Below are 56,743 nucleotides of genomic sequence, written 5' to 3' on the forward strand. Positions count from 1 at the left end.
GCGCAAACAGAAGACTGAGTACATTAAGTGAGGTTAAGGCGGTAACTATTTACAAATGCATCGACGATAAGTATTAAGTTTGAGCAAAATTTGCTAGCATATAGCCTACTATTACTGACCCTATTAGCCACGCTATGAGCCACTCTACTTCTGCTAACTCCTCAAAGCTGCACACTAGAATTTTATATCCTGGTACCTTTGATCCTATTACCAATGGTCATGTGGACTTGGTCACACGCGCCACCAAACTGTTTGACGAGGTGGTGATTGCGGTTGCCTCAGGACATCACAAAAAGCCTTTATTTAACTTTGAGGAGCGCGTCGCCTTAGTCGAGACGGTATTTGCTGACTTACCACAAGTATCGGTGGTGGGTTTTGAAGGTCTACTCGTTGACTTTATGCGTGAAAAAAACGCCACTGCTGTCTTACGTGGTCTGCGTGCGATGTCAGATTTCGAATATGAGTTTCAGCTGGCCAATATGAACCGTGAGCTTGATGAAAACTTTGAAGCGGTTTTTTTGACGCCATCGCAGAATTACTCATTCATCTCATCGACGATGATTCGAGAAATCGCCAAACTCGGTGGTGATGTGACTAAATTTGTCCCGCTATGTGTGTCACAAGCTTTTGCTGAAAAACTCAATCTTAGATAGCAAAATACCCACTGACAATGAAGATGTGTCGAACATTTAAACGCATCGAAATCGTCAACGCCAATTGTATAAGTGCTATAAGTAAAATATAAGGAGCAGTCTATGGCGTTATTAATTACTGATGAATGCATCAACTGTGATGTGTGCGAGCCTGCCTGCCCAAACGAAGCCATCTCAGAGGGCGATGACATTTATGTGATTGACCCTGATTTATGCACCGAATGCGTCGGTCATTTTGATGAGCCGCAATGCGTAGTCATTTGCCCTGTCGATTGTATTCCTCATGATCCCAATTATGTCGAAACCGAAAGCGATTTGTTGTCAAAATATAAACGCATTACTGGTCAATAAAATATGACAGAATCACTCTCATCTACGAAATCAACGAACGACTTTGACCAGCAACATCTCTGGCATCCTTATGCTAGTCTACCGCCGACTTATCCTAATATTGTGATTGATCACGCTGATGGTATTTATATCGTCACGCAAGATGGTACGCGTCTGATCGATGGTATGTCATCGTGGTGGGCGAGCGTCCATGGATATAATCATCCCAAGCTGAATGCAGCGATGATTGAACAATTGGGTAAAATGGCGCATGTCATGTTTGGTGGTTTGACCCATCAACCCGCAATAGACTTGGGCAAAAAACTGCTGTCAATTGTGCCTGCTGGACTGGATGCCATATTTTATGCCGATAGCGGCAGCATTGCGGTAGAAGTATCATTAAAAATGGCATTGCAATATCAAATTGCCGCTAAGCGTCCACAAAAGTGCCAATTTGCCTCGACCCATTCTGGCTATTATGGTGATACGTGGCATGCGATGAGTGTCTGCGACCCTATTAATGGCATGCACAGTCTCTATGGTAAGCAATTACCGATGCAGCATTTTGTCGCAGCACCGCCACTGGGCTTTGAGCGTGATATTAGCCAGTCTGAATATGATGAATTAACGGATTTCTTTGATAAAAATAGCGATAAGTTGGCTGGATTTATTATCGAGCCGATTATTCAAGGCGCAGGCGGCATGCGCTTTTATAGTCCTCAATATTTACAACTGCTTCGCAAATTGTGTGATAAATACAAAGTAGTACTAATTGCCGATGAAATTGCTACGGGTCTTGGGCGTAGTGGCAAATTATTCGCTTGTGAGCATGCGAGTATCAGCCCTGATATCATGACGATTGGCAAGGCATTAACTGGCGGTTATATGACATTTGCCGCAACATTGTGTACGCGTAACATTGCCGATACCATTAGCCAAAGTGATTATCCGGCACTGATGCACGGTCCGACCTTTATGGGCAATCCGCTGGCCTGTGCGGTTGCGTGTGCCTCGATTGATTTGATTATGTCTTATGATATTGAAGCACGTACTGCAAATATGCAATGGACTATGGAGCAGCAGCTAGCGCCAGCTGTGCTGCTAAAAGGTGTTGCTGAAATCCGTTGCTTGGGTGCAGTCGCCGTCATTGAATTACAAGAAGCGGTTAAGATGCCCGTCTTTCAGTCGCTACTTATCGAGCATGGCATTTGGGTCAGACCATTTGGCAAATTGGTGTATATCATGCCGCCTTATGTCATTACTAATACTGAGCTTGTGACTTTATGCCAATCTCTATTAAAAGTAGTTACAATTTATCTGTCGCAAATATCGAGTGCAGCTTCGAATAGTGAAGTTCATCAATAAAAACTGTCTTATACACCAGTCAATGTCTTTCATAAGGTGTGCTATGAGTGTTCTATTTGTTTCAGGTATCGATACCGATATCGGTAAAACTTATGCTACTGGTATCATTGCCAAATCATTGATGCAGCAAGGCGTCAACGTCATCACTCAAAAACTGGTGCAAACTGGCGTGGCGATGAATGCTAATACTGGCGAGATGGGAATTGCTGATGATATCCTTACCCATCGTCAGCTGATGAACCTTCCGTTGCAACCTTGCGATCTTAATTTCACCACTTGTCCTTACCGTTATGAGAAGCCTGCATCACCGCATTTATCCGCCGCACTTGCCAATGCAACTTTAAACCCTGAAATCATCACTAAATCTACGCAGCAATTGCAACAAAGCTACGATGTGGTGCTCTTAGAAGGCGCAGGCGGATTATTAGTGCCAATCACTGAGCAACTATTAACTTTAGATTATATTGCTGAGAAAGGCTATCCGGTTGTTTTGGTCACCTCAGGTCGGCTTGGTAGCATCAATCACACGTTACTGAGTTTAGAGGCAATAAAAGTACGTGGGTTATCTGTACATAGTGTTATTTATAATCATATCCATGATAATGCTGCTCAGACGGATGTTGAGATTGCAAATAGCACAATTGATTTTCTACAAAACTATCTAGCACAGCATTATCCAATGGCGCATTGGTTAGCCTTATCTGTACAAGAGCATGATGGCAGTGGCAATATGGATTTTATACTCCCTAAAAACTTTGTATAAATCAGTGCTAAAAATAAGACAAAAAAACTTTCCGAAAGCCTCATTAATTTTGCTATACTAGCGCGCTTGGTAGGCTAGGCAATCGCCGCTGCACACTGGCAACAGAAATGCAGGGGAGGAAAGTCCGGGCTACATAGGGCAGCGTGCCAGCTAACGGCTGGGCAGGGTAACTTGACGACCAGTGCAGCAGAGAGTAGACCGCCTTTGGCTTATATGAGTATCGCAAGATATTCATGTCATCGGTAAGGGTGAAAGGGTGCGGTAAGAGCGCACCGCGTGGCTGGCAACAGTTCACGGCATGGTAAACTCCACGCGTAGCAAGACCAAATAGGCATCGGCATGGCGCGGCCCGCGTTCGATGCGGGTAGGTTGCTTGAGCGTACGAGCGATTGTGCGCCTAGAGGAATGATTGTCCACGACAGAACCCGGCTTATCGGTTTACCAAACCTTTTTTATTGTTCGTGATAAAAATGCAGAAAATTTGAATAAAATTCATATTTTCTGCAAAAAATGCCCTTATAGGGGTTGACGACAGTCAACATCTTGGGTAAAATGTGCATCCTAAAATGGCGATGTAGCTCAGCTGGTTAGAGCGCATGACTCATAATCGTGAGGTCAAGAGTTCAAGTCTCTTCATCGCCACCATTTTTAGCAATACCTGCAATATTAAAAATGCCAATCATTATTTGATTGGTTTTTTTTTGCCTGAAATAAATTATTTAAGAATATGGTGAATGGCTCAATACGCACCATAAAACATTATAATTACCTACTGATTTCTTGCTAAATCATAGCTTTATCTATTTAGGTACAGATTAATTGTTGTAACTTATGTCCCGCTTACTTATCATAGGGGCTGTTTTCGGTAAAGTCCTGTAACGCCATGTCTGTACAACTACCTCCTTATCGTCCTATTAAGCATCGCAGTGGTCTAAAAGTCATGGGTGCCGCATTTCATGCTTTGCTGATGCGTGAGCTGCAAACGCGCTTTGGTGGTTATCGCTTGGGCTATCTGTGGGCGCCATTAGAAATCATTTTTCAAATGCTTATATTTCTAGTGATTTTTGGCGTGATTATTGAACGTGCATTACCAGGGATGAGCTTTCCATTGTTTTTAGTTGCTGGAATGGTTCCTTTTCGCATGTTTCAGACTATTGCGACTAGAGCACTAGGGGCTGTTGAGGCCAATCAAGGACTTTTGATGTACCGTTCAATACGGCATATTGACGTCATTATTGCCAGATCAGTTTTAGAGCTTATTATTTATTTTTTAACATTTATTATATTGTTGGTTGGCTTGGCTTTCTTTAATGATTATGCCAGTTTGGGAAATCTACACATTCTATTATTTTGCTGGATAACGCTGTTTATGTTCAGCTTTGGTATTGCCTTAATTATGATGATTATAGGTTATTATGGGGGTGAAATTACCAAGGTAATTACGATTATTTTTACCATATTGTATTTTGCTTCAGGTATCCTTTATCCCATCCATATTGTTCCAGAGCCATACTTCAGTTATTTACTCTATAATCCTTTTATCCATAATATTGAGTTGATACGACACGCTTTAGCGCCTAATTATCCCGCTTATCATATTGACATAACCTATTTTTTAAAGTGGACGGTTGCAGTAAATTTCTTAGGTCTGCTCATGTATAAAGCGGTAGAAAGAGACTTAATACGTTCTAAATAAATCATAAATTGTGATACCAGTTTTAACTTAGGGCAAACAGATGATTGAGATTAAAAATGTTTCTAAGTCATTTATGACCAAACAGGGTCGGCATTATCTATTTAAAGACCTAAATCTGACCATTGGTGATAAAAAAAGTGTGGGTTTACTCGGTCGTAATGGTGCGGGAAAATCAACTTTGCTGCGTATTATTTGCGGACTAGATAAGCCCGATCACGGAGAGATTATCACCAACTCGACGATTTCTTGGCCAGTAGGGGTAGCCGGCGGTTTCCAAGGTAGTCTGACTGGTCGTCAAAACGTTCGTTTTGTTTGCCGTCTTTATTCAAGCGGTCCCTATATTGACGAAAAAATTCGTTTTGTCGAAGAGTTTGCAGATATCGGTAATTATTTCGATATGCCGGTAAAAAGTTATTCATCAGGGATGAAAGCACGCTTAACATTTGGCTTAAGCTTGGCTTTCGATTTTGATTATTATATGCTCGATGAAGCAGGCGCTGTTGGTGATGCGGCTTTTCGTAAGCGTAGTGAAGAGATATTGGCCGCGCGCCGTGAACAAGCAGGATTTTTAATCGTATCGCATAACATCGGTGATATTAAGCGTAATTGTGATATTGGTATTGTGCTAATGGATCAAACAGCACACGTCTTTGAAGACACAACAGAAGCGATTGAGGTATATGAAGAGCATGTCCATAAAGCGAAAAAATAAGATAATTGACTTCTCGCTATTTATTGGCTTGGTGGTCCTTCCTTGGGTGTTGGTGATATTTTATGTCATGACCATTGCTCATCCGCGGTTTGTCTCGACGGCTGATGTGGTAGTCAAACAAGTCAGTGATACCAGTGTGCCTTCTGGTGGTGGGCTGTCTGCCTTGTTGGGTGTAAATAGTACCAGTAAAGAAGATGCGACTTATCTGACCGAGTATATTCTATCTAATGATATGGTGAAGCGCCTTGATAATAAGTTCAAGTTCCGCGAAGCTTATCATGTCGATGGCTCAGATCCACTCAATGAGATTGAGCCTGATGCCACCCAAGAAGAGTTACTTGAGTACTTTAAAAGACGCGTGCACATCAATCTTGATGAACAAAGCTCTGTGCTGTCAGTATCGACAGAAGCCTTTGATCCAAAATATGCTTTTGAGCTCAATAAAACGATCCTGAATGAATCTGAGCAGTTCGTTAACCGTATTTCACAAGAGGTGGCTCGTGATCAGCTGGTATTTGCTGAGACCCAGCTAGATGAATCACAAGATCGCCTAAATGATGCCAAAGAGCAGCTATTAAAGTATCAAAACGAAAATGAGATCTATGATCCACAATCCAATGCTCAAATTGTGAATCAGCTGATTGGTAGCTTGCAAGCGCAATTAAGCTCATTACGTACCGAAGAGCGTCAATTACTCAGCTATCTCAATCCAGATGCACCGCAAGTGGTGTCATTAAGAAGTCAGATTAAAGCGGTTGAGGAGCAAATCAATCAAGAGCAAACCAAGCTGACATCACCGAATACCACCAAGTTGAACCGTCAAGCGGTACAGTTTGAGACTATCAAGGCAGATGTTGATTTCGCTACTGAGCTCTATAAATTGTCGTTATCTTCACTTGAGAAGGCACGTTTAGAAGCCTTTAAAAAAATGAAAAATTTGATTGTCATCTCAACACCATATCAAGCTGAAGAAGCAACTTATCCACGCCGTGCTTATATTATTTGGACGTCGCTAGCATTACTTTTGATGCTTTATGGATTTGTGCGACTAGTGATGGCGGTTATCCGTGATCATCGTAGCTAGTTTTAACACACCAGATATCAGTAATGATCGATAGATCAGCAAAGGAATACCACTCATGAATATGAAACCACGTCCTCTTGTGACCGTGATAAAAGTGTTAAGTTTGGCCATGGCAGCCAGCAGTGTATCAGCACTAGCAGCAGGCAGTTATGCTGATCAAATTTCAGGATCTAGCTTTGGCACCAGCAATAACAGCATGAGTCAAGACCAAAACAGCAATAACATCAATGTCTCAACACAGGCATTTGCAGGTGGTGTATCAGGACAGGCGACCGCGCAAGAAGCGGTTAATGCCTCAAGCTTGCCAAGTCAGTCAGTCATCAATACCACGCGCCCCTATCAAGACATCAATACGCAAGACATGATGTTTGGTGAGCAGCTCTTCCGTGGAGCATTTTCGACTACCTCTGGCTCTACCTTTAATGACAGTTACGTGATCAACCCGGGTGATAACGTCCAAGTACGGATGTGGGGCGCTTATCAATATGCGGCTACCATGACCGTCGACCCACAAGGCAATATTTTCTTGCCAAATATCGGTCCAGTACGTGTCTCAGGTGTGCAAAATGGCAGTCTGCAAAATGTGGTAAAAAGTGCTGTCAGTCGTATTTATCGCTCGAACGTTGGCGTGTATGCTTCATTAGAGCAAGCACAGCCAGTGAAGGTGTTCGTAACAGGTTTCGTCAAGCAACCAGGCTATTACGGCGGTTTAGCAGCAGACTCTGTATTGTCTTATTTGGATAGAGCAGGCGGCGTTGACCCAACACGTGGTAGTTATATTGATATTCAAATCAAACGTAATGGGCAAATGCTACAGCAAGTCAACCTGTATGATTTTTTACTAGCGGGTAAATTACAAGCATTCTCTTTTCGTGACGGTGATGTGATTACGGTCGCGCCGCAGAAAAAAACCTTTGAAGTAGGCGGTCAAGTTCAAAACGAATATACCTTTGAATTTGATGTGAACGATCTGACCATTGGTGATGTATTGCAAGTGGCCAATCCAGCAGCAAATGCCACCAACGTTAGTATCACTCGCAGTGCAGGACGTGCACAGACGGCGGAATATTACTCGTTGGCAGAAGCTCAAAACGTGCCTGTTTATAATGGTGATCAGATGGTAGTTACCTCCGATCGTTATGCGGGCACAATCGCGGTGCAAGTAAAAGGTGCGCATACGGGTAATGGTGCCATGGTTGTGCCATATGGCGCTCGCTTAAAGGATATCGTGCCACAGCTACAGCCAAGCCCACTCGCTAAACTGACGCATTTGACCATTTATCGTGAGTCTGTTGCTGAGCAACAAAAACGCATGATTAATGAGTCGCTCGATCGTCTAGAAGAGCTGACGCTTGCCACGCAGTCGACCACTCGTGAAGAAGCAGCACTGCGTCAAGACGATGCAGCGTTGGTTAAGCAGTTTGTTGCCAAAGCGCGTAATGTTAAAACGACGGGTCAAATTGTTGTCGTCCCGAATTCGTGGCAGGATATTATCTTACAGCAAGGTGATATCATTGAGATACCTGCGCAAACGTCTGTCATTACCGTTAATGGTCAAGTACGAGCACAAGGCGCGCTGACCTTCAACCCAGATTATACCGTTGGTGATTATGTTGCCAATTCAGGCGGTTTCTCTGACAATGCTGATGTTAAAGAAATCTTGATTATCCATCAAAATGGCGCCAGTGAGGTGGTCAATACCGCTTACCGTATCCAGCAAGGCGATGAGATTATGGTATTACCAAAAGTCAAAACCAAGCGCGTAGAAATTGCTCGTGGCTTATCGCAAATTGTTTATCAGTTGGCCATTGCTGCTAAAGTGGTTCTCGATTTATAACCATTATTGAAAAGTTGTATAACAAGAGAAAAAGTCATCTGCATAGATAGATGCAAAAGTAATGAATAAGGGTGTTAAAAATGGCAAAAAGTGCGGCAGATGATGTCAATGTGGCAGTGACCTCTCACTCTGATAATGCCCTGCTTTTGCCATCATCCCAATACCAATTGCCACAGCATTTGGCGGTCATTGGTAAGGGTATGCGTCAAAACAATGTACTTTTGTCTCAGGTATTGCAGGCAGATATTCAGCGCTGGTATCCGTGGTCAGGTATACCGCAACGTATCAATGCAGGTAAAACGCTTTTACTGTCTGCATTGCCATTACCAAATATGATAAAAAATCAGATAACTCATTTGTCCAGTTCCTCTCTCTCTTTTCAGCAACCCGATGCCTTTATCGGTTGGGGTCGTAAAAAAAGTTATCAACGAGCTAATAAAGTGGCTAAGCGGCAAAAGCTTGAGACATTAAGTGTCGAAGATGGCTTTTTGCGCTCATTAGATTCTGGTATTAGTAGCCGTCATGGCCTGAGTGTCGTCGTTGATGACCTTGGTATTTATTTTGATACGACGCATGACTCACGCCTTGAGCGGCTGATTATTGAGCGTACTAAAAACGCTACTACGCCTAATAATTACGAAATAGATGACGCGCGTGCGCGGCAATTGATGGCACGTATTTGTAATGAGCAGCTCAGTAAATATAACGCAGTGATCGATTGTCCATCCTTGGATGAATTGATAAGTGAAGACGGCGTTAACACAACGGCAGATTCATTGAAATCGCATGTTTTATTGATTGACCAAGTGGTTGGTGATGCTTCTATCACCGGTGCGGGCGCGGATAAACGTCAGTTTAAGAAGATGTTAAAATCTGCGTGTCGTAATCATCCTCATGCCCATATTTGGATAAAGGCACATCCTGCGTCAAAATCAGGATACCTGACCCGTTTAAAACTACCTAAACAGGTTCGGCTATTAACTCAAGCACTCAATCCTATACAGCTATTAGAGCAAGTTGACCATGTTTATACGGTCAGCTCACATATGGGCTTTGAAGGGTTGATGTTAGGTAAAGCAGTACATTGCTTCGGGGTCAATTGGTATAGTGGCTGGGGTCTAACTGATGACAGCGGCGCACCCAAAAAGCTGCTTGAAGCGGTCGAGAAACGTCGTCAAAAACTTGTCAGCAAACTGCTAGAGTCTAGGGGACATTCAAATCCTGCGTTGTTTCCTACATCATTTGCTAAGAAAACATCTGCGACGTTAGAAACGTTATTTTATAGCGCTTATATAGATTATAGTCGTTATGTAGATCCGGCCACCAAGCAAGCCTGTGATATTGATACAGCGATAGAATGGCTAGTGATTAATCGATATTGGCAAGCGCGCCTTGAAGGGGATCTCACGATATATGAATTTAGTCGCTGGAAATTACCATTTGTAAAAGCTTTTACGAATCTACCGCGTACGACATTATTTATCAAACCCAAGCCACGTCTCAAGAATCTACTGCATCCTGATCATTTTCGTGTTGATTATCAGCAGCCTCTACTAGTGTGGGGTTTGGCTAAGCGGCAACAAGTACAAAATAAATTACAGCGTAAGCTTGAGAAACAGCCGCATTTATCCCTACCGTCTATATACTGTATGGAAGATGGGTTTATCCGCTCAAATGGTTTGGGCGCGACGTTGTTAGCACCGTTGTCGGTCGTCATAGATAAGCAAGGTATTTATTATGATGCAACCCAGCCCTCAGATTTAGAGACGTTGCTACATCATTGTCAAGCATTGAACCCACAGCAAAGTATCCGTGTAAAACAGCTGCAAGATAAATTGCTGAATCAGCGGGTGAGTAAATACAATGTTGGAGCTGATGTCGACAGTGCTAATAACCAGCATACTTCGTGGATGGATGATGCTAGGGTATCTGGCAAGCGCCGTCTGCTTATCATCGGTCAAGTCGAAGATGATTTATCGGTGCAGTACTGCGGCTCAACGATCAAAACCAACAGCGGCTTGATTGAGCGTGTATGCCAAGACAGTCCTGAGGCTTATCTTATTTATAAGCCGCATCCTGATGTTGAAGCAGGGCTAAGGGCTGGTAAGGTTAGCGCAGAGTTTTTACAACAGGTCAGTGCCGTCGCCTATGATACCGCGATGCCTGATTGCTTAGAGTGTGTCGATGAAGTACATACGATTAGCTCATTGACTGGCTTTGAGGCGTTGCTGCGTGGTTTAGACGTTACTTGCTACGGCTTACCGTTCTATGCTGGTTGGGGGTTAACGGCAGATATTGATGCCCAGTTATCACCGAAAGCTGACTATTTAGAGAGACGAAAACGCGACACTACATTAACGCTTGAGCAATTATTATATTGTGCGCTTATTCGCTATCCTTTATATCGTTTGCCTAATGGCTATGGGCTTGCACAAGTAGAGCAAGTGATTGACTATTTATACCCTCCTAAAAGCGCTCCTTTGCTTAAAGATATTCATAATACAGAATCTCAAGCGCAAATATCTAACCCTATAAATAGCTCGATTAACCATGCGACTTCAGTTTTATCCATGTTATCTGAAAATTTTCAACGCCAAGCGACGACTCGTTTTATGCAGCAGCGTCATCAATTGCAGCAGCGTCTGCGTAAACTATCTCGTTAGTTTATTCTAAACTTGAGACGCAAATCCATTGCGACAAGTAGGGACTTTTTCGGTATAATCAGTGATGATTGATTTGTATTCACACGGCTTAATATTCAAGTTGTTTAATAAGTACTCCCGCTTTTATCCTTCATCTTCTCATTAATGGTAATTCAATACTATGGCAGCTTCGATGTCTCACTTGCTTACTCATCGACATGTCCTGCTGTTACAAGGAAAGATGGGCGGATTCTTCAACCGTTTTTCGACATTTCTGCAAACTCAAAATATTAAGGTTAGTAAGATTAACTTTAATGCAGGTGATGCATTTTTTTATCATCATGATAATACCTATGAATATACTGATACCTTAGCGCAGTTCTCTTCTTGGTTGCAGGCTTTCATTGAAGAAAATAGCATTGATGCGATTGTCTGTTTTGGTGATTGTCGTCCGCATCATACCCAAGCTGCTTGTATCAGTGAGCAGTTGGGCACCTCTTTTTTTGTATTTGAAGAAGGCTACTTGCGTCCCGATTACATTACATTGCAAGAATATGGCATTAATGGCTATTCGCGCTTAAATACGGCAGATATTAAAGCGCTCAAAAAAGCCAATGATAAACCACTGTATACTCACAATCGATTTTATCGTTTGAGTATCGCTGCGATTGTCTACTATATTATCGTTTGGATATACAAAAGTCGCTATCCGCATTATTCGCACTATCGCGGGATGACGGCGTGGCAAGAAGCAATCGCTTGGCTCAAAGCACCATGGCGTAAATTGCGAGGGTATTTACCTGATAAGCAATTGCAAAATAAGCTGACCAAAGAACAAAGTAATAATTATTTTTTGATTAGTTTACAAGTGCATAATGACTCGCAGATTACCCATCATAGTGACTACCGTGATGTGGTGCAGTTTATTGATGAGTCTATTGCCAGCTTTGCAGAGTATGCTGATAAGCAGCAATTACTGGTATTCAAGCATCATCCGTTAGATCGTGGTCATCGAGATTATCGCGAACTGGTATCTAGCTTGGCTAGACGCTATCAAGTGGCGGAACGTGTGTTTTATGGTTGCGACATGCACCTGCCAACCTTGATGAAACACAGTATTGGGATGGTGACCATCAATAGCACGACAGGTTTGCAATCGGTATATCACAAAAAACCTACCAAGATCATGGGTCGCGCGATTTATGATACGCCGAAACTGATAGATCAGAAACCACTTAATGAGTTTTGGCAACAACCTAACCACCCAGATAATGAGTTTTATCTTAGATTTCGTGAATACTTGATAGAGCAAACTCAGATCAACGGGGCTTTTTACGGTAAGTCACCATGGATGTATAAATATCTGCATAGCGCAGGATGTGAACCCATAGAGAGCGATCTGTCCAAAACCAATACCCCTCAGTAGATTATTGATTGTTCATATCCAGTTAGCATGAGTCTTGTCGAAGTGAATAAGGTGCTATCAAGCGGCTCGCTTTCTATCTGTACAGTTATCCGCTCGTAACTTCACTTGTAAATACTCCCTCTGCTAATAAAATCGCCTTACTTTATGGTAGAAAACTGCTAGAATACTCTTTCATGCCTGCGCATAAGAGTTGACGTCCTGAGCGGTTGATTGGAGATGATAATATTGGCAAATAAGCTGATTCTAATTATATTCTTTTCAACGATGGACAGCTATTTTAGCGGTTGCGCCTGACAGCATTTATTTCTTAATTTTATTATTCTATCACCCTTAATTTAGTAGGCGCTTTGTGACTGCATTAGCAAATATTCGTAACTTTTCAATCATTGCCCACATTGATCATGGCAAGTCGACGCTTGCTGATCGTTTTATTCAAATGTGCGGTGCCTTGCAAGATCGCGAGATGCAGGCGCAAGTACTTGACTCCATGGATATTGAGCGTGAGCGCGGTATCACCATTAAAGCGCAGTCGGTAACCTTATTCTACGATCATCCTAATGGTGAGCGCTATCAGCTCAACTTTATCGATACCCCAGGACACGTTGACTTCTCATATGAGGTGTCGCGTTCACTAGCCGCTTGTGAAGGGGCGCTATTGGTCGTTGATGCTGCGCAAGGGGTGGAAGCTCAGTCCGTGGCCAACTGCTATACTGCCGTTGATCAGGGTCTAGAAGTCATGGCGGTACTAAATAAAATTGATTTGCCACAAGTCGAGCCAGAACGCGTTATTCAAGAGATTGAAGACATCATTGGGATTGACGCAGTTGATGCGCCACGAGTTTCTGCTAAGTCGGGTTTGGGCGTCGATAAACTGCTAGAAGCATTGGTTGAATTTATCCCTGCACCGACTGGTGATCGTGAGGCGCCACTACAAGCATTGATTATTGACTCTTGGTTTGATAACTATTTGGGTGTGGTCTCATTGGTTCGGGTACGTGAAGGTACTATCCGAAAAGGTGATAAACTTTATATCAAATCAACCAAAGAATCGCATTTAGTCGGCTCGATCGGTGTCTTTACGCCCAAGCCTGTCGATACGGGTATCTTGGAAGCGGGTGAAGTCGGTTTCATTATTGCTGGTATCAAAGATATCGCTGGCGCGCCAGTGGGTGATACGATTACCCACGCCAAAACGCCAGACGTTGAGCGTATTCCAGGTTTTAAACAGATTACTCCGCAAGTCTATGCCGGTATGTTCCCTGTTGATTCTACTGATTTTGAAAAATTCCGTGAAGCGCTACAAAAGCTACAAATCAATGATGCGTCATTGTTTTTTGAGCCTGATACCTCAGATGCACTAGGCTTTGGTTTCCGTTGTGGTTTCCTTGGTATGCTGCACATGGAGATTATCCAAGAGCGTTTAGAGCGTGAATATGACTTGGATTTGATTACTACTGCGCCATCCGTTATCTACGAGATCGTCAAGAAAAATGGCGATATCATGTATGTTGATAATCCATCAAGACTCCCTGAGCCGAATAATATTGAAGAGTTCCGTGAGCCCATTGCCCGCTGTCAGATTTTAGTACCGCAAGATTACTTAGGTAATGTCATGACGCTATGTATTGAGCGCCGCGGCGTACAGGTAGATATGCGTTTTATGGGTCGCCAAGTTCAGTTGATCTTTGATATTCCAATGGGCGAGGTGGTCATGGATTTCTTCGATCGTCTAAAGTCAGTTTCACGCGGATTTGCCTCACTGGATTATAACTTTGAACGGTACCAAGTCGATAAGCTGGTCAAAGTGGATGTACTGATTAACGGCGAAAAAGTTGATGCTTTGGCTATGATTGTGCATGAAACCCAATCACGCTACCGTGGTAATGCGCTAGTGACTAAGATGAAAGAGTTGATTCCGCGTCAGATGTTTGATGTGGCAATTCAGGCGGCGATTGGTAGCCAAATTATTGGGCGTAGTACGGTGAAAGCCATGCGTAAAGACGTCTTAGCTAAGTGTTATGGCGGTGATGTGTCGCGTAAGAAAAAGCTATTGTCTAAGCAAAAAGCCGGCAAAAAACGTATGAAGCAAGTCGGTAATGTGGAGATTCCACAAGAAGCCTTCTTAGCGGTATTGCAGGTTGAGTAAGTCATTACTAATTGACTGGTCAACGATAGTTTTGTTGGTGTAATTAGTGGCGCAGTTGATAGTATAGATAGCTAGATAAGTCGCTCGTTAATAGGCAATTGAGTATGGATTTTGATTTTAATTTAATTTTAGTACCATTAACCATTGGTTTGGGTATTATTTGGCTATTAGATAAGCTGGCCCTGAAACAACGTAAAACTCGCGGGCGTGGTCAAGAAAGTCTCTTGGTACGCTGGGCTTACGATTTTTTCCCCGTATTGGCAGTGGTGTTAATAGTACGCTCGTTTTTGATTGAGCCTTTTAATATTCCTTCATCTTCTATGGTGCCGACATTATATACGGGCGATTTTATTGCGGTTAATAAGTATGCCTACGGGGTGCGCCTACCGCTGACGTATAATAAAGTGCTGGATACGGGCGTGCCTGAGCATGGTGATGTGGCGGTATTCCGCTATCCTGAAAACCCAAGTATTTATTATATTAAGCGTGTCATTGGCTTGCCTGGTGATACTGTTAGTTATGATCAAGGGACACTTTCTATCAATGATGTCCCAGTTGATACTAAGCCTGTCGATTTTGCGGCGAACCCTGAGTTGACCTCACAGCTTTATTTACCAGGACAAATTGGTTCAGGGCAAGTACTGACCGAAGACAGTGCGGCAGCGATGGGTGAGCAAGAAGAGGGTGAGGCGCAATACTTTCAGGAAACACAAGGTGAAAACAAGCATCTTGTTCGTTACTTGAATGGTATGAATAGTTCTCAATATGCACCATTTTTGCAGCAGCAATCGCCAGAAGTGGTTAGCTCAGCAGGTACTAAATGGCGTATTAGCGTTCCAAAAGGTCAGTATTTTGTGATGGGCGATAACCGCGATCGTAGTGCTGATGGTCGGTTTTGGGGATTTGTTCCTGATGAGAATTTAGCGGGTAAAGCGGTTTATATCTGGATGCATAAGCCACCCGGACTTAATTTACCAACCTTTGAACGCAATGGTACTATTGATTAAGATTATGTAATTAAGATTATGAGATGCTCTATTGGTTGATTTATCGATAATAGTTTTATGCTAATATTGTTGCTATCTAATAAATGGCTACCTAGTATTTCGGTAGCTCCTAAAAATAGTTGTTTACCAGTAGAGGGATATCATAGTGCAGCAATTATCTGGAATCGCCACACAGCGTGGTGCTAGCGTAACGAGTATCGTTTTAATTATTCTTGTGTTAGGAGTTGCTGCCAAATTGATGGTTGCTATCGTACCTGCTCAGATCGGTGATTATCAATTGACCAAAACCTTAAGCGCACAGCTTAAGGAAGCAAATAATAATAATGAGACGGCCAAACAGTTTGTCGAGCGTGTTAATAGACAGCTATCTATTAATGCTGATTATGATACTCAGGCGGAAGACGTATTTACTTTTATTGATAAAAAGACGGGACAATTGGCTATTCGTAAACAATATGCAGTCACCAAAAATTTCTTTGGTAATGTTGATATCGTCAACCGCTTCGAAGGTGATATCGATATGACAACAGCAGAGTAACTAAAAAGAGTGTTAGATCACTCTTAAACTTTTTAATATCTGAATGTCTTTATAATATTCATTAATCCATACTATTACTAACCAAATCAGTAAAACAGAAGGGATAACCACAAGCCACGCATGAAACCAACTTTGCAGCATTCCCAAGCGATTCCTACTCCTCAGCAAAATAGCACGTCTGTCGACACGCTGATTGTTAGCTCAGAATTTATTCAGCAGTTAGCCGTATTAACACGCAAGTTAGGCTATGTGTTTAAGGACTTGAGTCTCCCCAAACTTGCGTTGACACACCGCTCATTTGATAGCAAAAAAAATTATGAGCGTTTAGAGTTTTTAGGAGACGCTCTGTTAGGAATGATTGTGGGTGAGGCTTTATATCATCGCTATCCTAGCCAAAATGAGGGTCGCTTGACTCGTATGCGTGCCACCTTGGTACGTCAAGAATCATTGGTCATTATTGCGCAAAACTTAGAGCTCTCTAATCATCTGATATTAGGGATAGGTGAGCGTAAAGGTGGTGGGCGCAATCGCGCTTCTATATTGGCTGATGCCGTGGAGTCGTTGATTGGTGCTATTTATTTAGACAGCCAAGATTTGGATATTACTCGCGATTGTGTTCTCTCATGGTATGGTGATTTGATTGACAACGTTAATGACCAAAAAGCGTTAAAAGATGCCAAGAGTCGATTGCAAGAGTGGCTACAATCTAAGCAATTTGATCTGCCACATTATGAGCTGATGGAGACACGTGGTAACGCGCCGCATCAAATTTTTGTTGTACGTTGCCATGTTAATATCAATAACTGTGTTGATATTACTGAATCTGGTGAGAGCCGCCGTATCGCTGAACAAAAAGCAGCAGAACTAATGATTAACCAGTTGCATAAACTGCCGAGCTCAGCTAAAAAGCGATCCTAACTAGGATTAACCTATGGATCGCACATACCACTTTTTTGACAGTATATGTTAAGTGACGTTTTAAAAATCGTTTATTTGAATTAGCGTAAACGTCACACATTTCAAAACCTTAAATATTTCCCAGCCGATGATTGTTTTGCTTTTTTAGTGCTGATACAGCCAATACATCATTAACCACCATTTGACTGGGTATAAATTCTATAGGATTAACCTATGAGCAATCGTACTGACTTGCCATCCAATGATGAAGATAATGCCAAAAATATGACCGAAAACACAGAGTTGAATCAAAACCAAGATAATATCGATACTACTAACGATGGCATCAATCAAGCAGAAGATATTACTGTAGACAACGATATGGCAATTGAAGAATTCTTTGCCCCTAGTAGTCATGCAGGTATTGCTGATGATTTTAAAGCGGGTTATGTCGCGATCGTTGGACGTCCAAACGTTGGTAAATCGACTTTGATGAATCACTTATTGGGTCAAAAGCTGTCTATTACATCACGTAAGCCGCAAACGACTCGTCACCGTATCCACGGTATTTTGTCAAATCATGAGATGCAGGCAGTATTCGTTGACACGCCGGGTATTCATCGCAATGAAGTACGTGCTATTAATGAGCGTATGAATAAAGCTGCGGTATCTGCATTAGTAGATGTTGATTTGGTATTATTCGTTGTTGATTCAGATCAATGGCGTGATGATGATTTGTTAGTTCTACAAAAGCTTGGCGACACAAATTTAAATGTGGTATTGGTTATTAATAAATCTGATACCTTAAAAGATAAAGGCAGCGTGTTGCCGCTGATTGAGACGTTTAATGACAGTTTTGATTTTGCCGATATCGTACCAGTATCTGCCTTAAAAAACCAAAACCTAGATCGTCTACAAGAAGTGATTGCTTCGCATCTTCCTATTGCTGCTCCTATCTATGATACCGAGCAAATTACTGACCGCTCAGAACGATTTTTGGCCAGTGAAATTATCCGCGAAAAAATCATGCGTAGCGCTGGTGACGAAGTGCCATATGACTTAACTGTACAGATTGATGGGTTCAAAGATGAGCCTGCGCACACTGATCCAAAAACAGGGCGTCCACGTAAGGCTTGTACTTTCATCGATGCAACTATTTATGTTGAACGTAGTGGTCAAAAGGCCATTGTGATTGGTGATAAAGGTCAGCGTATTAAGCAAGTGGGTATGGATGCTCGTAAAGATATGGAGCAGCTGTTTGATAAAAAGATTATGCTGACACTGTGGGTGAAAGTGAAACGTGGCTGGTCTGATGACGAACGTGCATTGACTAGCTTAGGATATTGATTGAAGAATAGCGCTTGAATCACTTTTCTATAGTTTTGATGCTGAGGTGATAAAAAATGCGTAACGAAGCGTTAGTCGGTTATTTATTGCATCAGCGTCCTTATCAAGAAAAGCGCGCCTTATATTATCTGTTTTCTCAGCAACATGGCGTGATCCATGGTATTGGAAAAAAAGGCGCGCCATTGTTCATGCCATTGCAGCTCTTTGCCAGTGGTAAACGCGATTTAAAAACGTTTAGTCAGATCAATATTGCATCGCAACACACAACTCAAACAGGCATAGCAAAAGATGATGGCATTGCCACTGTTGTAGAAGCATTGCCCTACGAAAATATCACAGGTCAACATCAATATGCGGCGTTGTATTTAAACGAAATACTATGGCGGTTGTTGTCGACTGAAGATCCAATGCCAGTATTGTGGCTACATTATCAGGACAGTCTGTCTCAGCTTAGGCGACCTTTGAGCGCCAACGAATTACGGTTGTGCTTGCGTCAATTTGAGCAGCATTTATTCAATGAGTTGGGTTTTAGCTTAATGTTGACTCACGATAGTGTTGAAAACATCATTCAGCCTGACGATTCTTATCGCTTTTTACCTGATGTTGGTTTAGTGCCTGTCTTGCAGAATGATATACAGACTGAGCATTTAGATAATACTATGGGGCAAATTTTTTTCAAAGGTACTGATATCATTGCGATGACGCAGTTAGGTATTACTGACAAAAACTTAAATAATTGGTTAAAAATGCATCGACAGCTTATTGACCATTTACTGGATTATCAACCATTGCAAAGCCGCCTACTGTGGCAGCAGCAACAGCGTTACCAATAAATAATAGTACTATCCTCAAAGTGCTATAACCAATCCGATTGCTACTGAGACGGTCTAAAGTTTCATATTCTTGTACCGTTGATCAGTCAATTGGTTTTCGTTATCAAAAAATCTCTTATGACCACTGCTTCATTACCTTCATTTAACAACCCTTTGCAAAAACCTTTATTAAGTATAAATATTGATCACGTAGCAACTCTGCGTTAAGCGCGTGGGGTTAGTTATAAGCCCTTTAGCCGCCGCTCTTTGGTGCGAGAAGGCGGGAGCAGATAGTATTGAGTTACATACAGGCGCTTATGCTGAGGCAAGCTTGGTAGCCGATATGAACATGCAAAATGCTGAGCTGAAACGAATTAAGCAAACTGTTGCTACTGCTTGACGCAGTGATAATAAGCTCTTAATTAACGCAGGTCATGGTCTGACACGTGATAATGTGAACGCTATCGCACAAATTGAGGGTGTTTATGAGTTGAATATTGGCCATACACTCATTGCAGACGCTGTATTTGTAGGACTCGAGCAGGCAGTTATTATGATGAAAGAAGCAATATATACAGATCTACAAAGCTATCAAAAAATATCATTGGTAATTTATGTGAGTGGTAACTTATACCATTAGTAATTTCTTATTCGTCACATTCAGTGGGATGGTCTTCATTAAGTTTTTGTTTAACAATACCTCCTTGGTTAAATGATATTAGATACATTGCTTCATTATAAGCAACGATGGGACAGTATTTTATATGGCCAAAATGTCCTCGTGGTTTGCCACTATCACCCCAAAATTTGGTGTAGTGGCGTCGACTTCCAACTCGTAAACTTAGCTTACTGTATTTAGGATTTAAAGACTGCTGAACGACTAATGAATCTACCTGAGCATCAAAGTGATTATTGTCATTTTTATCTATGAATAACAAAAGTGTCTTATCGCTGTCTCTATGGCAGCGCCCTCCAGTATCAGACAAGCAAACAATCACATTCTGTCTTCTGATGTAACTCTCAGCCTTGGCTAAGGCAAGAGAATTCTCTAACTGACTTTGAATCCGTTTGGCTTCCATACGTGCTAATTGCGTTCGTATGACTGGGGCTGCGATCGTCACTATAATTGCTAATACACATACAGTGACGATAAGTTCGACCAGCGTAAAACCCTTGTTATTTCTATTAACAGTGCTTGGGTCTGTTCTAGTGTTTGTATTAGGTGCTCTTTTATAGAGAGATACTATATATCTGTGATACACATAAAGAATCAATCGGCTTTGAGCTAGCCTGTGCTTATTTGAAGTAAAAACCCATAACATAAATGCTGAGAGCTCTTTGTAACTTGATAATGTTTTATGCAGCAATGCCATGAGGCTTGTTACCTATAATAAGTAGTTTAGTTCAATAAAACAATCTCGCTTCTTTAGATGTTATTCAATCCAATCATTGCGTAAAATCGAGCCAATATGCGCGCGAAATTTTGGAGTAATGATCAAATTTATGATGTATGAAATAATGTTGAGTGCTATAATATAAACAGAATATATGTCTACTGTCAAAAAATGTTTCAATTAGTGAATGACTGGTTTTAATAATAGAGAAAAAATACTAACTGTACTAAAATACGCCCAGACAATAGATACTGTTAGGTTTACTATCTATTGTGAACTGACATACAAAAGATAAAAAGCGTAAGGTGTGTTAGTTCTAGGTAACTTAAGCTGGTTATTGTGTTTTAGTTACGACATTATCGTGTAATAATGTGTAGCTCGTCAACGAAAAAAGTTGTAAACTGAATTGATAATCGCTAAGCTACTCCTTAATTGGTTTTGCTTTGTCACTTAAAATTCGTAAAAGATGTCTATTTTAGAGCATCTTGAGAAGCGGTTTTGCTTAATGCATCACTCAAATTATCCTTTGGAGGAAGTCCATGAAATTGAATAAAATTGCTCTAGCTCTGGTTGCTGTAGCAGCTGCACCTTTAGCAGCTAATGCTGGCGTAACTATTAGCCCATTGTTACTAGGTTATCATTACACTGGCGAAGCTCATGACGAGCAACGCGAAGTCCTTAAGACTGGTAAAGACCTTTATATGAATGGTCAGAATCCATCACAACCAATTGATGGTCGTAACGGAAATCTAAACGGTGGCGTAGCTAAAGAAAGCAGTCTATATACTGGTGCTGCACTAGGTATTGAGCTAACTCCTTCTACTCAGTTCCAAGTAGAGTACGGCGTGTCAAGTGCAAACGGCGAAGCTTCAGAAAGATCAGCAGACGCTGGTGTTAACCGTTTTGACGTAGAACAAACCATGCTTTCTGGTAACTTCTTAATCGGTACTGAAGAATTTACTGGTTATACTGATAGCGCATTCAAACCATATGTATTGGTTGGTGCTGGTCAATCTAAGATTAAAGTAGAGAACCAAGAGCAATATGTTGCGACGGGTAATGCGCAAGGTACTACAGCAGGTCAACCTGTATCAGCTGGTACTGAAGTTGCAGAGTCTAAAGATACTATTGGTAACCTAGGTCTAGGTGCTATGTATCGTATCAACGATGCTTTAAGCCTACGTGGTGAAGCTCGTGCGATTCATAACTTTGATAACAACTGGTGGGAAGGCATGGCTTTGGCCGGTCTAGAAGTTGTACTTGGTGGCCATTTAGCACCTACAGTAGCAGTACCACCAATGCAAGAGCCAGTTATCGATACTACTCCAGTAGTCGTAATTGAATCTGATCTTGATTCTGATGGCGATGGCGTACCTGATAGCATCGATGCATGCCCAGGCACTCCTATGAATGTTGTAGTAGATGAGCGCGGTTGCCCAGTACCAGTAGATATTACTGATGAGCTGAAAATGGAACTACGTGTATTCTTTGATAACGATAAATCAACGATCAAATCACAGTATCAACCTGAAATCGCTAAAGTAGCAGAGAAGATGCGCGAGTATCCTAACTCTACAGCACGTATCGAAGGTCATGCTTCTAAAACTGGTCCTTCAGCACGTTATAACCAACGTTTATCTGAAGCCCGTGCCGTTGCTGTTAAATCTATGTTGACTAACGAATTCGGTATTGCTCCAAACCGTATATCAACAGTTGGCTATGGTTATGACCAACCAATCGCTCCAAACGACACTGAAGAAGGTCGTGCTATGAACCGTCGTGTTTATGCCATCATCACTGGTGACAAAACAATGACTGTTGAACAAACTAAAGATATGGTTGTTCAGTAAATAGTATTGGATCAATTGTTTTACTAAATATATAGTTACAAAAAAAGTCACCTAATGGGTGGCTTTTTTTTATTTATGGATTGAGAAAAGCAAGTTATTACATAAATTTGTGAAGCAATAATGTTATACTAGCTGCCCAAACATTCTGTAAATTGACAGAATGTACATTAGCATAGCTATCTGTATGATGAATTTATCAGTGTAGATACTTGATTATATTGAAATTATTTGATTAACCGCATCTATTGTGCAGTCTTCTAAAAGTAAGTACTCAATATCTATCTGGTTGATGATAAAAGTTTATCCAGCGGCGCTTATTGCTACTGCATTTTTTTAAGACGAAACGAGCATTTTATATGGCGAACGATATCAAACACCTGCGTAACATTGCAATTATTGCCCACGTTGACCACGGTAAAACAACTTTGGTTGATAAGTTATTACATCAGTCTGGTACTTTTGGCGACCGTGCAAACATTGCTGAACGTGCAATGGATTCAGGCGATATTGAGCAAGAACGTGGTATTACCATTTTGGCTAAAAATACAGCCATCCGCTGGACAGATAAGACTGATGATACTGAATATCGTATCAACATTGTTGACACCCCAGGTCACGCCGACTTTGGTGGTGAAGTTGAGCGTGTAATGTCTATGGTTGACTGCGTGCTTCTAGTCGTTGATGCGGTTGATGGCCCAATGCCACAGACCCGTTTTGTGACGCAAAAAGCGTTCGAGCAAGGTCTAAAACCTATCGTTGTCATCAATAAAATTGACCGTCCTGGCTCACGCCCTGACTGGGTAATGGATCAAATCTTTGATCTTTTTGATAACTTGGGTGCAACTGATGAACAGCTTGATTTCCCAGTTGTTTATGCCTCAGCATTAAATGGTATTGCAGGTTTGGAAGCTGACGATTTGGCTGATGACATGACACCGCTTTTCAAAACGATTGTTGATGTGGTTCAGCCTCCTCAAGTTGATGCTGATGCACCGTTCCGTATGCAAATCTCAAGCCTTGATTATAATAGTTTTGTTGGCGTCATCGGCATTGGTCGTATTCAGCGTGGTAAAGTTAAAACCAATACTCAAGTGACTGTAATCGACAAAAACGGCAATACCCGTAATGGCCGTATTTTGAAAATTATGGGTTATCATGGTCTTGATCGTATTGATGTTGAAGATGCACAAGCTGGTGATATCGTTTGTATTACTGGTATTGATTCGCTTAATATCTCAGATACGATTTGTGATCCTAGTGCTGTCGAAGCGTTACCAGCATTAACGGTTGATGAACCTACCGTTTCTATGAACTTCCAAGTAAATAACTCACCTTTTGCTGGTCGTGATGGTAAGTTTGTGACCTCGCGTAATATCCGTGAGCGTCTTGAGCGTGAATTGATTCATAACGTAGCATTACGTGTAGAAGATACAGAATCTCCTGATAAATTCAAAGTATCAGGTCGCGGTGAACTTCATCTATCTGTATTGATCGAAAACATGCGCCGTGAAGGTTTTGAAATGGGTGTTTCAGGCCCAGAAGTTATCGTTAAAGAAGTTGATGGTAAATTACAAGAGCCGTATGAAAACGTTGTCTTTGATATCGAAGATGAGCATCAAGGTTCTATCATGGAGCAGGTTGGCTTGCGTAAAGGCGAGATGACCAATATGGAACTTGATGGTAAAGGTCGTATGCGTATCGAAGCGACGATGCCTGCCCGTGGTTTGATTGGTTTCCGTTCTGAATTCTTAACCTTGACTTCAGGTACAGGTATCATGACGTCAAGCTTCTCACATTACGGTCCACAAAAGATCGGTGATGTTGGTGGTCGCTCGAATGGTGTCTTGGTTTCTATGGCAAAAGGTGTTTGCTTAGGTTTCGCGCTATTTAACCTGCAAAAACGTGGTAAATTGTTTGCTGAGCCACAGCTTGAAGTTTACGAAGGTATGATCGTTGGTCTTAACTCACGTAACGATGATATGGCTGTTAACCCAACGACTGCTAAGCAGTTAACCAACGTTCGTGCGAGTGGTACTGATGAAGCATTGACGTTGACTCCAGCAGTCAAGTTCACACTTGAGCAAGCGCTTGAATTCATTCAAGATGATGAATTGGTTGAAGTAACACCTAAGGCGATTCGTCTGCGTAAGCGCTATTTGACTGAAAGTGAGCGTAAGCGTCACGGCCGTGGTAAAAAAGGTGCTTAATATTGAGCCATGAATTACTGAGTAATTTATTGGATTGATGTTTTATAGAAGCATTTGATGCTGTTGTTATTTAATAATGGGCATCAAGATAACTAAAAAATTAGCAGTATAGAGTGAACTAAATATGGTTCATTTTATGCTGCTTTTTTTTGTTGTAATTTCCATAAAATATAGACAGAATAACCGACAGTAGTAGTGTTTCTCACTATTACTCTTAAGGCTCAAGACTGGGTCGACTGTTGAGATACTTATTCGATTATAGATTGGTATTTTGAGGAGAAAATAATGAGTATGGTTTCTGAGTTTAAAGAATTCGCTCTAAAAGGTAATGTGATGGACTTAGCGGTCGGTGTCATTATCGGTGGGGCATTTGCTACTATCACAACGTCCTTAGTTGAAGACATTATTATGCCAATAGTGGCTTTCATAGCAGGTGGCGAGATCAATTTCAAAAACATGTTCTTAGTGTTGGGTGATGCGCCTGAAGGTGTTGCCATGACCTATGATGCCCTCAAAGCAGCTGGCGTTCCTGTATTAGCCTATGGCAGTTTCATTACTGTACTGATTAATTTCTTAATTTTAGCATTTATTATTTTTATGATGGTTAGAATGGTTAACAAAATGCGTCGTAAAGAAGAAGTGCAAGAGCTGGTAAAACAACCTTCAGAAGAGGTGCAATTGCTTCGTGAAATTAGTGCTAAGTTAAGTAATACCACTGTTTCAAAATAAAATATGATGATTTGATTAAAAACATAAAAAAGGCTAACGTCGTGTTAGCCTTTTTTATGGATAATTTATAAATGCATTGTCTTTAGCGCAGTTGTATTATTTAACCAGCTGTTAATATAAAGACTATGGCGTAACTACGACATAATCGTTGGTATTAATCAAAATCTCAGATGGTTGGTCAACGACAATACGGACAACATTATCATTAGTCACTTGTGATTTGTAATAGTTGTCTTCAGCCACAGTACAACCTAAACAACGTCCCATCGCATCCCAAGGTTCAACAAAAAGTTTCTGCTGCGCCTGATCTGCATTACCACCGATAAGCGAGAAGGGTAGACTAACTAGGTAGGCGGCAGTACCAGCAACGGCACTGACCAGTTGTAAAGGTTTACCCACTACAGTATCAACCACCATTGTCTCATAAGAAGGCCCAAAGTCTGTCTCATCAATTTCTATGGCTGCCAAGGCAGGCTGCATAGTAGCAGCCATTAAACTTAAGCTTGCGACTATAGTAAAGGCTTTTTGCTTAACTGTGCGTTGGTTTTTAGCTTTAACAGTCATAACGATGTCCTAAAATTCATAATTGGTATGATTAATGGCTGCTGCTATTCCCACACAGAGACAATTTCCCTATATAAACAATGCGCAACGATAAGTAAGCTAAATATATTACAGATGTATAAACATTATGCACTATTTATGTAAGTGCTCATACTATTAAAGCAAGATGTGTGTCAATAAGCAACAAAAATGGCGCGCTATATAATAATCTTAGTGCAAAATAATAAGACACTTGGTAAAGAGTATTGTGCTGCTATATTATACGACTTGATACCTAAGTTATTCTGGTACTTAAGGTGAAACAGATAGTGATAGTTTCAGATAATATTTAAAGGATTGGCTGACAGTTGGGACAGAATACACTGGCGCGACCATTAATTTTGATATTCTCAAGTACAGCATCACAATGCGGGCAAGTTTTCCCTTGTCTACCATAGACATTTAATGTCTGCTGGAAGTAACCGGTTTGACCATCTGCTACGGTGAAGTCTCGTAGTGTCGAACCACCAAGCGCTATCGCCTTTTGTAGAATAACTTTAATATGATCGACTAAAATAATTATCTGAGCATGGGACAGTTGGTGAGCGGGGGTGGCTGGATGAATAGCTGATAAATATAGGCTTTCAGTCGCATAGATATTACCGACACCCACGACGACCTGTTGTTCCATGATGACTGATTTTATAGCGCGAGCAATGGGCTGCTTCTTTGATTTGGCTTTGCCAATTGCTACGGTATCAGCACTGTGATCAAGCAAGTTTGACCGTTGAATCAATTGATACAGGTAGTCTGCAGTAAATTCATCTGATAATGGTTCAGGACCTAAATGATCTAATAGCTTAGCACTATAATCCTTGTGCCATAACACTGACCCAAAACGTCTTGGGTCATAGTAATGTAGCTGGACTTTTATATTATTAACGCCCTTAAAAATAATGATGAGATGATCATGCTTGCGCTTTTCAGTACCGTAGCTCTGCTGCTGCAGGCTGCCCGACATACCTAAATGAACCAAAAGTTGACGCGGTACTAACGTAGCAGTTTGAGCCGCAGTGCTATCATCATTGGGTAATAAAGGTAAAAAGTTAAGAATTAAATATTTTGCGCGGCGCTCAACGCTATCTAGCGTGTAATCAATCAAGCTATCTAAATTATCTGGCATCGCCCAGCGCAGCTTTGGCTGGAAAACTTTTATATCGATGATGCGTTGCCCTAATAACGGTGCAAGGCTGGTTTTGGTTGTTTCTACTTCAGGCAGTTCAGGCATGATTTTTTTATAATAACCTTATGATTCAGTGGACGTATTTTGTGATTTTATATCTAAGCGACGGCGCGGCGAGCATGCAAGATACCATGCTGTTGCTCTAGTTTCGCTAAAAGCTTAGATAGGTGTGCCAATCCTGAGACTTCAATATGAAATTTTAAAAAGGCAATGTTATCATCATTACTAAGCGTCTCAACTTGACGAATATTGACATTTTCTTTATCAATAATTTGCGTCAAGTCACGCAACAGTCCACGCCTATCATAGGCTTCTACGTGAATATCAACGGGTTGATAACGACCAGCTTGTACCCGCCACGAAGCCTCTATTTCGCGCTCAGGATCGCGTTCAATCAAGCGTGAATACTCAGGGCAACCACGATTATGGACACTGACACCTCGTGATAAGGTAATGTAACCAGCAATTGGCTCGCCATGCACAGGGTGGCAACAGCCTGCTAGATTAATTTCTATATTATCCAGCCCATCGATACGAATTTTATAAGCATCGATTTTTCCTGCCTCTCTAGCATCTATACTTGGCGCAAAATTTTCTGGCGGTCTTTCAGGTTCTAGGTGTAGCTGACGAGAGATGTGGCTGGTGAGTTGGTTGAGACCAATGTCGCCTGTGACCAATCCAACGATAATATCATCAGTCGTATTGACATGGAAATGCTGAATATAGTCGTTTAAATCGATGCTATTGGGATGTACCGATAATCGTTCAAGCTCTTTACTGAGCATTTGACGACCAATTTCAATGTTCTTATCACGGTCTTGCTTATTGAACCATTGACGCAATTTTGAACGTGCACGGTTGGTATGAATGTATCCAAGTGAAGCAACTAGCCAATCACGGTTGGGCTCACGTGATGCTTTGGTGATAATTTCAACTTGTTCACCCGTTTTGAGTTGATAGGTTAATGGTACATAGCGCTGATTGACTCGCGCAGCTTGGGCACGATTACCGACTTGTGTATGTACATAATAAGCAAAATCAAGAACGGTCGCCCCTTTTGGCAGTTCAGTAATGTCACCATCACGGCTAAAGATATAGATGCGTTCGAGCTCGTCAAAGTCAACGAGTTGCTCTTCTTCGTCAAACTCCATACCCTCTATTTCTTCACCAGTTAGTAAAGATGAGCGAGGTTGGTTACGGGTTTCATTATTGATCGATAACAGCTGGCGCAGCGAGCTGATTCTTTGATTAAGATAATTATCTTTTTTATTCTTTAGACCTTCTTTGTAGTTAACATGAGCACACATACCAAGCTCAGCTTCGAAATGCATTTCATGAGTACGAATTTGTACTTCCAGTGACTTGTTTTCAGCAATGACTGCCGTATGTAGTGAGCGATAACCATTGGACTTGGGGTTGGTAATATAGTCATCGAATTGTTCAGGGATATATCGCCACAAGCCATGTACCAATCCAAGCACGTGGTAACAGTCTGATGGGTTGGTGACCAATACTCGCAGCGCGCGAATGTCATAAAGCTGATCAAACGATAAGCCTTTGAGCTTCATTTTTCGGTAGATAGAGTAGATATGCTTGACACGTCCAGAGACCTCACCTTCGATATTAGCCTCTGCTAGTGCTTCATTAAGCTTATCTTGTACGCGCTGAATATAAGACTCGCGTTCGCTGCGTTTTTCGGAGAGCAGTTTGGCAATCTCTTTATAGCGCTCAGGCGCAAGGTAGCGAAAGGCTAAGTCTTCTAGCTCCCATTTAAGTTGCGCGATGCCCAAGCGATGCGCCAGTGGGGCATAAATAGTCATAACTTCACGCGCCACACGATTCTGTCGCTCTTCATTAGAAAAGGTCAATTCGCGCATGGCGAAAGTACGCTCAGCCAATTTGATAAGCACGACGCGTACATCATTGGTGACGGAGATTAGCATGCTATAAATATTAGATAGCTGGTCGCGCTGATTGTTTACGAAGTGATCTTCTAGACGCTTATTGCTTTCAATAATCTCAGACAGCTTACCCATTGCCAAGGTATCTTTGACGAGGGTCGATATGTCTGCACCGAATTTTTTCTCGATATCAGCGAGGCTTATGATTGATTTTCGCGCACTACGATAGAGCATTGCAGCCACAAGAGCGTCTTCGTCTTGGTAGAGATAGGTCAATATGTCTGTCATGCCAATACCAGTGACATAAGCGCCTGAACGCTCAGACTCGCTGGTATTCATATGACTGCGAATAAATTCACAAGCAGCACTCAAGTGAGGTACAGACTCTTGTCCGATACGTTTGGCGACGTTGTCTAACCAAGTAGGAACATCAATATTGACTTGATCTAAATCAATCGCTTCCAGCTCTTTATCTGAGAGAGCATTATTTTTATCTAAAAGCGGGTTATCAGAATATTCGTTTTCAAGCTTTGGATCATGACTATGAAAAGCATGTAGTGCTGAGCGATCAAAAGTGGTGTGTAGCTTATGAGTGGACAGCTGGTATTTGATATCGAGGGGGATTTGGGCATAGCTATTGGCAGACTGGTGCGAGCGTTGGCTCGCGACCAGTTGAGCGGCAAGTGCTGCACTATCGGCTTGGGTGGTCTGTCCATCCACCAACGGTAATCCTTCACGAATTTTTACCATAGCCGACTCCTCTTAGCTATTTTGAATTGATTATAACCTCATCTACTATGCACACACGTTGAACTTACGATTCATAAAGTATCAGCTATAAACCAATATAACTGCTAAAAAATCTGTTTTTTAGCAGTCATAAAATGCGCGTAAAATATATAAAGCTATGAGTGCAAACGTTCACAAGAATGGAAAAAACCAGCCTAGGAATATTGTTTACTATTATCTCACTTTAAAGAGACAAATCAAGCGAGGCTATGTAATGTCTGCGGTTAATCAGGATAAATAACCATCATTTTTTGCCACCGCTTGACTCAAATTTTGAATCAAGCTCAGTGACATGCAGTATGGCTATTGAATGCTCTGAACCGCTTACTTAACCGTAAATTGAATTACACCGCTACTTTTTCAAAACGAGCGATGGACTCAACATGACCGGTATGACAGAACATGTCCATCACGCCAGCATGAGTCAGACGATAGCCTTGCTCTAATAATGCTTTTGTATCACGGGCGAGGGTTGCAGGGTTGCAAGAGACATAAACGATTCTCTCAGCGTTAAATTTCGGCAAGTACTGCATAATTTCCCAAGCACCAGAACGCGGCGGATCGATCAATAGCGCATCAAAGCCTTGATTCGCCCAAGGTTTATCAGTACAGTCTTGCGTCAAATCTTGGCTATAAAATTCTGTATTATTGATGCCATTACGACGTGCGTTATCGGCTGCACGTGTGGTCATCGCTTCGCTACCTTCGACACCAACTACAGAACCTGTCTCACCAACGATGCGCGCAAGTGGCAAGCTAAAGTTGCCTAGACCACTGAATAAATCAAGTACGCGTTCACCTGCTTTTAAGTCTAACAAATCGCAAGCAAGCTTGGTCATTTGACGATTAACGGACAGGTTCACTTGGGTAAAATCTGTCGGGATAAACTCGAAAGTCAAATCGTATTCTGGCAATTGGTAATATAAACGACCAAATTGCTGGCTCATGTCATCATCTGCAGTCAATGCAATACGCTGGATACTGTCCGCACCCTTAGACTGCAAATATAGCTGCCAGTTGCGTGCGGCAAAAAATACTTTTAGCTTTTCTATATCAGCGTCTGATAACGGCTCCAAGTTGCGTACGATAAGGGCAACGGGCTGATTGCCATCTGGCAGCTCAGGCATTTCCTCACCCATGGCCAACTCAAGCTGAGCAATCTTATTACGACTCTCTAGCGTACTAATCAGTGTTTTTAAGTTTTCAATCTCAAAACCAATTCTTGGATCTAAAATATGACACTCATTTAATTCTGCCAAAAAGTTACTTGAGCGCTCACGAAAACCGACAAGCGCGGTTTCTTTTTTGGTGACATAACGCACACCCAATCGTGCTTTGGTACGATAACCAAGACGATCACCAACCACTGGAGCAAGCCAGTTATCAGGCGTGACATTGGCTTGGTGTATCAGCATTTCAGCCAATACAGATTGCTTAAAGTTGATTTGACCGTCTGGCTGCCAGTGTTGCAAATTACAGCCGCCGCAGACGCCAAAATGTGGGCAGGGCGGTACGGCACGTTCAGAATTTGGGTTGGCAGTAATACTGACAGCCTCGCCTTCTTCAAAGCTGGCACGGCTATTGGTTATTTTGACCAAGGCACTTTCACCCGGCAATGCAAAGCTTACAAAGATTTTTTTGCCATGTTTGTCTTCGACATGGCCATCGTCTATACCAAAACCATTACCATAAACGGCAACGCCGCGACCATCATGCGACAAACCATCAATGGTGAAGGGCAGAGGTTCTGCATCCTTTAGACGGCGGCGTGTCTTTGATGAGGGTTTAGATTTTTTCTTATTAGGCGGAATAGTAATCGTTTGGGTCTCGCTCGTTACTGGCGTAACATTAGAGGGTGTAGACGTTTTTGAATCGGTGGGTTGCATAAACCTGCCTTAATAATAAATGATAAATAACTAAAAAAATGAGGATAAACGCAATGTCTTATAACGCGCCTTCATATAACTTCATTTGTTATGATGTGGGCGCAGATGACCAATCAGCGATGAAGTCTTGATGGCGAGCATGACCATCCGCTTGGGTATATTTTACTAAATAGTCATAGCTCTGCTGCTGCCAAGCGGCAAAATCTTGTGAGGATAACTGTCCAGTTAAACGCAACCAGCGCAAATAGATTAGCCATGTATTCATGACGTCAGACTCGCAATAAATAGACAGCGTTTGCCAGTCATTAGTGCTGACAAGCTCACCAACCATACTACCGTCGACAGCTGTTTTACCTGGTAGACCATATAAACTTGCGACAATATCCATGGCTTCGCGGCGGCTGGCACCGTACTGGCTAAATCTGTCCATCAAATCAAGGTGACGCGTGTGGAAGCGATTGACGTAATTATCAAAGCGCATGTTTTTGATGCGCTCGCCTTCTTCAAATAACCATGGTGCTGATAAATCGTATTGCATAGCCCGATATATCAGTACAGGAATATCAAAACCTGAGCCATTCCAACTAATAAGCTGAGGCAGTTTTTCGAGGTCACTAAATGCCCGAAAAAATTTGGCAAGGATGTCTTTTTCACTGAATTTATCAGCGGTCAATGAGAACAACGAAAACTTGCCATCTTTGATATATAACGCTGAGATACAGACGATACGCTGCAGTGGCAAGCGCATAAAATCATGCCCAGCTTCTTGTATTCGAAGCGCTGTGAGTGCGCTCAATGCATCTGCATCATTCAACTCTGCCAATTGCGGATAGATACGGCGCGCCGCATCGGTATCAGCGACAGTTTCGATATCAAAGACCAATATAGGGTCGGATGGTAGAGCTTGTGACATAAGAAATCCTGATTGAATCAACTAAACTGAGCAGCGTTGTCTGTGCGTTAATTAACTTCTATATTGTTATCGACATTGCTGGCGTCAATATTGTCGTCGTTAATATTGTATAAACCCGTCGACAAATAACGATCGCCGCGATCACAGACAATAAAGGCGATGACGGCATCAGGGTTTTCTTTAGCGACTTGTACGGCAGCCCATGCTGCAGCACCTGATGAAACGCCCGCGAAAATACCTTCGGTTTTGGCCAGTTTGCGCATATAAACTTCTGCGATACGCTGATCCACATCCATGATTTCATCAACCAAATCTGCGTTAAAGATACCCGGCATGTAAGCTGCAGGCCAGCGGCGAATGCCAGCAATCGAAGCTTCTTCATCAGGCTGTAGCCCGATGATTTTGATATCTGGATTTTGTTCTTTGAGGTATTGCGATACACCGGTAATAGTACCAGTGGTGCCCATTGAGCTAATAAAATGAGTGATTTTCCCTGCCGTTTGCGCCCACAGTTCAGGCCCTGTGGTCAGGTAATGGGCTTGACTGTTATCAGGATTATTAAACTGATCCAATACGATGCCTTTGCCATCTGCTTGCATTTGCAGCGCCAAATCGCGTGCGGCTTCCATGCCTTCATCTACCTCGATTAACGTCGCACCATACGCAATCATGGCGTCTTTGCGCTCTTGAGTTGAATTGGTTGGCATCAGTAGCGTTATCGGATAGCCACGCATCGCCGCGACCATGGCTAAAGCGATACCAGTGTTGCCACTCGTAGCTTCAATCAGCATGTCGCCCGCTTTGATGTCACCACGCTGTTCTGCTTGATAAATCATATTAAACGCAGGACGATCTTTAACAGACCCCGCTGGATTGTTACCTTCAAGCTTGGCCAGTAACGCAGCACCATTAGTCAGCTGCTCTTGCTCAGGTAAGCGCTGTAATTTAACCAATGGCGTCTGACCGACGCAATCAGCAAGTTTGGTGATTTGAGTAATGAAATTAGGGTTGGAGATAGCCGTTGCGGACATAAAGTATCCTTGTGAATTTTTAAAATTGATTTTTAATTACCGTTTATTTTTTAATTATCATTTTGATTTTTGAATAAATATCTTGATACGGCTGCTATTGAGTGAAGTGAGTGATTTGATCATTAATGACATTTCTGTCGCTTTAACCAAATAGCAATAAATGAAAAGTTGCGTCATTATATCATTTTGTTTTTGGCTACGCTGAAGGCATCAAGAGATTTTGGTAAATGAGTGGTGTTTAAAAAGGGCTGGACAGTTAAAATGCCTTTGCATCATAGCCACTCACCATGATCGATGAAATGCGTTATAGTTATGGCAATATATAGGTACGGCAATAACAAGAATCACTAAATTTATCATGGGTAGGCAGTTATCATTTTTGAAATGACGATAGCTTTGAAATGAGCACAGCCCCTAAAAAATTATGATTGGCTAACACCGCTTACCGCCGCTATTGATTCATAGTGCAATTTTCTGTAGAGAGTAAAGCTAGCATGGCATACAAAAAACGTTTTGATACTAGCAGTGCGTATGGCCAGTTGATTATATTGGTGTTTTTACCCATTTGTATCTTGGCAGCGGTGGGCGGTATTTTGGTCTTTTATGAGACCATGCGCGCCAGCAATTCCGAACAAGAAGTATTGGCGGAGGCGGTGCTGATTCGTTATACCCCAGCGATTGCAGAGCTAATCCCTGAGCTGTTAGCGCAAGAGCGCCAGCAAGCAGACGGCGAACCCAATGCGGATGGCGAAGTCAGAGCAAATGATGCCACTCAAACGACCATCACGAAGCTTGAGGAAATCCAAGATAAACTGGGTCGTATGCAGTCCGAGCAACATGTACAGCGTATTGCGATCATCAATGAAAGCAATCAAGTGCTCGCCGCAGTCGGTTATGGACTGAACGAAGCATGGCCTGTAATAGATACAAAAAAGAATTTTTTATCGCAGCAACCAACGCCTATTGGAACCGCTTATGGCAGTGTGTTAGGGGAGTTTGAAGGACAAAAACTGTGGCTACTCGTCGATATGGACAATGAACCACTCTACATCGCCCGCTACCGTATCGCCATGGCGTTAGTGATTACCGGCTTGTTCACCATTTTGATTTTATTGCTGAGTTTAAATATTTATTCAAAGCGCTGGATAGCACCAATTTATGAGCTACGTTTGCAGTTGCAGCGTACCCATGTCGACAATCTGTATCAGCCTATTCCTGTTGAGTCAGATGGTGAGCTGAACTTATTGCAGCAAGACTTGGTCAAAACTTTGCGCCGCTTGCATAGAAGCTTTCAGGAACTAAAAGACCATGCCGAGCAAACCGAGGATGATTTGCGCCTTGCGTTTGATGAGATGGAAATGCAAAACATCTCTATTCGTAATGCACGTGATGCGGCAATTTCAACCAGCCAAGCCAAATCGGCGTTTTTGGCCAATATCAGCCACGAGCTGCGCACGCCATTAAACAGTATCGATGGCTTTATCAATTTGCTGGCAAGGCATGGCGAACTAAATCCTGAACAAGATTTGTACGTGCAAACCATACGTAAGTCATCAGCACACTTGCTTGCCTTGGTTAACGATGTTCTGGATTTCTCTAAGATTGAAGCGGGCAAGCTGGTACTTGACCGTCATGAGTTTGACCTTTATGACACCATTTATGACGTGGTCGATATGCTTTCACCTGTATCCGCAGAAAAAGGTCTGCGCATGGCGGTGCTGTTTTATAATGATGTGCCGATGCGTATTAATGGCGATGCCCTGCGCCTCAAGCAAGTATTGACCAATATCGTCGGCAATGCGATTAAATTTACCGATAGTGGCGACGTGGTGGTGCGTGTCAGCTTAGATGACCATCGTGATAATTATCTCATGATCAGTGTGCAAGACAGCGGTAAGGGCATTTCTTTGGCTGATCAAAAGATGCTGTTCCAAAGCTTTAGCCAAGGCGACCCTTCAATCACTCGTCAGTATGGCGGCACAGGGTTGGGGCTCGTTATCTCCAAGCAATTAACGCGGCTGATGGGCGGTGATATTGGCTTTCATGATAATGCTCAAGAGAATATTGCCAATCAGGGCGCAACGTTTTGGTTTCGGATGCCAGCACATGTCGATGTATTGGAAGCGGCTACAGGACAGACGATTGAGCTACCGGTCTTGGCTCCATTGGCGAGTGAGACCGATGAGTTTAATGTATTGGTATGGATCAATCATACCGCCTCTATCCAAGTGCTCAAAGCCAGCTTGCAATATTTGCCGATTAAATTGACCCAAGCCAACTCATTACCAGGCGTGCTTGAGTCATTAAAAGAGCATGGTAATTATTGGGATTGGGTCATCGTCGATGATGATACCCAAGACGATATGATGGCATTACTCAAACAAATTCGTCTGCATTACCAAGGCAAGCTTGCGGTATTTGGTTATCAAGTTGCTGCCGATCAAGCATTATTAAATCGTTATCATGCCAATATTTTGTATGAGCCTTTAGACAAAAGACAGCTTTATGCCATGCTCGACACCCAAAACCGCAGTACCAAAAAAAGCGTGCAAGAACCGCGCTGGACAGGGGTGACGGTACTGGCAGTCGACGATCATCTGCCCAATTTGTTGGTGCTCGATGCATTACTTAGTGAGCTTGGCATCCAAGTCATCACAGCGAGTAGTGGTTTTGACGCCATAGAAATTATCAGTAAACAACAAACCAAAAATCTTAAAACCACAAAGAATGATAAGCAAAGTCTGTCGAATAAAACGCAAATCTCTAAAGCTGAAACGCGCGATGAGGTGAATAAAAAATCAAATAGTACGCTTTATGAAGAGGTGAATACCGACGATAAAGTTGCTACTCAGGATAAAGGTCATATTGATCTAATATTCATGGACATCCAAATGCCGCGTATGTCAGGGCATGAAGCCGCAAGACAAATTCGCAATATTGAAAATGATGAGAGCCGTATCCCGATTATTGCATTGACTGCCCATGGTTTGGCTGATGAGCGAGACAAACTGATCGCCAGTGGCATCAATGACTATGTAGGTAAACCCATTAGCCAGCCTCAGTTATTACAAGTGCTGCAAAAATGGCTTGGACGCACAACGACAATGCCGCAGTTAACAGCGTTGCCTGATACCAATCTGCACAGTACGGATGTGCACAATACTGATGTGCAGGTTATCGATTTATCAAAAGAGAATTCACACTCTACCGACTCACAAAATAGGGAGGCTGGAACGTATTCAACGTGGCCATCAGACTCTACAACCATTGCCTATCCTATGGTGAAAGGTGATGAGAATAACCGTCATAGCGGTTCTAATACAATCAATCAGCCAAAAATAACGCGTCCTTTATCATTGAAGAAAATTCGTGATAACTACTTGCGAGACAGCCAACCACGCGAGGACTATAGACGCGAAACACCGCGCGACACCCAGCCACGCTATGAGAACTTGCGCTTACATAAACAAGGACAGTCGCCACTATTAAAGCCATCGGAAACACCGATAAATAGTGCTCACGATGGAGTGGCAACGCCTACAGATTCACACACATATGCGCAAGGAACAAAGAGTTGGGACAGCAGTCACCACCATTTAAGCCATCACTCTTTGGGGGCTAACGAAAGTGATGGGTTTGCTATTTTAGATTGGCAAGACGCGTTGACCCGCTCAGCGAATAAGCCCGACTTGGCAGCCAAGCTTATCATTATGATGCTTGATACTATTAATGATGAAAAGCAGGCGCTGACGCAAGCGTGGGACGCCCGTGATCGCAGTATGCTAGCGCAAATTGCCCATCGCATCTTAGGCGGCAGTCGTTATACTGGTGTGCCGCAATTACGTCAGGCCAGTCAAGACCTAGAAGATAAATGCTTGTTGAATGTCCAACACACCACCCCTGCGCAGTTTGCCATGCTTGAGCCATATTATGCCGCGTTAATAACAGCGTTAAATAACTTGCAGGCGCTGGATTTGTCAGCCTATCCTCAGCTAAATTATCATCGTTTGAGTGAAAATGATATGACATGGAAAATGATTTAGAAATGATGGTTTTATGACATAAATAGTGAATCGAATCGACGCAGTCAGTTATTGATGAGGTAGCGTCGTAACAAGGCTGTTAATATTGTTGCCATCAGCTTTAGACATATCGGCATCATATTTAGATGCCATTTCTATTTTATTCATGAATAAGGATTGTTATGAACGCGATTGCCACTTACCAATATGAAACCTTACAAGTTAGTATGACCGACAATATACTCACGGTAACCTTGAATCGCCCACACAAAAAAAATGCCATGAGCTTTAAAGTGGTGAAAGAATTGATTGCCGTCGCAGAACGCATTGGTAAAGATAAAACGATACGTGCGGTGATTCTAAATGGCGCTGAAGGCACGTTTTGTGCGGGCATCGACTTGGGTGATTTGAATCATCCGAAAAATCAAGCGTTCGCCGTTTGGGAGCTGGTAAAGCCATGGCAGAGCTCGTTCCAGCGAGTTTGTCTGGTATGGCGCGATGTGCCTGTACCGGTCATTGCCGTACTAGAAGGCTATTGTATCGGTGCAGGTCTTCAGCTAGCGCTGGCTTGCGATGTGCGTATCAGTCATCCAGATTGCAAGCTGTCTATTATGGAAGCTAAGTGGGGGCTGGTACCTGACATGGGTTTGACGCAATCGGCGTTTGGCGTGGTACGTGAAGATGTGCTAAAAGAGCTTGCCATGAGTGCGCGTATCGTGATTGCCAGTGAGGGCAAAGCATTGGGTCTTGTCAGCCATTGCAGTGAAGCGCCACTTGAGCAGGCGCAAAAGCTCGCTGCTGAATTTGCAGAGCGCTCTCCTGATGCGGTGTTGGCGAGTAAGCGAGTGGTCAACGCTATGTTCCAGCAGCCAGCCACTACTTTATATAAAGAAAAAGTATGGCAGCTTAAAATGATGCTCGGTCGTAATCGCAAGCTTGCGTTAAGAAAAGCCAAGCAAGCCAGTACGGCATTTGGTAAGCGCCAGTTCCGCTAAATATTTTTTACTAATTATGCCGCTACGCTGACGATCAGACCTGTTTTGACAAATTATTGTGATTGTTTTTAGTTGTTATTGTTTGTTTTATTCACGTCATACCTCTATTGAAATGTGAGCGGATAGTACGATATAACACTGTCCACTTGCGCCGCTGTATGCAAATGTGCACTAATGGTGGCAATGACCCTTGTTTTCAGTATTGAGTAAAGACTAAATATTAAAGACAATGGAAGCCTGAATACTACAATAACAATCACTAGAGTGTATTGAACCTTTATAACGATTTAATACACTCTATATAAAATGGTCTGAATATGTCTGCTCCAAAATCCTCTCTACCCAATCGACCCATTGCTTCTGAGCGCGTACGCTCTGCTGATTTGCCTGTTGCATGGATTATGATGCTTGGACTTATCGTGGCAGTGGGGCCATTGTCTATTGATATGTATCTGCCTGCATTACCATCGATGGCAGATGACTTTGGTGTCTCCACAGCCTTTATGGCCAACTCTGTTCCTGCCTATTTTTTAGGCTTGGTATTTGGCCAGTTATTTTATGGACCATTTAGTGATCGTGTTGGTCGTGTTAAGCCTTTATATATCGGTATGACGCTATATGTCATCGCATCCATTGTTTGTGCGACTACTAATAACGAGTATGTATTGTTTGTTGGACGGACGATGCAAGCGCTTGGTGCGTGTGTCGGCGCGGTGGTCACTCGTGCTGCGATTCGCGATCGATTGACTGCTAAGCAAACCGCAAAAGCCTTTTCTATTATGATTTTAGTGATGGGTTTAGCGCCGATATTGGCCCCATCGCTTGGTGCACTATTTCTACAGTTTTTTAGCTGGCACTCTATTTTTTGGTTTTTGGCTGCTTTTGGCACGTTGAATTTATTACTCACAAAGTTTTTCTTCTTTGAAACGTTGACGGAAGAAAATCGTAATGTACGTCCTGCAAGAGAAGTACTGAGTCAATACTGGGACTTATTAAAAGACCCGACGTTCAATTATCCAGCGATTGGTGGCGGCCTGCTGATGGGGGCGATGTTTGTTTATATCAGTTCAGCCTCTGAGCTGATTATGGATACCTATGGGGTATCCGCCACCCACTTCGCTTGGCTATTTGGGATGAATGCTGCTGGTTTTGTGGGTTTGACTCAGCTGAATCAGTGGCTTACCAATCGCTTTCGTATTTTGAGTATTTTGCGCTTTGGTGCGATGATGCAGGTTATTTCTGCAGGCGTGCTATTTATCATAGGTCTATTTTTGGGTACTGATGCTTGGCTTCCACTGGTACTGGCTTGTATTTTCTTCTGTATCGCAGGCTTAGGTCTTACTCAGCCAAATGCTTCTGCTATTGCGCTGGCCTTTCAAAAACGCCGAGCGGGCATGGCAAGTGCGCTACAAGGCTCGCTCATGTTTTCAGTCGGTATCTTTGGTGGATTATTATTAAACCTATTTCCAGTTAATCCCGTGCTCAAAATTGGTATTGCGATGTTCGCTTTGATGAGTCTTGGCTGTTTTTTAATTTGGCAGATAGATCGTAATTTAAATCTGGACGATGCGGAGTAAGCCAGAGACTTTATAATTCTTGCACTAGCATCTTAAAAGGCATTCTTACATTGATTATGTAAGGATGCTTTTTTTGTGCTTTTTATTTTATTTTTTGCCTAAAAATGCTCATAAAACAAGACCATATTACAAGTCTTCAGTCATAAAGGTAGACTTATGTACGCCCTTAATATCCTTTATTTGCCATATATAACAAATTGTACGTAATAACTAAACATAATTATTGCAATCATAAAGTTAGGCAAGTATTATCAAACGTAACTTTCTGTAAGTAAGTATTGTGAAGATATTACCTAACCTTGCTAGATTGTCATTAATTAATATGTACAACCACGTGAAGCTTTAAGGGTAAATTATGATGCAGTTATATCGAGTGTTACCAATTGTATTGAGTGTTGGCCTGTTTGGCTGCGGTAACTCTTCCACTCAAGAAAATGCCAATTCGACTGGTACGCCAGTAACAGAAAATAAAGATAATTTTGTTAGTAATTTGCCTGATACGGCACCAACATTAAAGGTCGCTATGACGGGTGATTTACCACCTTTCTCGTTTCAAGATGACTATGGCAATATGCAGGGTACGGACGTTGATTCCATTAGAGCTATCGGCGAGGAGCAAGGCTTTAAGGTCGAGTTTTATAAAGAAACTTGGCAAGATATGTTCGATAGTGTGGAGTCAGGAAAACGTGATTTAGCTATTTCTGGTATCTCTTATAAAGATGATCGCGCGGTAAGATATGGTCTATCAACGCCTTACTTTTTTAACCCAGCTACCATCATGTACTTGGAAGGTAAGTTTGATATCAAAGGCTTAAACGATATAAAGGGTCTAAAAACTGGTACGTTGGCAGGTTCTAAAGAAGAAGATACTCTGAAACAGATGGGTAGCTCGGTTGAGTTGGTTTCAAGATCTACTGCATTTTTGGCTTATCAGGATTTAGTGCAAGGTAAGACTGATGTTTTCTTATATGACATGCCAGTGCTGCAGTACATCATAAAAGGTTATCCAGAACATAAAGTGAAGATTGTACCTTATGAAGCGGCAGACGCACCTTCAGCGCAACAAGTCGTATTAATGGCAAAAGAAAATACTCAGTTGATTAATACGGTTAATGAGGGTATTGCTAAACTGAAAGAAAAAGGGACATTTAAAGAAATTGAAGAGCGCTGGTTAGGTGAGGCTGTACCTGCATCTGCTGATAAGAGTAATTCTGATACTAATACTACGCAATTGAACTAAGGAATTCTGAAGATGGCAACCACTCCCAATGTTGACAATAAGCGCTATCAAGGTCTGATCATTTCAATTGCACTATTTTTATCGCTCATCGGTGCTTTGTTAGCCTTTACGTTCTATACCTCAAACTTATTAGAAAGAAATACCGCTTTAATTGACCAAACCAACCAAGTCGCTAATAGCGCGCAGGCGGTAATTAAAGATTTATTTGATTTAGATAATAGCTATGGAGAAGATACTAACTCTCCGCATATTCAGCGCGTTTTGGAGCGTTTGGAGGAAAATACGGCGTTGATTACCAGCTCTATTGCTGCTATTGAGCAAGGTGCAACGATCACTGATGTTGATGGCAAAACTTATGATCTGCCAAAGATTGACAGTAACGCACAAGTAAACATTACCGCAGCTAATGAGCAGTGGAAAGCGTTAGAGCCTAAGATTCAAGCATATCTCAAAGATGCTGATAATATTATGGTTTCCTCTGAAGATGATCTGACCCAAGCCGTTGAACAAGCCAAGACGTCAAGTCTATTGATTAACGATTCGTTAGACAATTTGACCAAAGATGTTTTCAATAGTGCCGAACGCCAAGCGACGACCATTCGTCTTATTCAGGTGCTTGGTGTTGCCGCCATCTTTACCTACTTTCTAATCTTTGTATTCTTCTTTGTACGTCGTTTACGTGAAACCGATGCTGAAGCGTTCGCTGCTCGTCGCGAGACGCAAGAAATTATGGAAACGGTAAATACGGGTCTATTCTTACTTGATAAAGACTTGAATATTGGTCAGCAGCATTCTCGCGCACTGAATGATATTATCGGTGAGGACAGATTGTCAGGAGAGAACTTTACTAACGTTTTACGTGGGCGTATTTCTGATAAAGATCTGAAAACCACACAGCAATTTATTGAGCAGCTTTACAATCCACGCGTTAAAGAAAAATTGGTAGATTCTCTCAATCCACTGCACAAAGTTATGCTACACAACAATGCTGGTGATAAAGCACAGAATAATCGCTTCTTAGACTTCAAGTTCTCACGTGTTTATGACAACAAAGACATTGCCCGTATTTTGGTCAACGTCAACGATGTATCGGATGCCGTATATTTAGAGCAGCGTCTAGAAAAAGAGCGCTCGCAAAACGACATGCAGATTGAGATGCTCACCACTATTCTAAATGTAAATCCAAAGATTATTAATGAGTTTATTGATAATACGCAGATGCACATTGAGAAAATGAACAATATCTTGAAAAATCCTGGTAGCTCACAATACGAGCTTGAGGGCAAACTAAAAGCCATTTACCGCGAAATGCATAGCTTAAAAGGTGAAGCTTCTGCGCTAAAACTGCATAGCTTTACCAAGATTGCCTCAGATGCGGAAGACAAACTGCACGCATTGCAAAACCAAGGTCAATTATCTGGTAACGATTTCTTGCCATTGGCCGTACATTTGGATGACTTATTAAGCCTATCAAATACCATCGCGACCTTGGGCGAGCGCATTAACCGTTCAGCACCAGCGACTGCACCAACTGCAAATGGGTTAGATGACAATAGTGCTCAAAACAGTATGTCAAAAACGGTGGCGACTGACAGTCAGACATCAAATCCTTCAATCAGTAGCATGGATACTGATATTGGTCAGGATATTGACCTAGATAATGACGCAACTGATGATCATCTGTCTTTTTATAAAGCATTTGCAAAAGATATTGCCGCAAGACAAGGTAAGCAAGTAGAGCTAAAGAGTAATACGCTGATGCAAGCGGACATACCAGCGCATCTGGTAAAGCCGATTAAAGAGATTAGCATTCAGCTACTACGTAATGCCGTGGTGCATGGCATTGAAGCGCCAAGTGTTCGTCATTCGATTGGTAAGACTGCGGTTGGGACGATTGATTTAGAACTAAAAGACAACGGCTCAGATTTCATGCTGATGGTGCAAGATGATGGTCAAGGTATTGATTATGATAGCATTCGTGCCAAGTTAAGCAGTGATGGTCGTTTTAGTACAGAAGAAGCCAGTCAGCTCAGTCAAAGCGAGCTGCTCAAACAACTGTTTTCTTCTGGTTTCTCTACCAAAGAACACGCAGATGAAGATGGCGGACGAGGTGTCGGTCTTGATATCATTAAAGCAAAAGTAAAAGATTATGATGGCAAGCTTAACGTAAACAGCGAATTCGGTCAGATGACACGGTTTGTTATTACTTTACCAAAAGCTTAATTAGAAACAGCAGGTATATTGTCAAGGATGACAAACACTTCATTAAAGGTAATAGATCAGTTATGCATAAGTTAATGATTGTTGATGATTCAAATATTATTAGAAATCGTATTCAACGCGCGTACGATTCAGGGCAGTTTATGCTGGTTGCGACGGCAACCAGTGGTGTTCAAGCCATTGAAAAGTTCAATGTCCATCGTCCTGATGTAATCACCATGGACTTGACCATGCCACAAATGGACGGACTTGAATGCATTGAGAAAATCATTGCGATTGACCCTGAAGTACGCATTTTAGTGGTGTCAGCACTGTCTGATAAAGCCACTGGCATTGAAGCATTGTCGTTGGGTGCCAGCGGATTTTTGTGCAAGCCTTTTTCAGAAGAAGAGCTTGTAGAGTCTTTGTATGAGCTAATGCAAGACTAAACCATTCAACGACTTAAGTAGATGTCATTATGAAAGAACAAAAGCTACAGATTTTTTTAAGTATTATTAGTAATTATTTTAATCAGTTTGGGGGCGAGGAGCTTGTCGCTGATACCCCATATCTGTTAGAGAACAAACAGCCAAAAGTTCATGATTATACGGGTGTGATCGGTATATCGGGTGGACAAAAAGGCGTGGTGTATTTTTCCGCAACCCGTCAGTTATTGTCCGCTATACTGGATAGCATGGGTGAAACGGATAAAAGCGATGAGAATTATATCGATTTGGCTGGTGAAGTGGCCAATACAATCGCTGGTAACGCGCGTAAAGAGTTTGGCTCAGAGTTTCATATTTCTGTGCCGTTTGTATTTAAAGGCTCTCCACAAAGTATTGTGTTGCCGAATGATGAGCGTTCTTTTATCATTCCCATCACTTGGAACTCGCAGATAGGCGAGATTGTGGTCTGTTTGCAGGATTAACGTTGCTGCCACCGCGTCATAAAGATGGATATTAATATATTATGGTTAAAGTAGAAAAATTGGGTGTGTTTCTGAGCTCAATCAATGCATTTTTTGCACAAATTGATGGCTCGGAAGTGTCCATTGATACCCCTTATTTAAATCATAACAAGAGTGCTGTTGGTTATGATTATAGCGGCGTTATCGAGATATCAGGGCCTATTGAAGGCTGTGTGTATGTGAGTGCGCCAAGCGTGATGTTGCGAGAGGTCATAAAAGTGATGGGCGAGCCTGACTCATCGATCACGATGATGAAAGATCTGCTCGGTGAGATGGCCAACACTATCTCTGGTAATGCTCGTACTGAGTTTGGCTCAGAGTTTATTATCTCGCCGCCGCATATTGTTGAGAGCGCACCAAGCGTGTCTTATTTGCCAAAAGATCGCCAAAGTTACGTCACGCCATTTACGTGGCGTGGATATAAAGCGGTCATTGGTATCTGTATCGCTTAATCTACAGCTGCTAATTTATTCAGTATAAAGAACGACGTTAATGCGTCGTTTTTTTATGCGTTATCATCCACTTAAACAGCATAATAGCGCTAGCAGTCGCTAAGCATTATATGCTAAAATACAGCCCAGCTATTTTTATCACATCGTATTTTTACGTTCAAACGATAGCTAAATTTTTTAAACCAACCCATCAACCCATCAACCAATGACACACACATCATGGCAAAAAATTGCTGGGTGTTTGGCGACTTGATTAATTTGCAAAAAAGTTAGTGCTGCCACAATGAGCATTAACCGTTAGCAGATGCGTGTCGCTAGATAGGCAGTTTTTGTGATGTGGAGGCATAACCCAACCAATAGGAATTTCACATGTCTACAAAGAATCCAACCAAAATCGAAATGCGCGACTTACTACAAGCCGGCGCTCACTTTGGTCACCAAACACGTTTTTGGAATCCAAAAATGGGACCATACATCTTTGGTGCCCGTAACAAGATTCACATCATTAACCTTGAGCACACAGTAAAAGCGTTTAACGAAGCATTGACTTACGTTAACGGCTTAGCTGCCAAGAAAAACAAAGTATTGTTCGTAGGTACTAAACGCGCAGCAAGCGGTATCATCGCTGAGCAAGCAGCACGCGCTGGCATGCCATACGTTGACCATCGCTGGTTAGGTGGTATGTTGACCAACTGGAAAACACTTCGCCAGTCAATCAACCGTCTAAAAGAGCTAGAAAAGCAAGCAGAAGACGGTACTTTCGCTAAGCTTACTAAGCGTGAAGCGTTAGAGCGTACTCGCGATATGGAAAAACTTGAGCGTTCACTAGGCGGTATTAAAGATATGGGCGGCCTACCTGACGCAATCTTCGTTGTAGACGTAGATCATGAAGCGATTGCTATCAAAGAAGCTAAAAACCTAGGTATCCCAGTTATCGGTATCGTTGATACTAACTCTAGCCCAGATAACGTTGATTACATCATCCCAGCAAACGATGATGCTATCCGTGCTGTGACCTTGTATGTGACTTCTATGGCTGATGCGATTATCGCTGGTAAAGAATACGCACAGACTCAAGCGGGCGGCAAAGCTGAGCAAGAAGCACCTGCTACTGAAGAAGCACCAGTTGAAGCCAAAGCAGAAGAAGCGGCGACTCCAGCAGAATAATTGGCTGACCCCAAAGGTTTAACTTTGTAAGGATAGCTTGATAGTCACACTATCTGCATCCATATAACGTTATTAACAGCGTATAAGCTCACAATAGGCATGATGTAGTTTTACTCGTCATGCCTTATTGTTGATGGAACACTCGTTAATAAGCGAGTATTATCGCTTACATATGCCCTCGTGATGCACAATATCTGTCATTACAATGATGTCTGTTATCACGATCAACCATGAGTGCTTCCATTACTATAAGAGCGATATAGTACCAATAGATAGCAAAGATATATCTCATAGAAATTAAGCACTCCCATACATAATAAAAGGTAACTCTTATGTCAGAAGTAAAAGTATCTGCCAAAATGGTAAAAGAATTGCGTGACCGTACTGGTCTTGGCATGATGGAATGTAAAAAAGCGTTAGAAGAATCAAATGGCGATGTAGAAACTGCCATTGATAACCTACGTAAATCTGGTCAAGCAAAAGCTGCTAAAAAAGCTGGTAACATTGCAGCTGATGGCGCTATCATCATCGCTCAAGGCGACAACAAAGCATTCTTGTTAGAAGTAAACTGCCAAACTGACTTCGTTGCAAAAGACGAAAACTTTACGGCATTTGCAGAAGCAGTAGCCAACATTGCATTAGAAAACAATGTGACTGACGTAGCTGCTATCGCTGAATTGCCATATGGCAATGGTCAGACTGTTGAAGAAGCTCGTGTATCTTTGGTACAAAAAATCGGCGAAAACATCCAAGTACGCCGCGTTGAAGTATTAGAAGGTAGCAACCTTGCTTCATACCGTCATGGTCTACGTATCGGTGTTGTGGTATCTTTTGAAGGCGGCAACGCAGATACTGGCAAAAACCTTGCCATGCATATCGCTGCGTTTAACCCAGTTGCGGTTGATGACGAAAGTGTAGATGCTGATTTATTAGCACGCGAAAAAGACATCATCGAAGCAAAAGCTCGTGAGTCTGGCAAGCCTGATAACATCGTTGAAAAAATGATCGAAGGTGGCCTACGTAAGTACCTAGAAGAAGTGACTTTACTACGTCAGCCATATGTTATGGACAACGAGAAGAAAGTTGGTGATGTACTAAAAGCTGAAGGCGTAAAAGTACTTGCTTTCAAACGTCTAGAAGTTGGTGAAGGCATCGAGAAAAAGCAAGAAGATTTCGCTGCTGAAGTTGCTGCAACACAAGCACTGGCTAACAAGTAATTTTTAAATTTTGCTAAGAAGAAAGATGAGTGCTAAGCTTTTAGGTCTGGTATTCACCGATCAGCTTTATTATTAATCTTGTATCGAACTCAAAAAATATGACAAGATAGATTATGAATGAATAGATAAAGCCTCTTAGCACAAAAAAAGCCCGTTAATTATATTAACGGGCTTTTTTACGTTTGGATTCAACGGTTCATACAGTCTTCATTCTAGCGTAATGCGTCATATGCTGAGTTGGCATAGCTGGCACTATTGCTATTACTGCTGGTGCCATAGCTGACGTTTTGTAAGCCGCTACTGAGACTAGGATTGGCGATTTGATTACTAGCGTTCATGGTACTGCCTGATAGCCCTGAGTCGTTTTTATACAAGCTATGGTAACGGCTCATGACATTTTTGACATAGTTACGGGTTTCCTTAAAAGGCGGGATGCCGTTATATTTATCAACGTTACCTTCACCCGCATTGTAGCCCGCAACCGCAAATTCTACGTTGTTATTAAAACGCTTCATCAGCCATGCAATATATTTAGCAGAGCCTTCGATATTATCTGCAGGATTCCAAGGATTGCTAACTTTGAAGCGTCGCGCAGTCGCTGGCATTAGCTGCATGAGACCTTGCGCACCGACAGGTGAGCGTGCATTCGGGTTAAATGCGGATTCGCTATGCATCATTGCTTTTATAAGCCCAGGATCTACGCCATGACGCTGAGCTGAGGCGCGAATATAACTGTCGTATGAGTTGCGGCTTCCGCTACTGCTGGCAGAGCTACTACCGTAATTACTGCTGCTATTGTCACTACTACCGTCATACATTTTAGAATCTTTATAGTAAGTGACTTTTACCTTTTTAGTAAATTTATCAAAATTACCACTTGGATTGACGTTAGTGAGTAAGACTTGTCCGCCTTTGTCTTTGTAAATATACATATTACCTGCTTGAGCAGCAACAGATAGAGATAGGCTGGATAGGGCGACAGCGGTCAATAAAACAGGAGACAAGCAGCGAGTCACTAAGGTTGTAACATTTATCATAGGGTTATCACTTTTCATCGAGTAATAGCAAATTGCTTTGCCTATAGGCGCGTCGTTCTGCGCATTTAAGCGGTTATCGTGCTGGTAGGATTTTATCGCTGCAAACGATATAGCACCCTAGCAAAAACCACGTCTAACTAGAAACCACTCGCATTGGATACAAAAAATAATAGTTGCTTACTATAACATATAATAACTTTTCGACGCATACGATTATCAGTACAAAGTATAAAAGTCATTTTTAATTTGTAAAAAAATCAACACACTACCGTTTTAGAGTATGTTGATTGAGTATCGGCTTTATTATTTTTAGGCGTGTGGGGTACGTGAATATTCTGGCTGTGGCAATGAATGAATCATGAGAAATAAAAGCTATTTGGGGCACTGGGAAGTGCTTTGAACAGGGTTATATAGAAAGTGCACTGATAAAAATAGGCACCCAAACGGCGGTGACCAGCCCGTTTACTGCCAGTCCAAATGCCGCATAACGCCCAGCAGTGTGGCTAATTTGCCATGCTTCGACGGTACCAAAAGCATGCGCTGCCAATCCAAGTGCTAAGCCCTTGGCACGGTCATCATCGATACCGCGAAATAAAAAGCGCGCCAAAGTACCACCGATAAGCCCTGAGACAATAATAATTAAGTTCGCCATGGCAAGTGGTGCTTTAATTAAATCTGCCACACTCAGACCGATTGGTGTGGTCACTGAACGCGTTGCGAAAGCGAGTATGGTGTCGTGACTTAATGAAAATAAATAAGCCAATGACATCGGTAGCAATGCACCAACCACACTTGCAAGGATAACTATGAGAGTAAGCTTTTTGACTGGCAGACCTTTAAAGTTCATTGCTGCTAATGGTACTGCCAATAATACGGTGACATATCCCAATAGGTGATCAAATACAGGCTTGGCAACATCGTAATAATCGTTGTAATCCCATTGTAGGATAAACAAAAATAAGAGAACAAGCGCCAACGCCGTAATCACCATCGGCAGCCATGAGAGCTTACGTACCAGTACACGAGCAGTCACATGGGCGATTAGCGTTAATAATATCGCCGCAAAGGTTGCCACAAACACGTTATCAAAAGTCATTGAATTTCCTTGTTCATACAGCTCATAGCTGTCCTTTGTGCTCTTCAACGGTGGTGCTATCGATGCTAACATCGTGATTGAGCCAACGGTTGGCAAGTATGGCAAGTCCCCAAAGCGGTATGAGTGTGCTAATAATCATCGTCAGCATAACCCCCCACAGCTCATCACCTAAAGCAAATAGCAGTAAACCTGCACCTGCAGACACGGGCAAAAAAGCAAAACCGCTATCCACCAATAAAGTATTACTGGCTTGGGTGAGCCAACTGGGCAACCCTTTAAGTAATCGCCATGTCATCAAAATAAAGAACATGGCGACCAATCCAACGATGTTGGCAGCCTTTTCTATTCCTGCTAATTGACAGATGATAACGGCTGATTCACGAACCACGATGACCATCGTGAGTGTCAGGATTAATGCAAGCCATAGCGGCAAATGGACGGAATGAGTAGATTTCATAAGAAATACTGGCCGATTTAGAAATAGATAGGATAGGAGCCACAAAATAGGTAACCGCACTCTAATGAGTGTGTTCTATCTATCAATGATATTAATATTAGTTGAACCTATAGCCGATGATTATATAGAGAGTAGGCAAACTAATAAAGCTTATAGCATATCGTCAGTGCGATTATAAATAGCAACAGCGTTAAGCTCGCTTACTATAATGAGTGTATCATTAATGAGTGTATCATTAATGAGTGTATCATTTGAGCTCGAATGCCTTGTGCTCACTTTGAACGACATCGACTCTGGTAGCGCGTTTTCGTGATCGGGTAACCTATAAAGTTTAATGCTATGTGCCAAAAAAAAGGATGATATCAATGGATATCATCCTTTTGTCTTTTATAAAGCTATTTTACAGATTCAGTCATTTATATCTTTGAGTAAGGAGTTTCCGCTTCTACTGCTAATTCCTCTGACTTAGCGGCTTCAGAATTCAGCGCATCAAACTCATCAAACGCTTTTTCCTCTGCTTCGGTCATCGTCGGCTCTTCAACCTCATCAGGTTTTTCGAAGTCTTCAAGTACTGGCATTAATAATGTGGCTTGTGCTAATGGCAGTACATCTAAAGGCTCTAAATTGGCCTGACCCAGTAGCTGTCTTAGCGTATCGCTTGGCAAGCGAATCGTTAAACATTCATGCCCGCTGTCATCGTAGCTCTCTTCCTGAATAACACCCAGCTCATATAAGGCGTTTTTTAACTGACCTGCATGATAAGGTAAGGTCAACTCAAAGGTGGTGAGTGTACCAGTCAGTAACTGCTGCACGGCTAACGACAACGCTTCCATACCTAGATTTTCTCTAGAAGAAACATAGACGCGATTGGGTTGTCCTTCGCTAGCATAACCAATATGTGCAGGCTCATCTGTCAAATCAATTTTGTTGTAGACATTGAGCACTGGTACATCATTATCAATCTCCGCTAATACGTCTTTGACCGCCTGAATTTGCTCATGCATATCTTCACTAGAAGAATCGATGACGTGTAGCAATAAATCTGCTTCCAAGGTTTCTTCTAATGTCGCATGAAAGGATTCGACCAACTCATGCGGCAGATGACGGACAAAACCTACCGTATCGACTAAAACAACACGACCAACACCCTGCCAGTCTAAACGGCGTAGAGTGGGATCAAGCGTGGCAAATAGTTTATCCGCTGCATAGATATTCTCGTCGACCAAGCGGTTAAATAGCGTAGATTTTCCCGCATTGGTATAACCGACAAGCGAAATCGTCGGCACATCTGATTTTTGGCGACGGGCTCGACCTTGCGCACGTGTCTGTCTGACTTTCTCGATTCTGCTTTTAAGCTGATTCACGCGCACTTGTAGCAAGCGACGATCGGTCTCAAGCTGGGTTTCGCCGGGTCCACGTAGACCAATACCGCCTTTTTGACGCTCCAAATGCGTCCAACCTCGTACCAAACGCGTCGATAAATGGTTGAGCTGCGCCAGCTCTACTTGTAGCTTACCTTCATAAGTACGGGCACGCTGGGCGAAAATGTCCAATATCAAACCTGTACGATCCAGTACGCGACATTTGACCAAGGCTTCAATATTACGCTCTTGTGATGGCGATAAGCTATGGTTAAATAAGACGATATCCGCATCATGTTCGCGTACCAATTCTGCTATTTCTTCTGCTTTACCGCTACCAACGAAGTATCTGGCGTCGGGTCTTTGGCGTGAGCCTGTGACTAAAGCCAAACGATCAGCCCCTGCTGAGTCTGCTAACAGCTCAAATTCACCTAGATCATCAGGATCTTGAATTTGACGGATGTCTAAATGTACTATAATGGCGCGCTCGCCACCTTCGTGTCTTTCAAAATAATCCAAAGAGTATCACCTATTTAATAAAGTAAATATATCGCTATTATCCATTCAGTAAACGTCGATATAGCGTTCATATGACCATATATATGTGGTCTCATCACTTAATATTAAAGCGTTCTAGCACAATTAACGATGGTTTTATGTTACAGCGTAAATGAAAGCCATAGACAAATCAGTGAACGCAGCAGAACTGGTTGAATAAAAAGCAACTCAGTGAACAAATCGTCACTGACTGAATAAATTTTGTTATACTCATGGCGCTTGTTTACGATATATAATCATAAGTTTTTAATCACGAGGGACACAGATGAGCCAATCTAAGTCAGGCTTCTCACTCAGACAACAGTTGGGGCGCGGCAAACAAATTGCTGGCATGACCACCACTATCGCTGGTGGATTGCGCGCCGCCCAACGTATTGGGGCATTTAAGCAGCCACCACGCGAAAAATTGCCGCGCTATATTCAAGCCTTTTGCCGCAAAATGGCAGGCTCTTTTGGCGTCAAGGTTGTGGCAGTCGAGCGGGTAGAGCAGCACCACGGATTATGGGTATCCAATCATGTGTCATGGATGGATATCCCTGTGGTGGGTACATTGAGTCCTGCTTTTTTCTTATCCAAAGCCGAAATCGGTGAATGGCCTGTATTTGGTAAGCTGGCTCATGCAGCAGGCACGGTATTTATTGAGCGTGGTTCCGGTGATGCAGGGTCGGTCGCCGCCCAAATTGCCAGTTTTTTGACCAAAGGTTTCTCGGTTATATTCTTCCCTGAGGCGACCACCACCGATGGTAAGAAAATCAAGCGTATTCATGGCACGTTGCTACAAGCTGCCATAGATGCTGACGTGCCCGTACGCCCGCTGGTAATTGCTTACGTCAATAAAGACGGCACGTTAAGTGAAGAGTTGCCTTATTATGGCAAGCTTACGATGAAAGAGAGCCTAAAAAAGGTACTCGATACGAAAGATGTGACCGCCTATGTATTGCCACTTGAGCCAATAGATCCCAAAGGGTTGAGCAAAAGTGAATTGACGGACTTGTTACAAGCCCGTATGCAAGAAGGTTTGGCCGAATTACATTCGCGAGTCTTAACGAAAGTCGCTAAAATATAAAGCGGTGACAGCATAATAGTTGCGAATATTTAACACGCTCTAATAAAAAAGGCGCAAATCGCTCAGTTTATGACTGCGATTTGTGCCTTTTTTTTGTCGATTATAAATACGACAGCCTCAATGCGCCAAAGTCTGGTTTGCATCAGACCATGGTGTCACATCAAGCTAAAATTAGGGTGATGGATTGGGATGCTGTGTATGCACGGCTTCAATCGCTTCCAATACTTCTGAGCTTAAAGTTAAATGGATACTATCGATGTTGGATTTTAGCTGCTCGATCGTAGTAGCGCCAATAATGTTACTGGTGACAAATGAGCGTGAGTTAACGAAAGCTAATGCCATCTGTGCCATATCTAAACCTGCATCTGCCGCTATTTTGGCGTATTGAGCAGTGGCTGATAGCGCTTGTTCATTGGTATAGCGCGCAAAGCGATCATACATCGTCAGACGCGCACCCGCTGGACGTTTTCCATCGAGATATTTACCAGATAAGACACCAAAGCCAAGCGGTGAATAAGCCAGTAGACCCACATCCTCACGGTGCGTAATCTCGGCCATAGCGACTTCATATAAGCGATTGAGCAAACTATAAGGATTTTGCACCGTGATAGGGGCGATCAAACCATTTTTATCAGCCTCCCATAGGTAGCGCATCAGTCCCCAAGCGGTGTCGTTCGATAGTCCATAAGCGCGAATACGCCCTTTTTTAATCTCATCATTTAACGCTTGAATGGTCTCTAGAAATGGTGTCAAATCATCTAATGGTTGCGATGCCATCTCTTCGGTATAGCCAAGCTGACTAAAAAAATTCGCTTGGCGTTCAGGCCAATGGAGCTGGTAAATATCAATATAATCGGTCTGCAAACGCTGAAGATTGCCATCGATGGCGCTGCTAATATGTTCGGCATTAAAACGCGTTTGCCCATCACGCAAAAAATCCATCGGCGATATTTTGCTAGCAAGGATAACTTTATCGCGCTGTTTGGTTTTATTAAACCATGTACCCATAAAGCGTTCAGTATCGCCTTGCTTGTCCTTATCCGGCGGCGATGGATACATCTCCGCCGTATCCCAAAAATTCACCCCTTCGCTTAGCGCCATGTCCATTTGTTCATGTGCTTGGGTCTCGGTATTTTGCTGTCCCCATGTCATCGTGCCTAAACAAATCTTAGAAACTTTTTCATTGAGTTGTGGCAACATTTGATATTGCATATGAATGTCCTTTGTAAATGTATTTTTATAGCTGACAGTTTTTTAAGCGATTACATGAGCTTTATACCAGTGACACCAGGCGGGGTAACCTTAAAGATTTTTACTTTAAATAACAGGGATTGTCCGGCAAGAGGATGGTTAAAATCCACTTCGACTTGCTCGTCATCGAGTGCACTAATCGTACCCGGCAGTGTGTTTTTGCCTTTGTCTTCGAACTCTACCATCATGCCGATTTCTGGATTATCAGCGATTAACGCAAACTGAGTACGGCTGAAATGTTGGATGTTGTCAGGATTCCAATCGCCAAATGCCTGCGCCGGCTCTAGGTGGGCAGAGCGCGTGTCACCTGCGCGCAGGTTCATTAATACCTGCTCAAAGCCAGGTAATAAACTTTCATCACCAATGGTAAGCGTCACAGGCGCATCACGGCTAAAGGTAGAATCAATCATCGTACCGTTCTCTAGTGACACTTCAAAGTGCAGCTTTACAAGGCTGCCAAAAGTGATACGGGTGTCTTCATTGGGAGTGATAAATTGTGAGTCGGTCATAGTCAACAGCCATTTATTACGGGGTTAGGAATTGGTTTGGCGAATAATATAAGAAATGATAAGCCATCTTGGAGAGTATGTAAGCGTAAATAGTGTAACGCAAATAGTGTAATATATTTGGCAATTCTAAGAGCAGGCAGGGGGTTTTATGGTAAATAAGCAACAAGGTCACATTAAAAAGTGGCAAGATGACAAAGGCTTTGGTTTTATCGAAACACAGAATGGTGATTCAATATTCTTTCATATCAATGAGTTTAAAGCACGTCGTCGCCCTGAGGTCGGTGAGCCAGTTGTTTTTACATTTGGGCAAGACAATCAAGGGCGTATGCAAGCAAAAGATGTACAAGAACTGAGCTTTGTGCAGCAAAAAATGGCGCAAAAAAATCAGAAAATCCGTCAGCGTAATCACAAACGTAGCATGCAAGCAGACTTTGAAGCGGGACAAAAGAAACGTTTGTTCCTTGGTGTGGGCTTTTATGGCGTATTAATCTTGTTGGCCGCTATGAACAAGCTCAGCTGGCTAGTTGTGGGTTGGTATGTGGCTTTGGGTCTCATTACTTATATGATGTATGCCAAAGACAAAGCCGCTGCTCAGAATAATGATTGGCGCACACCTGAATCAACCTTGCATCTGCTAAGTGCGCTGGGCGGTTGGGTGGGCGCGATGGTTGCGCAAACGTATCTACGCCACAAGTCGCAAAAGCCTGAATTTCGAGTGGCATATTATTTGACTGTTCTCATCAATATGGCGGGGTTATTGTTTATATTGACAGGAGGAAGCTTGAAATTTTTGCAAGGATTACTTGATTCTTTGGTATAAAAGCACTTGTTTATTTATCATAGTGAGCGGTGTAGTTTTGATGTTTAATGCTTAAGTCTAAAATAAACGGCTCATGAAACATCAAAGTTTTATATCTTGAGTGGCTGCTTGCCGTGCATTGGTATTTTGTGCGAGTATGACGAATCGTACGCAATGAGCACGATTTTTCAGAATAAACCTTAAATGGATTTTATTAATAATAAAAGGCGAACGTAAGTGATTACTTTATACAAATACACCCATCCAAGTCGCGCTGAAACGGTCATTTGGGCATTGCAGGAGCTGGGCTTAGAATATGAGACCAAAGAAATAGATGGCAAAAAAGGGGAGCAGCGTAGTCCTGAGTTTTTAGCCGTTAACCCCTTTGGTAAAATCCCTACCATCACACATGAAGGCAAACACTTTACTGAGTCGTTGGCTATTATTGAATATCTCAATGAGTTACACCCTGACAAACCTTTGACACTAAATAAAGCAGATGAGAACTTCGCTGAGAAAAACTATAAACTTCGCCAAGTGATTTCATTTGGCATGATCGAGATTGAGAGTTATCTATGGATACTCACCAAAATCAACGTATTAGACAATTATGAAAACTGGCCTGAGGGTACCGCTAACAACTGCATGAGGTGTATCCAAAAAGCCCTACCGATTGCTTATGCTTGGGTAGATGAGCAGGAGTATATAGCGGGGGACAGCTTTACGCTGGCAGACATTTATTATCAGCATTTGTTTTCATGGTTAAAGATGCTAGGCGTTGCGTTGCCTGAGCAGGTTCAAGATTATCTTAAAAAATTATCGAAGCGTGAGAAGTTTCCTAAGAGATAATCAATCATGAATGTAAGCTGTTAAGAGTGGCGTATAGGCGCAATACTCTATGCTAACTAATAGTCTTTATCAGAAAAAATGATAAATAAAAAAGGTGGGTTACGACTGCGTAACCCACCTTTTTTATGGGGGCTGTAGTAGATAAGGATTAAACATCACACCATATTCTCAGAGTTTTAAGCT

Annotated in this window: 45 protein-coding genes, 1 tRNA gene, 1 other RNA gene and 1 pseudogene; 35 read left to right on the top strand and 13 right to left on the bottom strand. The window is 42.3% G+C overall.

Annotated elements, in window-relative coordinates; translation table 11 throughout:
• Positions 1–134 precede the first annotated feature (134 nt).
• The 19 genes and pseudogenes from coaD to I3252_RS08150 all read left to right on the top strand — a co-directional run bounded on the left by coaD (position 135) and on the right by I3252_RS08150 (position 19,895).
• Complete coding sequence (coaD, locus tag I3252_RS08060; protein WP_238034814.1) at positions 135–653, top strand: pantetheine-phosphate adenylyltransferase; 519 nt, start codon at positions 135–137, stop codon at positions 651–653.
• A gap of 102 nt (positions 654–755) precedes the next feature.
• Positions 756–1,004: a YfhL family 4Fe-4S dicluster ferredoxin gene (locus tag I3252_RS08065; RefSeq protein WP_238034815.1), complete on the top strand. Its 249-nt coding sequence runs from the start codon at positions 756–758 to the stop codon at positions 1,002–1,004.
• A gap of 3 nt (positions 1,005–1,007) precedes the next feature.
• Positions 1,008–2,348: an adenosylmethionine--8-amino-7-oxononanoate transaminase gene (gene bioA / locus I3252_RS08070; protein ID WP_238034816.1), complete on the top strand. Its 1,341-nt coding sequence runs from the start codon at positions 1,008–1,010 to the stop codon at positions 2,346–2,348.
• Positions 2,349–2,391: 43 nt separating this feature from the next.
• Positions 2,392–3,111 carry a dethiobiotin synthase gene (gene bioD / locus I3252_RS08075; RefSeq protein WP_238034817.1) on the top strand — a complete coding sequence of 240 codons (720 nt, stop codon included), beginning with the start codon at positions 2,392–2,394 and terminating at the stop codon, positions 3,109–3,111.
• A 66-nt stretch (positions 3,112–3,177) separates the two neighbouring features.
• An RNA gene (rnpB, locus tag I3252_RS08080) (RNase P RNA component class A) lies at positions 3,178–3,560 on the top strand.
• Positions 3,561–3,679: 119 nt separating this feature from the next.
• A tRNA-Met gene (locus tag I3252_RS08085) sits at positions 3,680–3,756 on the top strand.
• A gap of 238 nt (positions 3,757–3,994) precedes the next feature.
• Positions 3,995–4,807, top strand: a complete 813-nt coding sequence (locus I3252_RS08090; protein WP_238034818.1) for an ABC transporter permease — start codon at positions 3,995–3,997, stop codon at positions 4,805–4,807.
• Between the two features lie 40 nt (positions 4,808–4,847).
• Complete coding sequence (locus I3252_RS08095) at positions 4,848–5,519, top strand: ABC transporter ATP-binding protein (protein WP_238034819.1); 672 nt, start codon at positions 4,848–4,850, stop codon at positions 5,517–5,519.
• The gene (locus I3252_RS08100; protein WP_238034820.1) at positions 5,497–6,603 is read left to right on the top strand and encodes a capsule biosynthesis protein; all 1,107 of its coding nucleotides are present in this window, start codon (positions 5,497–5,499) and stop codon (positions 6,601–6,603) included. Before I3252_RS08095 ends, I3252_RS08100 begins: the two co-directional genes overlap by 23 nt.
• A gap of 55 nt (positions 6,604–6,658) precedes the next feature.
• Entirely contained in the window at positions 6,659–8,440 is a 1,782-nt protein-coding gene (locus tag I3252_RS08105; RefSeq protein ID WP_060490417.1) for a polysaccharide biosynthesis/export family protein, read from the top strand.
• Between the two features lie 80 nt (positions 8,441–8,520).
• A complete protein-coding gene (locus I3252_RS08110; RefSeq protein WP_238034821.1) occupies positions 8,521–11,103 on the top strand; it encodes a capsular polysaccharide biosynthesis protein in 2,583 nt (860 codons plus the stop codon).
• Between the two features lie 172 nt (positions 11,104–11,275).
• Positions 11,276–12,508 (top strand): capsular biosynthesis protein, encoded by a 1,233-nt coding sequence (locus I3252_RS08115; protein WP_238034822.1) that lies wholly within the window; start codon positions 11,276–11,278, stop codon positions 12,506–12,508.
• 349 nt (positions 12,509–12,857) lie between these two features.
• Positions 12,858–14,654 carry a translation elongation factor 4 gene (lepA, locus tag I3252_RS08120; protein WP_045443608.1) on the top strand — a complete coding sequence of 599 codons (1,797 nt, stop codon included), beginning with the start codon at positions 12,858–12,860 and terminating at the stop codon, positions 14,652–14,654.
• 104 nt (positions 14,655–14,758) lie between these two features.
• Positions 14,759–15,661, top strand: coding sequence for a signal peptidase I (gene lepB / locus I3252_RS08125; RefSeq protein WP_238034823.1), 903 nt, complete (start codon positions 14,759–14,761; stop codon positions 15,659–15,661).
• Between the two features lie 145 nt (positions 15,662–15,806).
• Positions 15,807–16,199, top strand: a complete 393-nt coding sequence (locus I3252_RS08130; protein WP_238034824.1) for a DUF4845 domain-containing protein — start codon at positions 15,807–15,809, stop codon at positions 16,197–16,199.
• Positions 16,200–16,319: 120 nt separating this feature from the next.
• The gene (gene rnc, locus I3252_RS08135) at positions 16,320–17,117 is read left to right on the top strand and encodes a ribonuclease III (RefSeq protein WP_055125735.1); all 798 of its coding nucleotides are present in this window, start codon (positions 16,320–16,322) and stop codon (positions 17,115–17,117) included.
• Positions 17,118–17,381: 264 nt separating this feature from the next.
• Entirely contained in the window at positions 17,382–18,443 is a 1,062-nt protein-coding gene (gene era, locus I3252_RS08140) for a GTPase Era (protein ID WP_201605554.1), read from the top strand.
• Between the two features lie 56 nt (positions 18,444–18,499).
• Complete coding sequence (locus I3252_RS08145; protein WP_238034825.1) at positions 18,500–19,276, top strand: DNA repair protein RecO C-terminal domain-containing protein; 777 nt, start codon at positions 18,500–18,502, stop codon at positions 19,274–19,276.
• Positions 19,277–19,487: 211 nt separating this feature from the next.
• Positions 19,488–19,895, top strand: a pseudogene (locus I3252_RS08150) (pyridoxine 5'-phosphate synthase).
• A 7-nt stretch (positions 19,896–19,902) separates the two neighbouring features.
• Here I3252_RS08150 and I3252_RS08155 read toward each other — a convergent pair.
• Positions 19,903–20,628, bottom strand: coding sequence for a GspH/FimT family pseudopilin (locus I3252_RS08155; protein WP_238034826.1), 726 nt, complete (start codon positions 20,626–20,628; stop codon positions 19,903–19,905).
• A gap of 560 nt (positions 20,629–21,188) precedes the next feature.
• Here I3252_RS08155 and I3252_RS08160 point away from each other — a divergent pair.
• The 3 genes from I3252_RS08160 (at position 21,189) to mscL (ending at position 25,435) form a co-directional block, all read left to right on the top strand.
• Positions 21,189–22,499 carry an OmpA family protein gene (locus I3252_RS08160; RefSeq protein ID WP_238034827.1) on the top strand — a complete coding sequence of 437 codons (1,311 nt, stop codon included), beginning with the start codon at positions 21,189–21,191 and terminating at the stop codon, positions 22,497–22,499.
• A gap of 356 nt (positions 22,500–22,855) precedes the next feature.
• Positions 22,856–24,706: a translational GTPase TypA gene (gene typA / locus I3252_RS08165; protein ID WP_055125731.1), complete on the top strand. Its 1,851-nt coding sequence runs from the start codon at positions 22,856–22,858 to the stop codon at positions 24,704–24,706.
• Positions 24,707–24,991: 285 nt separating this feature from the next.
• Positions 24,992–25,435 carry a large conductance mechanosensitive channel protein MscL gene (mscL, locus tag I3252_RS08170; protein WP_055125730.1) on the top strand — a complete coding sequence of 148 codons (444 nt, stop codon included), beginning with the start codon at positions 24,992–24,994 and terminating at the stop codon, positions 25,433–25,435.
• A gap of 123 nt (positions 25,436–25,558) precedes the next feature.
• On the opposite strand, the gene I3252_RS08175 is transcribed toward mscL, so the two are convergent.
• From I3252_RS08175 to cysM, 6 genes are all read right to left on the bottom strand, one after another.
• Positions 25,559–25,999 (bottom strand): hypothetical protein, encoded by a 441-nt coding sequence (locus I3252_RS08175; RefSeq protein WP_087813997.1) that lies wholly within the window; start codon positions 25,997–25,999, stop codon positions 25,559–25,561.
• 328 nt (positions 26,000–26,327) lie between these two features.
• On the bottom strand, positions 26,328–27,266 hold the full coding sequence (mutM, locus tag I3252_RS08180) for a bifunctional DNA-formamidopyrimidine glycosylase/DNA-(apurinic or apyrimidinic site) lyase (RefSeq protein ID WP_238034828.1): 939 nt from the start codon (positions 27,264–27,266) through the stop codon (positions 26,328–26,330).
• Positions 27,267–27,319: 53 nt separating this feature from the next.
• Positions 27,320–29,872, bottom strand: coding sequence for a bifunctional (p)ppGpp synthetase/guanosine-3',5'-bis(diphosphate) 3'-pyrophosphohydrolase (locus I3252_RS08185; RefSeq protein WP_045453697.1), 2,553 nt, complete (start codon positions 29,870–29,872; stop codon positions 27,320–27,322).
• 383 nt (positions 29,873–30,255) lie between these two features.
• Positions 30,256–31,797 (bottom strand): 23S rRNA (uracil(1939)-C(5))-methyltransferase RlmD, encoded by a 1,542-nt coding sequence (gene rlmD / locus I3252_RS08190; RefSeq protein ID WP_238034829.1) that lies wholly within the window; start codon positions 31,795–31,797, stop codon positions 30,256–30,258.
• A gap of 88 nt (positions 31,798–31,885) precedes the next feature.
• The gene (locus tag I3252_RS08195; protein WP_238034830.1) at positions 31,886–32,710 is read right to left on the bottom strand and encodes a 3'-5' exonuclease; all 825 of its coding nucleotides are present in this window, start codon (positions 32,708–32,710) and stop codon (positions 31,886–31,888) included.
• A 47-nt stretch (positions 32,711–32,757) separates the two neighbouring features.
• Positions 32,758–33,741: a cysteine synthase CysM gene (gene cysM, locus I3252_RS08200; RefSeq protein ID WP_238034831.1), complete on the bottom strand. Its 984-nt coding sequence runs from the start codon at positions 33,739–33,741 to the stop codon at positions 32,758–32,760.
• Between the two features lie 494 nt (positions 33,742–34,235).
• Between cysM and I3252_RS08205 the strand changes: the two genes are divergently transcribed.
• From I3252_RS08205 to tsf, 10 genes are all read left to right on the top strand, one after another.
• Positions 34,236–37,784: an ATP-binding protein gene (locus I3252_RS08205; protein WP_238034832.1), complete on the top strand. Its 3,549-nt coding sequence runs from the start codon at positions 34,236–34,238 to the stop codon at positions 37,782–37,784.
• 161 nt (positions 37,785–37,945) lie between these two features.
• Positions 37,946–38,758, top strand: coding sequence for a crotonase/enoyl-CoA hydratase family protein (locus I3252_RS08210; RefSeq protein WP_238034833.1), 813 nt, complete (start codon positions 37,946–37,948; stop codon positions 38,756–38,758).
• Between the two features lie 317 nt (positions 38,759–39,075).
• Positions 39,076–40,335, top strand: a complete 1,260-nt coding sequence (locus tag I3252_RS08215; RefSeq protein ID WP_201580911.1) for a multidrug effflux MFS transporter — start codon at positions 39,076–39,078, stop codon at positions 40,333–40,335.
• A gap of 355 nt (positions 40,336–40,690) precedes the next feature.
• A complete protein-coding gene (locus tag I3252_RS08220; RefSeq protein ID WP_045443631.1) occupies positions 40,691–41,575 on the top strand; it encodes a transporter substrate-binding domain-containing protein in 885 nt (294 codons plus the stop codon).
• A 12-nt stretch (positions 41,576–41,587) separates the two neighbouring features.
• The gene (locus I3252_RS08225; RefSeq protein ID WP_238034834.1) at positions 41,588–43,798 is read left to right on the top strand and encodes an ATP-binding protein; all 2,211 of its coding nucleotides are present in this window, start codon (positions 41,588–41,590) and stop codon (positions 43,796–43,798) included.
• A gap of 62 nt (positions 43,799–43,860) precedes the next feature.
• Entirely contained in the window at positions 43,861–44,223 is a 363-nt protein-coding gene (locus tag I3252_RS08230) for a response regulator (RefSeq protein WP_045443633.1), read from the top strand.
• Between the two features lie 29 nt (positions 44,224–44,252).
• On the top strand, positions 44,253–44,702 hold the full coding sequence (locus tag I3252_RS08235; protein WP_045443636.1) for a chemotaxis protein CheX: 450 nt from the start codon (positions 44,253–44,255) through the stop codon (positions 44,700–44,702).
• A gap of 41 nt (positions 44,703–44,743) precedes the next feature.
• Entirely contained in the window at positions 44,744–45,193 is a 450-nt protein-coding gene (locus I3252_RS08240; RefSeq protein ID WP_055125718.1) for a chemotaxis protein CheX, read from the top strand.
• Between the two features lie 369 nt (positions 45,194–45,562).
• Positions 45,563–46,360 (top strand): 30S ribosomal protein S2, encoded by a 798-nt coding sequence (gene rpsB, locus I3252_RS08245; protein WP_045443642.1) that lies wholly within the window; start codon positions 45,563–45,565, stop codon positions 46,358–46,360.
• Positions 46,361–46,692: 332 nt separating this feature from the next.
• Complete coding sequence (tsf, locus tag I3252_RS08250; RefSeq protein WP_045443645.1) at positions 46,693–47,577, top strand: translation elongation factor Ts; 885 nt, start codon at positions 46,693–46,695, stop codon at positions 47,575–47,577.
• 212 nt (positions 47,578–47,789) lie between these two features.
• Here the strand turns inward: tsf and I3252_RS08255 are convergent, their stop codons facing one another.
• The 4 genes from I3252_RS08255 to hflX all read right to left on the bottom strand — a co-directional run bounded on the left by I3252_RS08255 (position 47,790) and on the right by hflX (position 52,047).
• Positions 47,790–48,614 (bottom strand): lytic transglycosylase domain-containing protein, encoded by an 825-nt coding sequence (locus I3252_RS08255; protein ID WP_045443853.1) that lies wholly within the window; start codon positions 48,612–48,614, stop codon positions 47,790–47,792.
• A 406-nt stretch (positions 48,615–49,020) separates the two neighbouring features.
• A complete protein-coding gene (locus tag I3252_RS08260; protein WP_238034835.1) occupies positions 49,021–49,710 on the bottom strand; it encodes an LrgB family protein in 690 nt (229 codons plus the stop codon).
• 22 nt (positions 49,711–49,732) lie between these two features.
• Complete coding sequence (locus I3252_RS08265; RefSeq protein WP_238034836.1) at positions 49,733–50,167, bottom strand: CidA/LrgA family protein; 435 nt, start codon at positions 50,165–50,167, stop codon at positions 49,733–49,735.
• A 416-nt stretch (positions 50,168–50,583) separates the two neighbouring features.
• Entirely contained in the window at positions 50,584–52,047 is a 1,464-nt protein-coding gene (hflX, locus tag I3252_RS08270; RefSeq protein WP_238034837.1) for a ribosome rescue GTPase HflX, read from the bottom strand.
• A gap of 304 nt (positions 52,048–52,351) precedes the next feature.
• Here hflX and I3252_RS08275 point away from each other — a divergent pair, with 304 nt between their 5' ends.
• Positions 52,352–53,152, top strand: a complete 801-nt coding sequence (locus I3252_RS08275; protein ID WP_060490440.1) for a lysophospholipid acyltransferase family protein — start codon at positions 52,352–52,354, stop codon at positions 53,150–53,152.
• Positions 53,153–53,323: 171 nt separating this feature from the next.
• Here the strand turns inward: I3252_RS08275 and I3252_RS08280 are convergent, their stop codons facing one another.
• Positions 53,324–54,364, bottom strand: a complete 1,041-nt coding sequence (locus tag I3252_RS08280; RefSeq protein ID WP_238034838.1) for an aldo/keto reductase — start codon at positions 54,362–54,364, stop codon at positions 53,324–53,326.
• 50 nt (positions 54,365–54,414) lie between these two features.
• Positions 54,415–54,912 carry a peptidylprolyl isomerase gene (locus I3252_RS08285; RefSeq protein ID WP_238034839.1) on the bottom strand — a complete coding sequence of 166 codons (498 nt, stop codon included), beginning with the start codon at positions 54,910–54,912 and terminating at the stop codon, positions 54,415–54,417.
• Between the two features lie 148 nt (positions 54,913–55,060).
• On the opposite strand from I3252_RS08285, the gene I3252_RS08290 reads away from it, so the two are divergent.
• Positions 55,061–55,732: a cold shock and DUF1294 domain-containing protein gene (locus tag I3252_RS08290; protein WP_060490442.1), complete on the top strand. Its 672-nt coding sequence runs from the start codon at positions 55,061–55,063 to the stop codon at positions 55,730–55,732.
• A gap of 216 nt (positions 55,733–55,948) precedes the next feature.
• On the top strand, positions 55,949–56,560 hold the full coding sequence (locus tag I3252_RS14285) for a glutathione S-transferase family protein (RefSeq protein WP_238034840.1): 612 nt from the start codon (positions 55,949–55,951) through the stop codon (positions 56,558–56,560).
• The last annotated feature ends 183 nt before the right edge of the window (positions 56,561–56,743 follow it).

It is taken from the genome of Psychrobacter sp. Ps4 (assembly GCF_022129285.1).
In the GTDB taxonomy this organism is placed as follows: Bacteria; Pseudomonadota; Gammaproteobacteria; order Pseudomonadales; family Moraxellaceae; genus Psychrobacter; species Psychrobacter immobilis_A.

Excerpts from the sequence above, each read along its gene's own strand:
- bioA (WP_238034816.1), top strand. The coding sequence starts at position 1,008 with ATGACAGAATCACTCTCATCTACGAAATCAACGAACGACTTTGACCAG.
- I3252_RS08155 (WP_238034826.1), bottom strand. The coding sequence starts at position 20,628 with ATGGCATTGCTGCATAAAACATTATCAAGTTACAAAGAGCTCTCAGCA.
- era (WP_201605554.1), top strand. The coding sequence starts at position 17,382 with ATGACCGAAAACACAGAGTTGAATCAAAACCAAGATAATATCGATACT.
- I3252_RS08095 (WP_238034819.1), top strand. The coding sequence starts at position 4,848 with ATGATTGAGATTAAAAATGTTTCTAAGTCATTTATGACCAAACAGGGT.
- I3252_RS08105 (WP_060490417.1), top strand. The coding sequence starts at position 6,659 with ATGAATATGAAACCACGTCCTCTTGTGACCGTGATAAAAGTGTTAAGT.
- lepB (WP_238034823.1), top strand. The coding sequence starts at position 14,759 with ATGGATTTTGATTTTAATTTAATTTTAGTACCATTAACCATTGGTTTG.
- I3252_RS08065 (WP_238034815.1), top strand. The coding sequence starts at position 756 with ATGGCGTTATTAATTACTGATGAATGCATCAACTGTGATGTGTGCGAG.
- typA (WP_055125731.1), top strand. The coding sequence starts at position 22,856 with ATGGCGAACGATATCAAACACCTGCGTAACATTGCAATTATTGCCCAC.
- I3252_RS08115 (WP_238034822.1), top strand. The coding sequence starts at position 11,276 with ATGTCTCACTTGCTTACTCATCGACATGTCCTGCTGTTACAAGGAAAG.
- I3252_RS08215 (WP_201580911.1), top strand. The coding sequence starts at position 39,076 with ATGTCTGCTCCAAAATCCTCTCTACCCAATCGACCCATTGCTTCTGAG.
- I3252_RS08285 (WP_238034839.1), bottom strand. The coding sequence starts at position 54,912 with ATGACCGACTCACAATTTATCACTCCCAATGAAGACACCCGTATCACT.
- I3252_RS08275 (WP_060490440.1), top strand. The coding sequence starts at position 52,352 with ATGAGCCAATCTAAGTCAGGCTTCTCACTCAGACAACAGTTGGGGCGC.
- I3252_RS08235 (WP_045443636.1), top strand. The coding sequence starts at position 44,253 with ATGAAAGAACAAAAGCTACAGATTTTTTTAAGTATTATTAGTAATTAT.
- cysM (WP_238034831.1), bottom strand. The coding sequence starts at position 33,741 with ATGTCCGCAACGGCTATCTCCAACCCTAATTTCATTACTCAAATCACC.
- I3252_RS08290 (WP_060490442.1), top strand. The coding sequence starts at position 55,061 with ATGGTAAATAAGCAACAAGGTCACATTAAAAAGTGGCAAGATGACAAA.
- I3252_RS08255 (WP_045443853.1), bottom strand. The coding sequence starts at position 48,614 with ATGATAAATGTTACAACCTTAGTGACTCGCTGCTTGTCTCCTGTTTTA.
- rlmD (WP_238034829.1), bottom strand. The coding sequence starts at position 31,797 with ATGCAACCCACCGATTCAAAAACGTCTACACCCTCTAATGTTACGCCA.
- rnc (WP_055125735.1), top strand. The coding sequence starts at position 16,320 with ATGAAACCAACTTTGCAGCATTCCCAAGCGATTCCTACTCCTCAGCAA.
- coaD (WP_238034814.1), top strand. The coding sequence starts at position 135 with ATGAGCCACTCTACTTCTGCTAACTCCTCAAAGCTGCACACTAGAATT.
- I3252_RS08280 (WP_238034838.1), bottom strand. The coding sequence starts at position 54,364 with ATGCAATATCAAATGTTGCCACAACTCAATGAAAAAGTTTCTAAGATT.
- I3252_RS08265 (WP_238034836.1), bottom strand. The coding sequence starts at position 50,167 with ATGAAATCTACTCATTCCGTCCATTTGCCGCTATGGCTTGCATTAATC.
- mscL (WP_055125730.1), top strand. The coding sequence starts at position 24,992 with ATGAGTATGGTTTCTGAGTTTAAAGAATTCGCTCTAAAAGGTAATGTG.
- I3252_RS08195 (WP_238034830.1), bottom strand. The coding sequence starts at position 32,710 with ATGTCACAAGCTCTACCATCCGACCCTATATTGGTCTTTGATATCGAA.
- I3252_RS08210 (WP_238034833.1), top strand. The coding sequence starts at position 37,946 with ATGAACGCGATTGCCACTTACCAATATGAAACCTTACAAGTTAGTATG.
- I3252_RS08185 (WP_045453697.1), bottom strand. The coding sequence starts at position 29,872 with ATGGTAAAAATTCGTGAAGGATTACCGTTGGTGGATGGACAGACCACC.
- I3252_RS08240 (WP_055125718.1), top strand. The coding sequence starts at position 44,744 with ATGGTTAAAGTAGAAAAATTGGGTGTGTTTCTGAGCTCAATCAATGCA.
- tsf (WP_045443645.1), top strand. The coding sequence starts at position 46,693 with ATGTCAGAAGTAAAAGTATCTGCCAAAATGGTAAAAGAATTGCGTGAC.
- I3252_RS08160 (WP_238034827.1), top strand. The coding sequence starts at position 21,189 with ATGAAATTGAATAAAATTGCTCTAGCTCTGGTTGCTGTAGCAGCTGCA.
- I3252_RS08260 (WP_238034835.1), bottom strand. The coding sequence starts at position 49,710 with ATGACTTTTGATAACGTGTTTGTGGCAACCTTTGCGGCGATATTATTA.
- I3252_RS08090 (WP_238034818.1), top strand. The coding sequence starts at position 3,995 with ATGTCTGTACAACTACCTCCTTATCGTCCTATTAAGCATCGCAGTGGT.
- I3252_RS08175 (WP_087813997.1), bottom strand. The coding sequence starts at position 25,999 with ATGACTGTTAAAGCTAAAAACCAACGCACAGTTAAGCAAAAAGCCTTT.
- I3252_RS08205 (WP_238034832.1), top strand. The coding sequence starts at position 34,236 with ATGGCATACAAAAAACGTTTTGATACTAGCAGTGCGTATGGCCAGTTG.
- I3252_RS08100 (WP_238034820.1), top strand. The coding sequence starts at position 5,497 with ATGTCCATAAAGCGAAAAAATAAGATAATTGACTTCTCGCTATTTATT.
- rpsB (WP_045443642.1), top strand. The coding sequence starts at position 45,563 with ATGTCTACAAAGAATCCAACCAAAATCGAAATGCGCGACTTACTACAA.
- bioD (WP_238034817.1), top strand. The coding sequence starts at position 2,392 with ATGAGTGTTCTATTTGTTTCAGGTATCGATACCGATATCGGTAAAACT.
- I3252_RS08145 (WP_238034825.1), top strand. The coding sequence starts at position 18,500 with ATGCGTAACGAAGCGTTAGTCGGTTATTTATTGCATCAGCGTCCTTAT.
- I3252_RS08220 (WP_045443631.1), top strand. The coding sequence starts at position 40,691 with ATGATGCAGTTATATCGAGTGTTACCAATTGTATTGAGTGTTGGCCTG.
- I3252_RS08110 (WP_238034821.1), top strand. The coding sequence starts at position 8,521 with ATGGCAAAAAGTGCGGCAGATGATGTCAATGTGGCAGTGACCTCTCAC.
- I3252_RS08230 (WP_045443633.1), top strand. The coding sequence starts at position 43,861 with ATGCATAAGTTAATGATTGTTGATGATTCAAATATTATTAGAAATCGT.
- mutM (WP_238034828.1), bottom strand. The coding sequence starts at position 27,266 with ATGCCTGAACTGCCTGAAGTAGAAACAACCAAAACCAGCCTTGCACCG.
- I3252_RS08225 (WP_238034834.1), top strand. The coding sequence starts at position 41,588 with ATGGCAACCACTCCCAATGTTGACAATAAGCGCTATCAAGGTCTGATC.